Origin of the sequence: Janthinobacterium rivuli (assembly GCF_009208735.1) — a bacterium.
In the GTDB taxonomy this organism is placed as follows: Bacteria; Pseudomonadota; Gammaproteobacteria; order Burkholderiales; family Burkholderiaceae_D; genus Janthinobacterium.
The window spans coordinates 1-55,595 of record NZ_WFLJ01000001.1; the positions used below are offsets into that span (position 1 = coordinate 1).

General features: G+C 63.8%; 56 protein-coding genes and 1 riboswitch (1 of these 57 running past the window's edge). Of the genes, 22 read left to right on the plus strand and 34 right to left on the minus strand.

Annotated elements, in window-relative coordinates; genetic code table 11:
* Positions 1 to 256 precede the first annotated feature (256 nt).
* The gene (locus GCN78_RS00005; RefSeq protein WP_152249695.1) at positions 257 to 1,585 is read left to right on the plus strand and encodes an ATP-binding protein; all 1,329 of its coding nucleotides are present in this window, start codon (positions 257 to 259) and stop codon (positions 1,583 to 1,585) included.
* On the opposite strand, the gene GCN78_RS00010 is transcribed toward GCN78_RS00005, so the two are convergent.
* The 8 genes from GCN78_RS00010 to GCN78_RS00045 all read right to left on the minus strand — a co-directional run bounded on the left by GCN78_RS00010 (position 1,582) and on the right by GCN78_RS00045 (position 9,552).
* Positions 1,582 to 2,907, minus strand: a complete 1,326-nt coding sequence (locus tag GCN78_RS00010; protein WP_152249697.1) for a response regulator c-di-GMP phosphodiesterase, NosR family — start codon at positions 2,905 to 2,907, stop codon at positions 1,582 to 1,584. The two genes, GCN78_RS00005 and GCN78_RS00010, sit on opposite strands and share 4 nt — an antisense overlap.
* 14 nt (positions 2,908 to 2,921) lie before the next feature.
* On the minus strand, positions 2,922 to 4,385 hold the full coding sequence (locus tag GCN78_RS00015) for an ATP-binding protein (RefSeq protein ID WP_152249699.1): 1,464 nt from the start codon (positions 4,383 to 4,385) through the stop codon (positions 2,922 to 2,924).
* A 14-nt stretch (positions 4,386 to 4,399) separates the two neighbouring features.
* On the minus strand, positions 4,400 to 5,239 hold the full coding sequence (locus tag GCN78_RS00020) for an HDOD domain-containing protein (RefSeq protein WP_152249701.1): 840 nt from the start codon (positions 5,237 to 5,239) through the stop codon (positions 4,400 to 4,402).
* Positions 5,236 to 5,580: a hypothetical protein gene (locus GCN78_RS00025; protein ID WP_152249703.1), complete on the minus strand. Its 345-nt coding sequence runs from the start codon at positions 5,578 to 5,580 to the stop codon at positions 5,236 to 5,238. The genes GCN78_RS00020 and GCN78_RS00025 overlap by 4 nt, the downstream gene beginning before the upstream one ends.
* An 8-nt stretch (positions 5,581 to 5,588) precedes the next feature.
* Positions 5,589 to 6,452 carry a response regulator gene (locus GCN78_RS00030; protein ID WP_152249705.1) on the minus strand — a complete coding sequence of 288 codons (864 nt, stop codon included), beginning with the start codon at positions 6,450 to 6,452 and terminating at the stop codon, positions 5,589 to 5,591.
* Positions 6,453 to 6,599: 147 nt separating this feature from the next.
* Positions 6,600 to 7,064 (minus strand): hypothetical protein, encoded by a 465-nt coding sequence (locus GCN78_RS00035; RefSeq protein ID WP_152249707.1) that lies wholly within the window; start codon positions 7,062 to 7,064, stop codon positions 6,600 to 6,602.
* A gap of 81 nt (positions 7,065 to 7,145) precedes the next feature.
* The gene (locus GCN78_RS00040; protein ID WP_152249709.1) at positions 7,146 to 8,408 is read right to left on the minus strand and encodes a DEAD/DEAH box helicase; all 1,263 of its coding nucleotides are present in this window, start codon (positions 8,406 to 8,408) and stop codon (positions 7,146 to 7,148) included.
* Between the two features lie 85 nt (positions 8,409 to 8,493).
* On the minus strand, positions 8,494 to 9,552 hold the full coding sequence (locus GCN78_RS00045) for an Lnb N-terminal periplasmic domain-containing protein (protein WP_193316559.1): 1,059 nt from the start codon (positions 9,550 to 9,552) through the stop codon (positions 8,494 to 8,496).
* Between the two features lie 182 nt (positions 9,553 to 9,734).
* Here GCN78_RS00045 and GCN78_RS00050 point away from each other — a divergent pair, with 182 nt between their 5' ends.
* A complete protein-coding gene (locus GCN78_RS00050) occupies positions 9,735 to 10,439 on the plus strand; it encodes a hypothetical protein (protein ID WP_152249711.1) in 705 nt (234 codons plus the stop codon).
* 2 nt (positions 10,440 to 10,441) lie between these two features.
* Here GCN78_RS00050 and GCN78_RS00055 read toward each other — a convergent pair whose 3' ends face one another.
* Positions 10,442 to 11,611: a mandelate racemase/muconate lactonizing enzyme family protein gene (locus tag GCN78_RS00055; protein ID WP_152249713.1), complete on the minus strand. Its 1,170-nt coding sequence runs from the start codon at positions 11,609 to 11,611 to the stop codon at positions 10,442 to 10,444.
* 100 nt (positions 11,612 to 11,711) lie between these two features.
* On the opposite strand from GCN78_RS00055, the gene GCN78_RS00060 reads away from it, so the two are divergent.
* Together GCN78_RS00060 and motA are read left to right on the plus strand one after the other, a co-directional pair.
* Positions 11,712 to 12,632: a LysR family transcriptional regulator gene (locus tag GCN78_RS00060; RefSeq protein ID WP_152249715.1), complete on the plus strand. Its 921-nt coding sequence runs from the start codon at positions 11,712 to 11,714 to the stop codon at positions 12,630 to 12,632.
* A gap of 42 nt (positions 12,633 to 12,674) precedes the next feature.
* Positions 12,675 to 13,538 carry a flagellar motor stator protein MotA gene (gene motA / locus GCN78_RS00065; RefSeq protein ID WP_070255446.1) on the plus strand — a complete coding sequence of 288 codons (864 nt, stop codon included), beginning with the start codon at positions 12,675 to 12,677 and terminating at the stop codon, positions 13,536 to 13,538.
* A 22-nt stretch (positions 13,539 to 13,560) separates the two neighbouring features.
* Here motA and GCN78_RS00070 read toward each other — a convergent pair whose 3' ends face one another.
* The 3 genes from GCN78_RS00070 to GCN78_RS00080 all read right to left on the minus strand — a co-directional run bounded on the left by GCN78_RS00070 (position 13,561) and on the right by GCN78_RS00080 (position 16,552).
* On the minus strand, positions 13,561 to 13,959 hold the full coding sequence (locus GCN78_RS00070) for a VOC family protein (protein WP_152249717.1): 399 nt from the start codon (positions 13,957 to 13,959) through the stop codon (positions 13,561 to 13,563).
* Positions 13,960 to 14,194: 235 nt separating this feature from the next.
* Positions 14,195 to 16,012: a DUF4153 domain-containing protein gene (locus GCN78_RS00075; RefSeq protein ID WP_152249719.1), complete on the minus strand. Its 1,818-nt coding sequence runs from the start codon at positions 16,010 to 16,012 to the stop codon at positions 14,195 to 14,197.
* 102 nt (positions 16,013 to 16,114) lie between these two features.
* A complete protein-coding gene (locus GCN78_RS00080; RefSeq protein ID WP_152249721.1) occupies positions 16,115 to 16,552 on the minus strand; it encodes a hypothetical protein in 438 nt (145 codons plus the stop codon).
* 81 nt (positions 16,553 to 16,633) lie between these two features.
* On the opposite strand from GCN78_RS00080, the gene GCN78_RS00085 reads away from it, so the two are divergent.
* The gene (locus GCN78_RS00085; RefSeq protein WP_152250256.1) at positions 16,634 to 17,017 is read left to right on the plus strand and encodes a MerR family transcriptional regulator; all 384 of its coding nucleotides are present in this window, start codon (positions 16,634 to 16,636) and stop codon (positions 17,015 to 17,017) included.
* On the plus strand, positions 17,004 to 17,423 hold the full coding sequence (locus GCN78_RS00090; protein ID WP_152249723.1) for a DUF4952 domain-containing protein: 420 nt from the start codon (positions 17,004 to 17,006) through the stop codon (positions 17,421 to 17,423). Before GCN78_RS00085 ends, GCN78_RS00090 begins: the two co-directional genes overlap by 14 nt.
* 57 nt (positions 17,424 to 17,480) lie before the next feature.
* Here the strand turns inward: GCN78_RS00090 and GCN78_RS00095 are convergent, their stop codons facing one another.
* From GCN78_RS00095 to GCN78_RS00105, 3 genes are all read right to left on the minus strand, one after another.
* Positions 17,481 to 18,122, minus strand: a complete 642-nt coding sequence (locus GCN78_RS00095; protein ID WP_152249725.1) for a choice-of-anchor C family PEP-CTERM protein — start codon at positions 18,120 to 18,122, stop codon at positions 17,481 to 17,483.
* 139 nt (positions 18,123 to 18,261) lie between these two features.
* Entirely contained in the window at positions 18,262 to 18,756 is a 495-nt protein-coding gene (gene rraA / locus GCN78_RS00100) for a ribonuclease E activity regulator RraA (RefSeq protein ID WP_152249727.1), read from the minus strand.
* A gap of 32 nt (positions 18,757 to 18,788) precedes the next feature.
* Positions 18,789 to 20,024, minus strand: coding sequence for an MFS transporter (locus GCN78_RS00105; protein ID WP_152249729.1), 1,236 nt, complete (start codon positions 20,022 to 20,024; stop codon positions 18,789 to 18,791).
* Between the two features lie 130 nt (positions 20,025 to 20,154).
* Here GCN78_RS00105 and GCN78_RS00110 point away from each other — a divergent pair, with 130 nt between their 5' ends.
* Complete coding sequence (locus GCN78_RS00110; protein WP_152249732.1) at positions 20,155 to 20,925, plus strand: AraC family transcriptional regulator; 771 nt, start codon at positions 20,155 to 20,157, stop codon at positions 20,923 to 20,925.
* Positions 20,926 to 21,036: 111 nt separating this feature from the next.
* Here GCN78_RS00110 and fliD read toward each other — a convergent pair whose 3' ends face one another.
* The 4 genes from fliD to alr form a co-directional block, all read right to left on the minus strand.
* Entirely contained in the window at positions 21,037 to 22,422 is a 1,386-nt protein-coding gene (gene fliD, locus GCN78_RS00115; protein ID WP_152249734.1) for a flagellar filament capping protein FliD, read from the minus strand.
* 229 nt (positions 22,423 to 22,651) lie between these two features.
* Positions 22,652 to 22,972, minus strand: coding sequence for a PilZ domain-containing protein (locus tag GCN78_RS00120; protein WP_226939385.1), 321 nt, complete (start codon positions 22,970 to 22,972; stop codon positions 22,652 to 22,654).
* 260 nt (positions 22,973 to 23,232) lie between these two features.
* Positions 23,233 to 24,609 carry a DNA repair protein RadA gene (gene radA, locus GCN78_RS00125; protein WP_152249738.1) on the minus strand — a complete coding sequence of 459 codons (1,377 nt, stop codon included), beginning with the start codon at positions 24,607 to 24,609 and terminating at the stop codon, positions 23,233 to 23,235.
* Positions 24,610 to 24,689: 80 nt separating this feature from the next.
* Complete coding sequence (alr, locus tag GCN78_RS00130; RefSeq protein WP_152249740.1) at positions 24,690 to 25,787, minus strand: alanine racemase; 1,098 nt, start codon at positions 25,785 to 25,787, stop codon at positions 24,690 to 24,692.
* 246 nt (positions 25,788 to 26,033) lie between these two features.
* Between alr and lplT the strand changes: the two genes are divergently transcribed.
* A complete protein-coding gene (lplT, locus tag GCN78_RS00135) occupies positions 26,034 to 27,296 on the plus strand; it encodes a lysophospholipid transporter LplT (RefSeq protein WP_152249742.1) in 1,263 nt (420 codons plus the stop codon).
* Positions 27,297 to 27,359: 63 nt separating this feature from the next.
* Here lplT and GCN78_RS00140 read toward each other — a convergent pair whose 3' ends face one another.
* From GCN78_RS00140 to tsaB, 4 genes are read right to left on the minus strand one after another with little or no spacing between them, the layout of a single operon-like run.
* Complete coding sequence (locus tag GCN78_RS00140; RefSeq protein ID WP_226939422.1) at positions 27,360 to 28,295, minus strand: DUF1853 family protein; 936 nt, start codon at positions 28,293 to 28,295, stop codon at positions 27,360 to 27,362.
* Complete coding sequence (locus GCN78_RS00145) at positions 28,291 to 29,190, minus strand: uracil-DNA glycosylase (protein ID WP_152249746.1); 900 nt, start codon at positions 29,188 to 29,190, stop codon at positions 28,291 to 28,293. Before GCN78_RS00145 ends, GCN78_RS00140 begins: the two co-directional genes overlap by 5 nt.
* Positions 29,187 to 29,678, minus strand: coding sequence for a ribosomal protein S18-alanine N-acetyltransferase (gene rimI, locus GCN78_RS00150; protein ID WP_152249748.1), 492 nt, complete (start codon positions 29,676 to 29,678; stop codon positions 29,187 to 29,189). Before rimI ends, GCN78_RS00145 begins: the two co-directional genes overlap by 4 nt.
* The gene (gene tsaB, locus GCN78_RS00155; protein WP_152249750.1) at positions 29,675 to 30,400 is read right to left on the minus strand and encodes a tRNA (adenosine(37)-N6)-threonylcarbamoyltransferase complex dimerization subunit type 1 TsaB; all 726 of its coding nucleotides are present in this window, start codon (positions 30,398 to 30,400) and stop codon (positions 29,675 to 29,677) included. The genes rimI and tsaB overlap by 4 nt, the downstream gene beginning before the upstream one ends.
* Before the next feature lie 225 nt (positions 30,401 to 30,625).
* On the opposite strand from tsaB, the gene dapC reads away from it, so the two are divergent.
* The 7 genes from dapC (at position 30,626) to GCN78_RS00190 (ending at position 39,109) form a co-directional block, all read left to right on the plus strand.
* Positions 30,626 to 31,858, plus strand: coding sequence for a succinyldiaminopimelate transaminase (gene dapC / locus GCN78_RS00160; protein ID WP_152249752.1), 1,233 nt, complete (start codon positions 30,626 to 30,628; stop codon positions 31,856 to 31,858).
* Positions 31,859 to 31,871: 13 nt separating this feature from the next.
* On the plus strand, positions 31,872 to 32,699 hold the full coding sequence (dapD, locus tag GCN78_RS00165) for a 2,3,4,5-tetrahydropyridine-2,6-dicarboxylate N-succinyltransferase (protein ID WP_131687277.1): 828 nt from the start codon (positions 31,872 to 31,874) through the stop codon (positions 32,697 to 32,699).
* A gap of 122 nt (positions 32,700 to 32,821) precedes the next feature.
* Positions 32,822 to 34,369, plus strand: coding sequence for an FAD-dependent oxidoreductase (locus GCN78_RS00170; protein ID WP_152249754.1), 1,548 nt, complete (start codon positions 32,822 to 32,824; stop codon positions 34,367 to 34,369).
* Positions 34,370 to 34,503: 134 nt separating this feature from the next.
* A complete protein-coding gene (locus tag GCN78_RS00175; protein WP_152249756.1) occupies positions 34,504 to 34,860 on the plus strand; it encodes an ArsC family reductase in 357 nt (118 codons plus the stop codon).
* A gap of 69 nt (positions 34,861 to 34,929) precedes the next feature.
* Complete coding sequence (dapE, locus tag GCN78_RS00180) at positions 34,930 to 36,066, plus strand: succinyl-diaminopimelate desuccinylase (RefSeq protein WP_152249758.1); 1,137 nt, start codon at positions 34,930 to 34,932, stop codon at positions 36,064 to 36,066.
* 56 nt (positions 36,067 to 36,122) lie between these two features.
* Positions 36,123 to 37,013 carry a 50S ribosomal protein L3 N(5)-glutamine methyltransferase gene (gene prmB, locus GCN78_RS00185; protein WP_152249760.1) on the plus strand — a complete coding sequence of 297 codons (891 nt, stop codon included), beginning with the start codon at positions 36,123 to 36,125 and terminating at the stop codon, positions 37,011 to 37,013.
* A 104-nt stretch (positions 37,014 to 37,117) separates the two neighbouring features.
* Positions 37,118 to 39,109: an ATP-binding cassette domain-containing protein gene (locus GCN78_RS00190; RefSeq protein ID WP_152249762.1), complete on the plus strand. Its 1,992-nt coding sequence runs from the start codon at positions 37,118 to 37,120 to the stop codon at positions 39,107 to 39,109.
* 41 nt (positions 39,110 to 39,150) lie between these two features.
* Here the strand turns inward: GCN78_RS00190 and GCN78_RS00195 are convergent, their stop codons facing one another.
* Complete coding sequence (locus GCN78_RS00195) at positions 39,151 to 39,633, minus strand: chemotaxis protein CheW (protein ID WP_152249764.1); 483 nt, start codon at positions 39,631 to 39,633, stop codon at positions 39,151 to 39,153.
* Between the two features lie 196 nt (positions 39,634 to 39,829).
* On the opposite strand from GCN78_RS00195, the gene arfB reads away from it, so the two are divergent.
* Positions 39,830 to 40,228, plus strand: a complete 399-nt coding sequence (gene arfB, locus GCN78_RS00200) for an alternative ribosome rescue aminoacyl-tRNA hydrolase ArfB (protein ID WP_034779396.1) — start codon at positions 39,830 to 39,832, stop codon at positions 40,226 to 40,228.
* On the opposite strand, the gene GCN78_RS00205 is transcribed toward arfB, so the two are convergent.
* Both GCN78_RS00205 and GCN78_RS00210 read right to left on the minus strand, forming a co-directional pair.
* The gene (locus GCN78_RS00205) at positions 40,229 to 42,088 is read right to left on the minus strand and encodes a flagellar assembly protein A (protein ID WP_226939386.1); all 1,860 of its coding nucleotides are present in this window, start codon (positions 42,086 to 42,088) and stop codon (positions 40,229 to 40,231) included.
* Positions 42,089 to 42,245: 157 nt separating this feature from the next.
* On the minus strand, positions 42,246 to 42,572 hold the full coding sequence (locus GCN78_RS00210; RefSeq protein ID WP_226939387.1) for a hypothetical protein: 327 nt from the start codon (positions 42,570 to 42,572) through the stop codon (positions 42,246 to 42,248).
* Between the two features lie 327 nt (positions 42,573 to 42,899).
* Here GCN78_RS00210 and ompR point away from each other — a divergent pair, with 327 nt between their 5' ends.
* Both ompR and GCN78_RS00220 read left to right on the plus strand, forming a co-directional pair.
* Entirely contained in the window at positions 42,900 to 43,601 is a 702-nt protein-coding gene (ompR, locus tag GCN78_RS00215; protein ID WP_226939423.1) for an osmolarity response regulator transcription factor OmpR, read from the plus strand.
* Between the two features lie 13 nt (positions 43,602 to 43,614).
* A complete protein-coding gene (locus GCN78_RS00220; RefSeq protein ID WP_152249772.1) occupies positions 43,615 to 44,973 on the plus strand; it encodes a sensor histidine kinase in 1,359 nt (452 codons plus the stop codon).
* Positions 44,974 to 45,126: 153 nt separating this feature from the next.
* On the opposite strand, the gene GCN78_RS00225 is transcribed toward GCN78_RS00220, so the two are convergent.
* Together GCN78_RS00225 and GCN78_RS00230 are read right to left on the minus strand one after the other, a co-directional pair.
* Entirely contained in the window at positions 45,127 to 45,606 is a 480-nt protein-coding gene (locus GCN78_RS00225) for an Imm26 family immunity protein (protein ID WP_152249774.1), read from the minus strand.
* A gap of 93 nt (positions 45,607 to 45,699) precedes the next feature.
* On the minus strand, positions 45,700 to 46,005 hold the full coding sequence (locus GCN78_RS00230) for a ferritin family protein (RefSeq protein ID WP_226939388.1): 306 nt from the start codon (positions 46,003 to 46,005) through the stop codon (positions 45,700 to 45,702).
* A gap of 142 nt (positions 46,006 to 46,147) precedes the next feature.
* On the opposite strand from GCN78_RS00230, the gene GCN78_RS00235 reads away from it, so the two are divergent.
* Both GCN78_RS00235 and GCN78_RS00240 read left to right on the plus strand, forming a co-directional pair.
* Complete coding sequence (locus GCN78_RS00235; RefSeq protein WP_152249778.1) at positions 46,148 to 47,305, plus strand: iron-containing alcohol dehydrogenase; 1,158 nt, start codon at positions 46,148 to 46,150, stop codon at positions 47,303 to 47,305.
* A gap of 66 nt (positions 47,306 to 47,371) precedes the next feature.
* A riboswitch (TPP riboswitch) is annotated at positions 47,372 to 47,469 on the plus strand.
* An 85-nt stretch (positions 47,470 to 47,554) separates the two neighbouring features.
* A complete protein-coding gene (locus GCN78_RS00240) occupies positions 47,555 to 49,714 on the plus strand; it encodes a TonB-dependent siderophore receptor (RefSeq protein WP_152249780.1) in 2,160 nt (719 codons plus the stop codon).
* On the opposite strand, the gene GCN78_RS00245 is transcribed toward GCN78_RS00240, so the two are convergent.
* The 3 genes from GCN78_RS00245 to GCN78_RS00255 form a co-directional block, all read right to left on the minus strand.
* The gene (locus GCN78_RS00245; protein ID WP_152250257.1) at positions 49,711 to 50,259 is read right to left on the minus strand and encodes an AAA family ATPase; all 549 of its coding nucleotides are present in this window, start codon (positions 50,257 to 50,259) and stop codon (positions 49,711 to 49,713) included. The genes GCN78_RS00240 and GCN78_RS00245 overlap by 4 nt on opposite strands.
* Positions 50,259 to 50,870 carry a nicotinamide riboside transporter PnuC gene (gene pnuC, locus GCN78_RS00250; RefSeq protein WP_152249782.1) on the minus strand — a complete coding sequence of 204 codons (612 nt, stop codon included), beginning with the start codon at positions 50,868 to 50,870 and terminating at the stop codon, positions 50,259 to 50,261. The genes GCN78_RS00245 and pnuC overlap by 1 nt, the downstream gene beginning before the upstream one ends.
* A 65-nt stretch (positions 50,871 to 50,935) precedes the next feature.
* Positions 50,936 to 51,454 carry a DUF2867 domain-containing protein gene (locus tag GCN78_RS00255; RefSeq protein ID WP_152249784.1) on the minus strand — a complete coding sequence of 173 codons (519 nt, stop codon included), beginning with the start codon at positions 51,452 to 51,454 and terminating at the stop codon, positions 50,936 to 50,938.
* Between the two features lie 67 nt (positions 51,455 to 51,521).
* Here GCN78_RS00255 and GCN78_RS00260 point away from each other — a divergent pair, with 67 nt between their 5' ends.
* The gene (locus GCN78_RS00260) at positions 51,522 to 52,169 is read left to right on the plus strand and encodes a TetR/AcrR family transcriptional regulator (protein ID WP_152249786.1); all 648 of its coding nucleotides are present in this window, start codon (positions 51,522 to 51,524) and stop codon (positions 52,167 to 52,169) included.
* Between the two features lie 41 nt (positions 52,170 to 52,210).
* Complete coding sequence (locus tag GCN78_RS00265; RefSeq protein ID WP_152249788.1) at positions 52,211 to 52,702, plus strand: hypothetical protein; 492 nt, start codon at positions 52,211 to 52,213, stop codon at positions 52,700 to 52,702.
* A gap of 27 nt (positions 52,703 to 52,729) precedes the next feature.
* On the opposite strand, the gene GCN78_RS00270 is transcribed toward GCN78_RS00265, so the two are convergent.
* The 3 genes from GCN78_RS00270 to GCN78_RS00280 form a co-directional block, all read right to left on the minus strand.
* A complete protein-coding gene (locus tag GCN78_RS00270) occupies positions 52,730 to 53,263 on the minus strand; it encodes a DUF4303 domain-containing protein (RefSeq protein WP_152249790.1) in 534 nt (177 codons plus the stop codon).
* Positions 53,264 to 53,367: 104 nt separating this feature from the next.
* Positions 53,368 to 54,165, minus strand: a complete 798-nt coding sequence (locus GCN78_RS00275) for a substrate-binding periplasmic protein (protein WP_152249792.1) — start codon at positions 54,163 to 54,165, stop codon at positions 53,368 to 53,370.
* Positions 54,166 to 54,256: 91 nt separating this feature from the next.
* Positions 54,257 to 55,595 carry the 3' portion of a tetratricopeptide repeat protein gene (locus tag GCN78_RS00280; protein ID WP_152249794.1) on the minus strand. Its footprint extends 260 nt past the window's final position, so only the last 1,339 of its 1,599 coding nucleotides appear in the window; its start codon lies beyond the right edge, outside the window — the gene reads right to left on this strand; its stop codon occupies positions 54,257 to 54,259.

A 55,595-nucleotide genomic window follows, 5' to 3' on the forward strand; every position in this document is an offset into this window, starting at 1 on the left:
TGCTCGACACGGCCGTCGCCACCGCCTCGGACCAGGGCTGGCGCCGGCCGCTGCTGGCGTGGCTGGGCGTGCAGCGCCTGCGCGCCGAACAGGCCGGGGACACGCAGGCGGCGCAGCGCATCGCGCGGCGCATGGCGATCGTCGAGCAACCGCTGGCCCCGTGACGCGCCGCTGACGATGGCGGCCCAAGGCAGGCGGAATCAGGCATAATCGAGCCAGGATGACAGCTATGCCGTGCAGGCAGCGAGGTGTGACGATGCAGTTCGAGGATTTCGACCTTTCCACTCCCGATACCGGCCGGCATGCGGCGGCGGCGCCTGGCGACGACGCGTCGGCCGCCACGGCCGTGCGCCTGCAATACCTGCTCGACAATACCCCCTCCATCATCTATTGCACCGTGCCCAGCGGCGACTTCAAGATGACGTTCGTCAGCAACAATGCCCTCAATGTGCTGGGCTACCAGCCCGAGGAGATGGTGGCCGATCCCAATTTCTGGTTCGACCACATCCACCCCGACGATGCGCCCGGCATCTTTTCCAGCCTGGCGCAGATCTTCGTCGAAGGCGCGCGCGCCTACGAATACCGTTTCCGCGTGCGCGACGGCAGCTATCTGTGGATGCACGACAGCCTGCGCCTGGTGCGCGACGAGCATGGCGTGCCGTTCGAAGTGATCGGCTCGCTGACGGACATCACGGAACGCAAGGGCATGGAAGCGATGCTGCAGGCGCGCGGCGAAGAGCAGCAACTACTGATCAGCAAGCTGCAGGAAGCGCACGACCAGCTGCTGCAATCGGAAAAGATGGCTTCCATCGGCCAGCTGGCGGCCGGCATCGCGCATGAAATCAATAACCCGATCGGCTTCGTCAACTCGAACATGAGTTCGCTGCAAGGCTATGTCGCCACCCTGTTCGACGTCATCGCGCAATACGAGGCGGCGATGCGCGCGCCGCTCGACGGCCCCGCCCTGGCCGCGCACGTGACCGAGGTGCGCGCGCAGGCCGACCTGGCCTTCCTGCAGGAGGACATCGGCGACCTGGTGCGCGAATCGATGGATGGCCTCAAACGCGTGCGCGACATCGTGCAGGCGCTGAAGGATTTTTCCCATGTGGGCGAAACGGACTGGCAAGTGGCCAGCCTGCACGCGGGCCTGGATAGCACCCTGAATATCGTCGCCAACGAATTGAAATACAAGGCGCGCATCGAGAAACACTATGGCGAACTGCCGCCGATACTGTGCCTGGCCTCGCAGCTGAACCAGGTCTTCATGAACCTGCTCGTCAACGCGGGCCAAGCCATCAGCAGCGATGGCGTGATCAGCATCCGCACGGGTCACGCCGACGACTGGGTATGGGTGGAGATCGGCGACACGGGCGCCGGCATCGCGCCCGAGCACCTGCACCGCATCTTCGAGCCGTTCTTCACCACCAAGGCCGTGGGCAGCGGCACGGGCCTGGGCCTGTCGCTCTCGTACGGCATCGTCAACAAGCACGGCGGACGCATCGAGGTGACTTCGGAAGTGGGCCAGGGCACGCGCTTTACCGTGCACCTGCCCGTCTCGCCGCCGGCGGCCAGGGCCGCGTCCTAGCCCTGCTTGACGGGCGCGTACACGCGGATGCTCAGGCGTCCGCCATTCTTGCTTTCGAAATCGAGCAGCTGGGCGATCACGCGGGCCGTCAGCACGTGTTCGGCCGCCAGCAGCATCAGGCCATCGCGGCTGATCAGGTCGCGCGACAGCACCATGCCCGGCTCCAGCTGGCCCGACAGCACGGTCAGGTCGCGCGCCGGCGGCTCCGTCTCGTCCATGATGGCGCGGAAGGCGGCCACCACGGCCGGGTCGTAGCGCTTGCCGACGCTGTCGTAGATCAGGGTGCGGGCCTCGTCGGCGCGCAGGCTGCGCTGCACCATGGCGCCGATCTGCAAGCCGTCGTAGTCCGACGCCAACGCCAGGATGCGCGCGCCCAGCGGAATGGCCAGGCCCACCAGGCCATCGGGAAAGCCGGCGCCGTCGAAGCGCTCCAGTTGCGAGCGCAGGATCACGGAGACGGCGCGCAACTCGTCGAGCGCCATCAATAATTGTTCGGCGCGCAGCGGATGCTTGCGGAACGCGGCCAGCTGCTCGCCCGTCCAGGCGCTGGCCGGCAATTCCAGCAGGTCGTCGGTCAAGCTGAGCTTGCCGATATCCTTGAGCAGGGCCGCGATGAACACGTCGCGCGCCTCCTGCCCTTCCAGGCCCAGCGCCAGCGCCAGCTTGCGCGACAGCTCGGCCACCCGCCGCGCATGGCCGGCCAGCTTGCCGCCGCGCATCTCGATCAGGTTGGAAAACACCTTGATGGTCGTCACGAACGTGGCCTTCAGGCGCTCGTTGGCCGCCTGCACCTCGTCGTGCGACAGTTTCAGCTGCTGCGTGCGCGTGGCCACCTTCGCTTCCAGGCTGGCGTTGAGCGCCTGCAGCTCCACGTTCTGGCGGGCCGTCAGCACTTCCAGGCGCTGTTTTTCCTGCTCCAGCGCGCGCCGTTCCAGCGCGTGGCGCACCACCAGCACGATATCGTTGTCGTCCCAGGGCTTGGTCACGTAGCGGTAGATCTCGCCCTGGTTGATGGCGTCGAGGATGGACTGGATGTCGGCATAGCCGGTCAGCAGCAATCGCATGGTGCCGGGCCAGCGCTGGCGCACCTGGGCCAGGAACTGCGCGCCGTCCATGTGCGGCATGCGCATGTCGGAGATGACCAGGTCCACCGCCTCGCTCTCGAGCAGGGCCAGGCCGGCCGCGCCGCCGTCGGCCGTCAGCACGCGGTAGCCGTGCGGGCGGAACAGGCGCCGCAGCGACGACAGGATATTCGGCTCATCGTCGACGCACAGGATGGTGGGCGGCGCGGCCGCGGTGCTGGCGCTGGTACTGGTGCTCATGCTGTCCTGTTCGGTCATGGTGCGACGGCCTGCGCCTGGCGCACGGGCAAGGTGATGCGGAAGGTGGTGCCGCGGCCGATGACGCTGCGCACGTCGATGCGGCCATGGTGTTTCTGCACCGTCGTGTAGGCCAGCGACAGGCCCAGTCCCGTGCCCTTGCCGACGGCCTTGGTGGTGAAGAAGGGGTCGAAGATGCGCGACAGGTGTTCGGGCGCGATGCCGGCGCCCGTGTCCTCGACCTCGATCCACACTTCCGTGTCGTTGTCGCTGCCCGTGCGCAGGGTGATGCGTCCGCGCGCCTCGCCCATGGCATGGGAGGCGTTGACGACCAGGTTCATGATCACCTGGTTCAGCTCGGAAGGCTGGCATTCGATATCGGGAATGTCGGCATACTCGCGCACCACGTCGGCCTTGTACTTGACTTCGTTATTCACGATATTGAGCGTGGTATCGATGCCCTGGCGCAGGTCGGCCCAGACCCACTCCTGGTGCGCATCCGTGCGCGAAAAATCCTTCAGGTCCTGCACGATGCGGCGCACGCGCGCGATGCCTTCCTTCGATTCCCCCATCAGCATGGGGATGTCGGTGCGCAGGAAATCCAGGTCGATCTGTTCGCGCAAGGCGCGCAGGCGCGCCGCCACCACGGGGTCGGCGACGGCCGGCTCCGCTTCCTCATAGGCGTCGAGCATGGAAAACAGGTCGTCCAGATAGCCTTCCAGGGTGCCGACATTGGAAAACACATAGCCGATGGGATTGTTGATCTCGTGCGCCACGCCGGCGGCCAACTGGCCGATCGAGGCCAGCTTTTCCGACTGCAGCAGCTTTTGCTGGGCCAGCGACAGCTTGCTGTTCAATTCCGTCAGGGCCAGGTTACGCTCGCGCAATTCGAGATCGGCGATCTGGCGCTGGCGGATATCGTCGGCCAGGCGCTCGTTCATGTCGGCCAGCTGGGCCGTGCGCTTGGCCACCAGGTGTTCCAGATTGTCGTGCGCCTTGCGCAGCGCCTGTTCCGCCAGGCGCCGCTCGCTCACGTCGCGCAGGGTTTCGATGGCGCCCACCAGGCGTCCCTGGCGGTCGCGCAGGGGCGCCGCCGTGAAATGCAGCCAGTGGCCGTCGGGGCCGATATCGGCAAAGAAATCCTCGGCCTCAAAGGCGCCGGGGATCACGGGGGAGCGCTTCAGCTTGCCAAGGTAGAGGTCATTTTCGCCGAGCGCGATATCGTCGGCCACCAGCAGGTCGGCCAGGCAGGCGCGCGGCTGCGGATAAAACGCCTTCCAGTGGTCGCGCGTGCCGACCATCTCGGCGGCCGTAAAGCCCAGCAACTGTTCGCAGGCGCTGTTCCAGTGCGTGATCACATGGTCCGTGTCGATGGCGAACGTGGCCACCGGATGGCCATCGAAAAACGCCGACAGCGCGATGGAATCGCTCTTGCGGCGTTCCGGCGTGGCGGGCAGTGCCTGTCCTGCGTCTGTGTCCATGGCCTCTATCCTGTTCATGCCAGCATGATCCGCGACATTTCATCGAAGGTGTGTTCGGTTTGCCCCAGCAGCGCCAGCCAGGCCGGCTCGTCCAGGGTGACGCTGCGCCAGCCGGCGGGCGACAGGGGCGGCACCAGCGCATCGTCGACGCCGGCCAGGTCGAGCCCCAGGGCGACGGCATTGGCCATGTGCACGGCCAGCGGCAGGCCGCCCGCCTGCAGGCGGTCAATGGCGTGGTGGTCGGCCACCGCCTGCTGTATCGCCTCGGGAAACTTCCAGTAGGCGGCCAGGGCGCTGCCCACCTGCGCGTGATCGATGCCGATGACGGCCAGTTCCGCCTCGGCCATCTGGCAGTCATGCGCCTGGCGGTAGCTGCGCACGAGCGCGTGCTCGGCCGGGAAGCGCGTCACCAGCACCAGGGTGCCCAGGTCGTGCAGCAGTCCGGCCGTGAACGCCGTTTCGGGATTGACGCGCAGGTGCGGCGCCAGCAGGCGCGCGGCGATGGCCGTGGCCAGCGAATGGCGCCAGAACGCCTGGAAATCGAAGCCGCCGCTGACGGGCGCGAAACTGCCCGTCAGGGCGCAGGCCGTGACGACGGTGCGGATGCTGTGAAAGCCCAGCACGGAAACGGCTTGCGGAATGCTGGTGACCTTCGATTGCATGCCGTAGAACGAGGAGTTGGCGATGCGCAGGGTCTTCGCCGCCAGGGCCTGGTCCAGCTCGATCTTTTGCGCCAGCACGTGCACGTCCGTGTCGTCCTGGTCCATGCTCGACAGCAGTTCCAGCACCACCACCGGCAGCGAAGGCAGTTCCTGTATCTGGCGGATGATGTGTTCAAAACTGAGCCGTGTCATGCCGCGCCCCCTTGCCGGTAGCGCTGCAGCAGCGCCAGCAGTTCCGCCCCGGCGGAATCGGGCGGCGTGGCGCGGAACAGCACGGCCAGCCGTTCCAGGCGGCGCACCCGTTCCTGCTCGGCATGTGCCTGCGCGGCGGGGTCAGGCTCCGCTTCCATGACGACGTGGCAGCGCTCCACATTGCGCCTGCGCAAAGCCGTCAGGTTCGCCGCCGTCAGGGTGGCGCCCTGGGCCAGCAGCACGGCGCCGCTGGCGTCGCTCAGCGCCTGCGCCAACACCATGCCCTCCTGCGCCTGCTCCATGGAAATCTCGCGTCCGCTTTCACTCACACTTTCACTCACGCTACCACTCATGTGTCCACTCCATGACGACTCAGGGTGACCAGGCTGCCGCGCGAGCGCGAATGCAAGCCCATCGGATGGACCGCCACGGTATATGGCTGGCCATCGATGGCGGCCAGGCAAGGCGCCCCCTGCCCATCGAATAATTGCGGCAAGACGATCGCCGCCTCGTTGCCCAGCAGGGCCGCGCCCCGTTCGAACAGATTGGCCGCCGCCGCGTTGATGAAGGCGATCATGCCGTCCTCGTCGAGTCCGATCACGGGCAGCGGCAGAAATTGCAGCAATTCGCGCGCGATGCCCAGGCTGACTTCATCGCGGCTGATCTGGTGCTGCTGCTGGCGCACCAGCGCCTGCATGGCGGCGTTGGCCGCCGCCAGCGCCTGGTTGGCGTCGCGCAACTGGGCATTGAGGCGCACATTGTCGTCGTCGATGCCCTTCAGGCGAAAGGCTTCGGCGATATGCTCGCGCAGCTGATGGTCTTCCCAGGGCTTGGTGAGAAACTTGAAGATGGCGCCCTCGTTGACGGCGTCCGTGACGGCTTGCAGCTCGGTATAACCGGACAGCATGATGCGGATGGTTTGCGGACACAGCAGCTTGGCCTTGCGCAGGAAGTCGGCGCCCAGCATGCCGGGCATGCGCTGGTCCGACACGATCACGTCGACGGCATGGCTGGCCAGCACGTCGAGGCCTTCCTGGCCGCTGTTGGCCGTGAGGATATGGTAGCCATCGCGCCGCAGCAGGCGCTTGAGGGAGGCGAGGATATTCGGCTCGTCATCAACCAGCAGCAGGATGCGCGGCGGCGCAGCCCGCTGCCCGGCATCCGCCGTCAGCGCCGCGCTACCCGGCACACCTTGCTCGTCGTGCACATCCATCGGACCATCCTCTCATCGCCACGGCGATATCGGAGCTTGCCTGGAGGGGGAATCCGCCGCGCGAGAGCATTTTGCGAGTCTTGCGCGGCAGCCAGCTTGCGTTGAAATTATACGACTAAATATTCCTTCATTGCACTTATCCGGCACTTATCCACGCCGTGCCGGACACGGCGTGTCGCGGTAAAACACAAAGCCGCCCAGGCCGATGGCCCTGGTATCGGCTTTCACGCCATACACCAGCGTGTTCTTGTCCGCCTCGATGCGCAGCAGGTTCAGGTGCTGCACGATTTGCGCGTGCGACAGTTCCAGCGAGGGGGTCGGCGCCAGTTGCAGGCGCAGCTCCGACGTGGCCGCATCGTACGCCCAGCGGCCCGGATTATAGAAGGCGAAGCCGCCGTCGAAACGCAGGCTGCCATCCTTGAACTGGGTCAGGCAAATGCCGGGAAATTCGCTGGGCGGGTTGTACCAGGTGGCGGCCACGGCGGCATCGGCCGGCGCCTTGCCCGGCATCTGCATGCCGGCCGTGCCATCGTTGCCGCCCATGCCGGCGCAGGCGGCCAGCGCCGCGAGGCAGGCGGCAGCGGCCAGCCGTTTGATCATGATCCTGTACATGCACGTCCCCTTGCTTTATAGAAACACAATCTTAGTCCGGGAAACGTGGCCGTTCAAGCGGCTAACGCACATAAGGGGGATTTAATTGTCTTCGGACGTCCTGGCCGCCATGGCGGCGGCTTCGCGCAATTTATCCTTTTTGCTCTTGCGCGCGCCTTTGACGCCGCCGTTGACCGTGTCGGTGACGGGATTCACCGCCGTGGGCAGTTCCGTCGGCTCGAAACCGGCCACCACTTCGCGCACGATGCGCAAGTCGTTGCGGTTTTCGATCAGGCGGAAATGCGCTTCCGTATCGGCCGTCACGAAACTGATGGCCGTGCCGCTTTCGCCGGCGCGGCCCGTGCGGCCGATGCGGTGCGTGTAGTCGACGGCCGAGCGGGGCAAGTCGTAGTTGACGACGGCCGGCAAGCCGGCGATGTCGATGCCGCGCGCGGCCACGTCGGTGGCCACCAGCACCTGCAAGCGGCCCGCCTTGAAGTCGGCCAGCAGCTGGCTGCGCGTGCCCTGGCTGAATTCGCCGTGGAAGGCGCCCACGTGCAAGCCCGCGCGCTGCAGCTTGTCGGCCACGTGTTCGGCCGCGTACTTGGTGGCGACGAACACCAGCACCCGCTCCCACTGCTGCTGCAGGATCAGGTAGCGCAGCAGCTGCGTGCGGCGCGGCACGTCGACGGTGATGGCGCGCTGCACGATGTCGGGCTTGTCCTGCGGTTCGGACGCCACTTCGATGCGCACGGGTTCCTGCAGCAGGCTGTCGGCCAGCGCCTGCACGCTGTCGGGGAAGGTGGCGGAGAAGAACAGGTTCTGGCGTTGCTTGGGCAGCAGCGCCAGGATGGCGTTGATCTCTTCGCTAAAGCCCATGTCGAGCAGGCGGTCGGCTTCATCCAGGACGAACAGCGACACGCCGCCCAGTTTGACTGCGTTCTGGCGCACCAGGTCCAGCAGGCGGCCCGGCGTGGCGACGACGATATCGGCGCCGCCGCGCAAGTCCATCATCTGCGGATTGATCGACACGCCGCCGAACAGCACGGAAATCTTCAGTTTGACGGGCAGCGGCTTGGCCAGCGCGTGCACCGTCTGCCCCACCTGCGCCGCCAGCTCGCGCGTGGGCACGAGGATCAGCGCGCGCACCTGGCGCGGACCGGAAGCGGGCGCCATCAGCGCCTGCAGCAGCGGCAGCGCGTAGGCGGCCGTCTTGCCGGAACCCGTCTGCGCCGCGCCCAGCACGTCGCTGCCGCGCAGGATGGCGGGAATGGCGGCCGCCTGGATGGCCGTCGGCGCGGCATAGCCGGCCTTGTCGACGGCACGGACCAGGGCGGGAATCAGACCCAGGGAGGAAAATGGCATAGCGGGCCTTCTTATTATTTAGTCATGAAGTGAGACCGGCCGCAATGTGCGGCCGGTCGGAATAGCGACAGTATAAAGCAGGTGCCTACTGCCTGGGCATTTGCAGCTTCGGGTGGCCCGTTTCATCGTAGCCCGGCATGCCGCGCCGGATGGCGTGCGAAAAGTCCGCGTCGTCGTTGGCGGCCCGCGCGCGCGCCGTGACGTGGCCGCCATCGCGCAGCTGCTGGAAGCTCAAGCCCGGCACCAGGCCCTTGACGTCGAACAGGTAGCGGTCCAGGTAGCCCGAGGCCATCAGCCGGTAATCGAGCGGCAGGCCGGGCACGACGCGGCGCACCATCTCGAAGACGATGGTGGTGCAGTTCGCCGTCAGGGTGTTGTAGAAGCGCGGCTGGTTCTTCAGCGCCTGCGCCTCGTCCAGGTAGGCGAGGAACAGCGAGCGCATGGCCGCCTTCGGCATCATCACGCGGTACAGGTGCATGTCCTCGCCGCGCGCATTCGTGCGCACGCGCAGGATGTCGCGCTCGTCGGCGGCGATCAGGCTCATCTCGAAATGCTTGAAAAAGCCGCCGATGGCGGAAAAGCTCTCGCCCTTTTCCTTGCGGATCTCGATGGAAAACGTCAGGAAGCGCCCGTCCGCGAAACCGAACGAGATCAGGGTATGCGCGATGTACGGCCCCGTCCAGTACGACAGCGCCGTGTCGACCGTGCGCAACTCGTCGAGGTCGTAACTGCGCCGTTCCCACTTGACCGTGTAGTCGTCGTCGCTGCGCCAGTCGAAATTGCGCACATTGTCCAGCGTGACGGTGCTGCCCTTCACCGCGCCCGTGACGTTGCGCGCCACGTCGTCGGCCCACACGCGCTGCTGCTTCGGCGTGATCAGGCTCCACCACACGAGCAGCAGGAGAAAACCGGCCGCATACGGCAGCAGCGCGCGCGCATCGCCGCGCGTCCACCACAGCACCACGCTGGCCACGCCCAGCGCGCCCCACAGCAACGCGCCGATGGCTTGCGCCGCCATGCCGCCGGACAACTGGTACCACAGCGCCAGCGCCCCCCACAGTGCAGTCAACAGGAGAATCAGGGAAACGGCCATTTTGCCGAGGGTGCCCAGCACGGAGCGGGCACGATGTGATAAGAAAGTCATGCCGCAATTATAGGGGCAAGCGCGGGAACAGGTGCGTTCAGGCAAATGCCGCGACACAGGCCGCAGTATTAAAAGCATTGCTTGCCCGCCAATTTATTTCATGAGAGCATATTGCCAAAATAAAATGTATAGACAAGGTGTACTGTCACGGCAGCGGCGCCTTGGCCTTCCCAGGAGATATCTTGCAGCATCAATCCCTCTACGCCCTCGCCGGCAGCCTCAACTCGCTCTTCATCGTCGTCAGCCTGCTTGGCCTGTGGTCGCAGCTGAAAAAGATCTGGCGGCGCAAGCACGATGCCGGGGTCGGCGCCGGCAAGACGACGGACATCCTGTCGCTCAACCAGTTCACCGTCAGCTTCCTCGCGTATTGCGCGTTCTTTGTGTATGGCTATTCGATCACGCCGTTCAACCATTACATCGTCTGGCCGCGCCTGATCGCTTCGCTGATCGCGCTGGCCATCCTGTATGAGATCTACCGCGACCGCCGCAGTCTGGCGGCGCGCCATGCGCTGCTGGCCTGCGCGCTGCTGCTGGGCGCCGGCATCGCGGGGCTGGCCTTCGGCCCCACCTTCACGGACGAAAAGCGCGTGCTCTCGCAAAGCCTGATCGTCGCCGTCACCGTGCTGCTGGCGCAGGGCTATGCGCACCAGATCCGTCTGATCTGGCGCTCGGGCAGAACGGGCGCCGTGTCCCTGACGATGAGCCAGTTCATCCTGGCGATGGATGCCAGCACCATCTTCTTCGCCTGCGTCATGGGACTGGCGACGGGCTGGCCCTTGCTGCTGCTGGCCTGCGTCAGCGCCACGACCAAGCTGATCATCATGTGGCTGTTCCGCTGGGAAAAGAGCAGCCCCGCCGCGCAGGTGAAACGCCAGGCGCCGGCCTGAGCCTACTGCCCGCTCAGCACCCGCATTTCCGCATACAGGTTGGCCTTGCCCTCGAAGCCGATGCCAATGAGGTCCGGCATGGTGATGTGGCCGTTTTCCACGCGCACGCCGTCGGGGAAGCCGCCAAACGGCTGGAATAAATCGGGGTACGATTCATTGCCGCCCAGCCCCAGGCCCGCCGCGATATTCAGCGACATCTGGTGGCCGCCGTGCGGAATGCAGCGGCTGCGCGACCAGCCGTGCTGGTGCAGCATGTCCAGCGTGCGCAAATATTCCACCAGGCCGTAGCTGAGGGCGCAGTCGAACTGCAGCCAGTCGCGGTCGGCGCGCATGCCGCCGTAGCGGATCAGGTTGCGCGCATCCTGCATGGAAAACAGGTTTTCGCCCGTCGCCATCGGCTTGTCATAGTAGCTGCGCAGGGTCGCCTGCAGCTCGAAATCGAGCGGATCGCCCGCCTCCTCGTACCAGAACAAGTCGTACTGACGCAGCGCCTTGGCGTAGGCGATCGAGGTGTCGAGGTCGAAGCGGCCGTTCGCGTCCACGCACAGCTTCTGACCGTCCTGCAGCACGTCCATGATGGCGTCGATGCGGCGCAAGTCCTCGTCCAGCGAGGCGCCGCCGATCTTTTTCTTGACCACCGTGTAGCCGCGGTCGACATAGCTGCGCATCTCGTCCTGCAGGGCGGACAGGCTCTGGCCCGGATAATAATAGCCGCCCGCCGCATACACGAAGACCTGTTTGTCGGGCACGCCCGTGCCGTGGCGCTCGGCCAGCAACTGGAACAGCGGCTTGTTCTCGATCTTCGCCACGGCATCCCAGATGGCCATGTCGATGGTGCCGATGGCCACCGAGCGCTCGCCATGGCCGCCCGGCTTTTCATTGGTGTACATGCAATCCCAGACCTTGTGCGGGTCGAGGTTGCCGCCGTCATCCGTGACGAGGCTGGCCGGGTCGGCGTCGAGGATGCGGGGGATGAAACGCTCGCGCATCAGCATACCCTGGCCGTAGCGGCCATTCGAATTGAAGCCGTAGCCGACGACGGGCTTGCCGTCGCGCATTACGTCCGTGACGACGGCCACCAGGCTCAGCGTCATCTTGCTGAAATCGATGTAGGCGTTGCGGATGGGGGAAGCGATGGGGATGGTCTTTTCGCGGATCTCGACGATTTTCATGCTGGTCTCCTGTGGCTGAAAAACAATGACGCCAGCTTACCCGCGATATGCAGTCGTATAATCGCTTCCAATTTAAACCATTATTCACTTGAGGTTAATAATGAAAAGCGACGCCACCACGGAAATGGCTTTCTTTGTGCTGCTGGCCAAGCTGGGCAGCCTGTCGGCCACGGCGCGCGAGCTGGGCATCACGCCGCCCGCCGTCAGCAAACGGTTGGTGCTGATGGAGCAGCGCCTTGGCGTGCGCCTGCTGAACCGCAGCACGCGGCGCATCAGCCTGACGGGCGACGGCGAAAGCTATCTGCAGCAGGCGCGGCAAATCCTCGACGACATCCGCGCCATGGAAGAGTCGCTGGCCAGCGGCAGCGCCGAACCCAAGGGGCTGTTGCGCGTGAATGCCACCCTGGGTTTCGGGCGCACGGTGATCGCGCCCTTGCTGTCACAGTTCGCCCTGCGCCACCCGCAGCTGGAAGTGCAGCTGCAGCTGACGGACAGCCCCATCAACCTGGTCGAGCAGGCCTACGACCTGGGCATCCGCTTCGGCGACTTGCCCGACACGCGCCTGTCGGCGCGGCGCATCATGTCGAACCGGCGCTTCCTGTGCGCCTCGCCCGCCTACCTGCAGGCGCACGGCACGCCGCACACCCCCGACGAACTGGCGCGGCACCGCTGCATCGTGCACCGGCAAAACGACGACGCCTACGGCATCTGGCGCTTGAGCAAAGGGCGCGCCACGCACACGGTGAAGGTGCGCGGCACGGTGGCCAGCAACGACGGCGACGTGGTGCTGGGCTGGGCACTGGACGGCCACGGCATCCTGCTGCGCTCGGAATGGGACCTGGCCCGCTACCTCGACAGCGGCCGCCTGCGCGTGGTGCTGGCCGATTACGCGCTGGCGCCAGCCGACCTGTACGCCTACTACCCGAGCCGGCACCAGTTGCCCGCCAAAGTGCGCGCTTTTATCAATTTTCTCGGTCAGCAGTTGCAGCCGAAAGCGGCCACGGCAGCCGAATCAGGTTAAACTACAATATTGCGATATGGCAATATTATGAAGGAGTAAGTTTTGCTAGTCATACTCGGATTTCTCGTCGTGCTGTTTTCCGTCTTCGGCGGCTTCGCCATGCAGGGCGGCCACCTGGCGGCCCTGTTCCAGCCGCTGGAACTGCTGATGATCGGCGGCGCCGCGCTGGGCACCTTCTTTGTCGGCAACGACGCCAAGGCCATCCGCGCCACGTTCGCCGCCCTGCCCACCCTGTTCCACGGTTCGCAATACACGAAGGCGCGCTATATGGAATTGATGGGCCTGATGTATGAAATCCTCAGCAAGATCCGCAAGGAAGGCTTGATGTCGGTCGAGGACGATATCGACGACCCGTACCGCAGCCCCATCTTCGTGAAATACCCGTACACGCTCGGTGACGAGCACATCCTGGAATTCATCACCGATTATCTGCGCCTGATGGTGTCCGGCAATATGGATGCTTATCAGATCGAAAACCTGATGGATAACGAGATCGAGACGCACCATGAAGATGCGGAAATGCCGATCCAGACGATTTCGCAGCTGGCCGACGCCATGCCCGCCTTCGGCATCGTGGCCGCCGTGATGGGCGTGGTGCACACGATGGCGTCCGTCGGCTTGCCGCCGGCCGAACTGGGCGTGCTGATCGCGCAGGCGCTGGTGGGCACCTTCATCGGCATCCTGCTGGCCTACGGCTTCATCGCGCCGCTGGCCAGCTTGCTGCGCCGCAAGCACCACGAAACGGCAAAGATGTACCAGTGCGTGAAAGTGACCCTGTTGGCCAGCCTGAACGGCTATGCGCCGGCCCTGGCCGTGGAATTCGGCCGCAAGGTCATTTCCGCCACGGAACGCCCGTCGTTCAGCGAACTGGAAAACCACGTGCGCCAGGTGCGCACGAAAAACTGATCCAGCCTGTTCACCTCAGGCGTCAGGCTTCCGGCGCCGTCCAGACCAGGTTCCACAGGTGGCCATCGACATCCTCGAAGCCCTGGTCATACATGAAGCCATGGTCCTCGGGCGGATGCGGGATGCGCCCCCCGGCGGCCGCTGCCTTGGCGATCAGGCTGTCCACCTCTTCCCGGCTTTCGCAACTGAGGCAAATGACGAGTTCATTGGCTTGCCTGGCATTCGCGACCGGCTTGTCGATCAGCGACTGGAAGAACGGCTCCGTCGTCAGCATGGCCTGGATGGCGCCGTCGACGATGTGCATGAAGGCCGCGTTCTCGCCGCTGAAGCGGGGATCGAAGGTAAAGCCGAGCGCGGAAAAGAAGGCCTTGGATGTGTCCAGGTCCTTCACGGGCAGGTTGAGGATGATCTGTTTGTGCATGGCGTTTCCTGGCTTCCTCGGTGAAGGTGGAATGGGCAAGCCGTGCGCCCTCCCGGCGACGGGTGGCGGCACACAACATTGACACGCTGGCGAAAAAAGCGTTCCGCCAGAATATCAACAAATACAGAAAACGCAAAAAAGTGACGGGCAGGTGAGCGATGGCTTGCGGGTCGATCCCGCCTGCCTCGCAAGGTTGTCTCATGCAGATGCCAGGCGCCACTCCTCGCCCGGCCATTTACGGGGTCGGTGCCGTCTCATCCGGGCAGCTGACCTCGTCCTCTGGCGTATATAAGGTCATCGGCACGCGCTGGCCGTCCACTTCCAGCTCGCGCACCTTCGGCGGCACCAGCTGGAACTCGCCCGCCTGCAGTTTCTCGCGCAGGGGCTTGCAGCGCAGGGCATCGACGGGGATTTGCCCGCGCGCATGCCAGCTGCCGTCGTCCTTTTCCGCCAGCAATACCGACGAGGCGCGCGGATCATTGCTGATCAGCAGCACGTCCTGCTTGCCGTCGCCATCGAAATCGAGCAGATACGCATCGCACTGCTGCCCTGCCCGCTTCAAGCAGGCGGGCAGGCGCCAGGCAGGGCTCACTTGCGTCCAGTCCTGGCGCAGGAAACTCTCCGGCAGCTTCGCCGTGGCCGGGCGCAGGGTCAGGTTGATCGACACGTCGCTCAGCGCGCCCGTCTCGTCGAGGCGGTTCTGGCGCTTGAGCATGGCCTCGGCGCGGGCCCGCACGATGGCCGCGTCCGGCCCCGTCGTGCGCTGCGTCAATTCCTGCAGGGCCGCCTGGCCGTAGCGGGCGCCCTCGAAGCGCAGGTACTCGAAGTCGAACTTGTCCACGCTGACTTTACCGCTGTCGAGGCGCGCCATCTGGCTGGCCACGGAAATGCGCGCCGGGTCCGCCAGCGGCGAGAACAGGGCGAACAGCACCAGCAGGGTGACGAAGGCGGTGGCCACGTTGACGTTGGCGATCAGGTGCAGCCAGTCACCATACTTGCTGGCCGCCCAGGCATAGCCGACGGCGTAGCAGGTGGCGACGAGCAGGCAGGCGGCAGCGATCAGGCGGTCGGCCGTCCAGCCATGCGACATCACGCGCAGGGTCAGCGCATAGATGGCGATGCCCACCACCCACGGCAGCAGCAGGCAGGCCAGGCGCGTGCCCAGGCGGATGCCGCGCGCCACGCCATGGCCCACTTCGCCATTCTGGAAGGCGGCATTGATCAGCACCACCAGCACGCCGGCCATGCCCAGCAGCACGGACGCCGCATGGCGCGTGGCCCACAGGCGCTCGAAGCCGATGAAGGGCAAGGTCAGCAGGAAACCGGAGACGAGCACGGCGGCGATCGGCATCAGCCACGACAGCAGCACCAGCAGCAAGGTGCGGATGCCGCGCACGATGGATGGGCGCACGTCCGTGATGTGGATGGCGAACGAAAAGGCGAAGCAGATGACGGGTATCACGAACCAGGCCTGGCCCAGCAGCTTTTTCAGGAAACTGAGCTTGATCAGCAGGAACAGCTGCCCGCCCAGCCACAGCACCAGCCACAGGCCCAGCACGAACAGCAGGGAGAACAGCAGCTGGATGCCCAGCTTCCAGGCGATTTCAAAATAGGTGGGATAGCGGGCGATGCGCCGGCCATCCTGGGCGCTGGCCAGCACCAGCGCGTGGGCGATATACAGGCCCACGACGCTAAAGCCGAACAGCTGGGCCGAGATCACGCGCAGCGGCGCGCCCGGCTTGTAATTGCCCCAGATCACGTGCTCGGCGCCGCGCGCCACATCGTGCCAGGCCAGCACGGCCAGCACGGCCGCCGCGCCCGCCATCCACAGGGCGATGCGCTTGATCGACATATGGCCCAGGCTGGACACCAGCAGGATGGGCAGCAGCAGGCTGATCAGCATCAGCGGGCCCAGCAGATACGCTTCCGTGGCGGGCCAGACCTTGTCTTGCGCCGTGCTGTACAGCCAGTACAGCAGCAAGCCTTGCAGCAGGCCCGTCACCAGGCGCGTCACCGCGATGCGCGGCGCCACCACCGGATCGAGTAGCGCCATGTTTTTTCCTGCGGCATCCTGCTGCATAATCATTCCCTTAATAGTCGTTCATTGCAGTCATTGTTGCACTGCGAGCACGGCCATTATTGCATTTCGTTATCGTCATCTCAATAACGATTCGCGCGCTTGCCCTTCCAGCCCGCCCTCGCTGCGGCGCACCGGCAGGCTTTGCGCGAGACCAAAGGCCAGCTCCGGCACGAGGAACAGCCACAGCAGGGGCTGGCCCGTCACCAGCAAGGCCCACGCCATCCAGGTGGAAAACAGGTAGCGTGCCACCGCGTCGTAACGGCCGAAGCGCGGCTGCGGATCGAGCATGCGCAGCACCGACCAGACCATCACCACGCTGCCCAGCAAGCTGCTGATGAGCAAATGAAACGGTCCGAAGACGGGCAGCGGCGCGCCGCCCAGGGCCAGATTGAGGGTGTTCAAGTGCTCGCGCATGAGCAGGAACGTCCACGGCGTGGTAAACGGGGCAATCATGACCACATCATAAATGGCGCTGGCGCGCACCACGCGGCGGAAGGCGGAAACGGACAACATGGCAACTCCTGTGTATGGAAAGCATCCATTCTCAAGGCTGGAGTACACTCCATGGTCAAGCATTTTATGAAAGAGAATCCCATGCAGATCGGCGAGATGGCACAGGCGACGGGCTTGAGCCGCGATACCCTGCGCTTCTATGAAAAGCGCGGCTTGCTGCGCGCGCGGCGCGGCGCGAATGGCTACCGCGACTATCCGCCCGAGGCGGCGGACTGGCTGCGCTACCTGCGCACGGCGCAGCAGCTGGGCTTTACCCTGGCCGAAATCGAGGCCGACATGCCGCTGCTGGCCGGCGCAGGCGATCCGGCCATGGCGGAACTGCTGCGCGCGGCGCTGGCGCGCAAGCTGGCCGACATCGATGCGCGCATCGCCGGGCTGAACCAGCTGCGCGGCGAACTGGCGCGGCGCATGGAAGCGCAGGCGCAGGCCTGTCCCTTGCGGGGAGACGCCGATGCCGCTCGCTAAACTGCTGCCGTGGCTATGCCTGCTGGCCGCAGGTGGCGCGCAGGCGGCCGAGCTGAGCTGCGGCGATTTCCTGTCCAGGCAGGGCCGGAAGCCCGCTTACATCGTCTACCAGGGTTGCCAGCAAAATATGGCGCGCCAGGACCAGCCGTTCGAAGCGCGCTACGAAGTCGATGGCCGGCATGCGCAGCAGGCGGAAGCGTATCTGCGGCGCGCGTATGGCTTGCCCAGGCTCCAGCGCTATTGTTGCATGTGGGACAGCACGCGCCATTCCTGGCGCGACCGGCGCACGGGCTACAGTTACGTCATGTTCATGGCCACGGAAGAAACGCCGGTGCGCACGCGCGCCGCCTGGCCGCGGATCGAGCGCTTTGTCGTGCAGGTCGACGGCTACGCGCAAGACCCCTGAACAATAAAAAACCGCCTGGGCATGGCCGCAGGCGGTTGATGTGGAGCAGAAGCGGATTTACTTGGCGGCCTTGCGGCGGCGCAGGAAACCCATCAGGCCCAGGCCGGCCAGCAGCATGGCGTAGGTTTCCGGTTCCGGCACGGCGGCCATCACGGACACGTTGTCGATCACGGCGCCCGAGTAATTGTCGAACGGCGTGCCCGCCTTGGCGGCGCTGGCGAACGACAGGGTCGCCAGGCCGGTGGCGCCGGCCGTGAAACCAAAAGTATTGGCGTACAGGGTGTTCGAGACGGCGTCCGTCGAATAGAAGTTCCGCACCACGCCGCCAAGATTGACGGTCACGCCCTGGCCTGCGGGCCCGCCGGAATTGCGCACCATGTCAAAAGTCAGCTGATAGGTTTGGCCGGCAACGACATTGAAATTTTGCGACAGGAAACCCGGACCAGGCGTGCCCAGCATGTCGATGCTGTAGCCATCGATGGCGTTGTAGGCATTGCGGATCAAGTCGACGGAACTGGCACCAACGGTCCAGCCCGTAATGGCCGAGGAACCGCTGTTGACGACATGGAAGCCGCTGGAAAAGGTGTAGCCAGGAGCGACCGATTCAAAATTGCCATTCGTGATCAGGTTGACGGGGCTGGCGCTGGCGGTGCCTGCGGCGAACAGGGCGACAACTGCTGCGATGGTGGCGATTTTCATGGTCTGATTTCCTTACTTAATTAACATTAAAGTTACCTTAAGTGAAATCATATCTCAGCCATGATGAAAATCAAAGAACTTTGCAAAAATATATTTAATGTGAACAATTTGCAACACCTATTACCCCATGAAAAGCAATTCAATCGAGTTCGTGCCGCGCCACCAGGATGCCGTCCGCATCGGCGTAGATCCAGTCGCCCGGGTGTACGGTCACGCCGCTGATCTGCACGCGCACGTCGCGCTGGCCCGCCCCCGTCTTGTTGCTCTTGCGCGGATGCGTGGCCAGGGCGCGCACGCCGATCTGGCAGACATTGATTTCCTCGCTGTCGCGGATGCAGCCATCGACGACGATGCCGGCCCAGCCATTGCTTTCGGCCAGCACGCCCAGCTGGCCGCCCACCAGCGCGCGGCGCAGGCTGCCGCCGCCATCGATCACCAGCACATGACCCCGGCCCGGCGTTTCCAGGGTGCTGCGCACGAGCGCGTTGTCCTCGAACACGTGCAAGGTAGTGGCGGGGCCGCTGAAGCGCACGCGCTGGCCGAAGGCGCGGTACACGGGCGGCAGCACGGCCAGGGTGCCATCGTCCAGCATGGCCGCATAGTCGTCGCACAGGTCGGTGGTGGCAAAGGTCATGGGGACTCCTTTCGTTGCAGATGGCAACGATTCTATGCCTTTTGCAGCGCGGCGGCACGTGTTTTGCCGCCCACGCCCACGGCCGTGGCAATCGCCAGCGCCTGGAACACGCCGATGAAGACGAACAACAGGGCCGGATGGTCGCCATCCATCAGCGCGCCAAAGAACAGGGGGCCCACGGCCAGGCCGCTGTCGAGGCCCGAATACACGACGCCGTACACGCGCCCGGTGGCATTCTTCGGCGCGGCCGCGCGTATCATCAGGTCGCGCGACGGGCCCGCCACGCCCGACGTCAAGCCGATGGCGCCCATCAGTACCACGGCACCCCAGGCCGGCACGACGGCCATGGCCAGCAGCACGGCCAGCAGCGCGGCGGCGGAAAAGGCGATCGCCACGTTGCGGTCCGGCTGCTTGCTGCGCGCACCCACCACGCCGCCGGCCAGCATGCCCACGGCCGAGGCCAGCATATAGGCCGTGTAGGCGCTGGTGGCCAGCGCCAGGCTCATGCCGTACAGCTTGACGAGGGCCACGCTGGCAAAGCTCTGGATGCCTCCCAGGGCGATGGCGGTAATGAAGAAGAAGGCAAAGCACATCCACACGGCCGGCAGGCGCAGGAAGTCCAGCGTGCCTTCGCCGCCGGCGACCTGGCCTGGCGCGGCCTTCTTCAATGGCTCGGGACGGATGGCGTGGCGGTTCAGGAACAGGATCAGCAGCACGCCGAACGGCAGCACGGCCGCGCATTGCAGCGCCACCCGCCAGTCATAATGCGTGGCGACATACGTCATGAACACGGGCGCCAGGGCCCAGCCGATGTTGCCGCTGATGCCATGCACGGAAAAGCCGTAGGCCACGCGGGCCGCGGAGACGCGCTGGTTGAGGATGGTATAGTCGGCCGGATGGAACACGCTGTTGCCCATGCCGGCCAGCATGGCGCCCAACATCAGCGCCGCATAGCTGTGCGCGGTGGACAGCGCCAGCGCGGACACGCCCAGCAGGAAAATGCCGGAAAACAGCACGGCGCGGGCGCCGAAGCGGTCGACGACAAAGCCGGCCAGCGCCTGCCCCACGCCCGAGATGATGAAGAACACCGTCATCAGCAGGCCCAGTTCCGCATACGACAGGCCGAAGGCGGGCTTCAGCCAGACGAACAGGGCCGCGAGGATCAGGTGATAAAAGTGCGACACGCCATGCGCCAGCCCCACCAGGGCGATGACGCGCGCGTCGCTGCGCAAGGTGGGGAGTTCGGATGCCGAGTTAGTTGTTATCATGTCATACCCTGTCTTATACTGGTGAAGCTCAAGTGTATGCAAAATATCATCGTCCGTTTTCCGACAGAACGACATAATTTATCGAATTAAGGCCAAGCTGATGGGTGTACCTATCCTCCACCATACCCGTATGTGTCCGCCACGGGAAGCGCCCAGCGCGACCATCCCCGTGACCATGATCGCGCGCGACCTGCAACCCGATGAATTCCTGTTACCGCACAGCCATCCCTGGGGCCAGGTCACGATGGCGCTCGAAGGCGTGCTGCGCATCACCGCCAACAACAGCAGCTGGGTGCTGCCACCCATGCGCGCCATCTGGATCGCGCCCAACGTGGAGCATGCCGTCACGATACTGGAAAAAACCCGCCTGCGCCCCCTGTGCATCCATGCCGCGCGCGCGCCGTTCGCGGGCCATGACTGCAAGGTGCTGGAAGTGTCGAATTTGCTGCGCCAGCTGATCATGGCGCTGGAACAGCTGGACCCGGGCCAGGAACCGGTGCGCGAGGCGCTGCTGGCCGAACTGATCCTCGATGAATTGAAACGCTCGGCCACGCGTCCCATCCGCGTGCCCTTGCCCAGCGACAAGCGCCTGAAAACCCTGTGCGACGGCCTGATCGAGAAACCGGGCTCGCACCAGACCCTGGAACACTGGGCGCAGCAGGTCGGCGCCTCGGAGCGTACCCTGGCGCGGCTGTTCGAACGGGAATTGGGCATGAGTTTTGGCCAGTGGCGCCAGCAAGTGCGTCTGGCCCACGCGGCGCCCCTGATCGCGCGCGGCGTGCCGCTGTCGCAGGTGGCCGAGGAGCTGGGCTACGCCAGCCAGTCGGCCTTTTCCGCCATGTTCAAGAAGACCTTTGGCAGCTCGCCGTCGGCCTTCTTTGCCCAGGGCGACAGAATCTAGCCAACTGGCAGCGCTCCGATACAGCGCTAAGGGCAAGGCGCAGCGCCGCAGGCAGTACGCTGGTACGGCAAGGCGGTGCAACGCCGCCATGGGCGCTTTAGCGGTGCGCTCTCAAGCCATGAAGTCGAACAGGGAATTCTTGCCGGTATAGCCAGGCAAGGCCGAATTCGTGCCCATCTGTTCCTGCGCCGAATACGCTTTTACCAGCGCCTGCGCCTGCGCCGTCAGGGCCTTGGCCAGCACGGCTTTCTTGTTGGTGAGCGTCGTGATGTCCTTGCCGACCGTCTGCACTTCCTTGCGGATGATGCTCGTCTCGCCCGTCAGCTCGCCGATCTTGCTGGCGAACTGGTCCGCCACGCCCTTGCCGTTATTGGTGAACATCTTGCTGACGGCATCCGGATCGGCCGCGATGGCCGCCTTGAGTTTTTTGTCGTCGAGCACCAGCTCGCCGCTCTTGCCCAGGGTCACGCCGGCGCTGCTCAAGACCGAGGAAGGCACGCCCGTGCTGGCCGTGCGCAGCACTTGCTCCATCTGCGAACGCACCTGGCCCAGGGCCGTGTCGGACTTCAAATCGCCCTGCTGCAAGCTCTGCAGCTTGCTGTTGAGCTCATTGTAGGCCGTGACGAAGCTGGCAACGTTGGTCGCGATCTGGCTGCTGTCCTTGGCGATGACGAGGTCCGTCGTGCCCTTTTTCTTCAATTCGATGGTGGCGCCCTCGACGGCCGTCGTCAGGGTATTCGTGGCGCTCTTGATGTCCTTGCCGTCGACGGTCAGCAGCGCATCCTGCGCGGCGGCCGTTTGCTGCATGCCCTTGCCAGCGCCGGGCGCATAGCTGAGCAGATTGCTGACGGCCGCGTCGCCCGATACGCTGATGCGCATGCTGCTGTCGGCGCCGCTCTTGCCGTTCAGGGCCAGCGAATAGCCATCGGCGCCCTTCACCACGCTGGCGTCGATGCCCTGCTGCTTGAGCGCGGCGGCGATGCCGTCGAGGCTATTGTTGCTGCTGTCGATGGTCAGCGAAATGATCTTGCCGCTGCCAGGCGTAAATTGCTTGCCGTCGGCCGTGCCCATTTCGATCTTGACCAGCGCGGGAGCGCCCGTGCCGATGGCCGCGCTCGAGGATTTCTGCGCGCCGCTGAGCAGTGTCTGTCCCTGCGCCAGTTGCTTGACGTTCAGCTCATGGCTGCCGCTGACGGCCTTGTCGGTGGTGGTGGCGCTCAGCACATCCTTGCTGCTGGACGTGGCCGAGGTGGCCAGTCCGCTGCCGGCCATGTTCTTGGCCACGGTCTGGAATTTCGCCAGCGCCGATTGCAGCTGGCCCAGGCCGGAGAACTTGGCCTGGTCGCGCGCCAGGCTGGCGTTGAGCTTGACGACGCCCGTGTTTTGCGACTGCATCTGGCGCTCCACCTTCGCATACACGTCGGCCGAGATATTGCCCTGCGTCGTCTGCTGCGTGTTGTTGGTGTAGGCCCTGCTGTTGATGGTCGAATTAAACATGGTAGGCGTTCCCGTCGGGTGTATGGTCAAGGCGCACGGTTCAGGTCCTGACCGTGCTGCGCTGGAAACGGACGACAGGCGCGCGTGGCGCGGCGGCGTCCCTCTTCTGGTTGATAATTATGCAGTATTACCGGAATATCAAAACAGCGAACAGAACAAGTTTTTCCTGACTGCAAACCCATATGCACCATTTTAGCGCAATCACTTGCCGCTTAGCTTCTGGCGTGCCTCAGCGCATGAATTTCGAGATGGCACTGCTGACGGCCATGTCCAGTTGCAGGAAAGTGAGTCCCACCTTGAAACCTGCGCTGCTGAAAATGCAGTGCGAAACGGACACGCGCGCCTCGATGATGTGCGCCGAGCCATCGTAAAACAACTCGAACAGCACCTTGCCCTTCTTGCCTGTCGGCACCGGCTCCGCGATGACGGCCGACATGCCGCCCGGTCCCACATCGAGGGTGCGCGCCGCCACGGGACCCGCGCCCTCCATTACCAACATTGCCTTGGCACGCAATATCTTGCGTGCGCCCTGCCTTTGCTCAACTGACACTGTATTCCGCTTCTCTATCCATGCATTGTCGACGCGGATTCACGCTGGAATCCATCGGACAAATATTATAGTTCTAAACGGAAATTCTGTTTGACTTGTCTCAAGCTTGGCATTTAAACCATATCAGGCCAAACCGTTAAACACCTAACATAACCGTAGCGAGCGGAAGTGAGTTGTAGCCGAGAAGCGCAGCTGTGCGAATGCACAGTGAGCACCGCAGGCTGCAAATCGCGACGCGCAGTAGGTTAGGTTCGGTGTTTTTACTCCAGGTCGCGCAACTTGTTGAACGCCTCGTCGATGCGCTCGACGCCGATCACCTTGATGCCTTCGATGACTTGCTTGGGCAGGTTGGACTTGGGCACCACGGCCAGGGTAAAGCCCAGCTTGGCAGCTTCGCGCAAGCGCTCCTGGCCCCGTGGCGCGGGGCGGATCTCGCCCGCCAGCCCCACTTCGCCGAACACCACCAAGCCCCGCGGCAAGGGCTTGTTGCGCATCGACGAGTTAATCGCCAGCAACACGGCCAGGTCGGCCGCCGGTTCCGTGATCTTCACGCCGCCCACGGCATTGATGAACACGTCCTGGTCGAAGGCGGCGATGCCCGCGTGGCGGTGCGCCACGGCCAGCAGCATGGCCAGGCGGTTCTGCTCCAGGCCGACGGACAGCCGGCGCGCATTCGGCAAGTGACTGGTGTCGACCAGGGCCTGGATTTCCACCAGCAAGGGACGCGTGCCTTCCTGCGTCACCATCACGCAGGAACCGGGCACCTGGTTGTCGTGCTGCGACAGGAACAGGGCGGACGGGTTCGACACCCCTTTCAGCCCCTTTTCCGTCATGGCGAACACGCCCAGTTCATTGACGGCGCCGAAACGGTTCTTGATGGCGCGCACGAGGCGGAAGCTGGAATGGGCGTCGCCCTCGAAATACAGCACCGTGTCGACGATATGTTCGAGCACGCGGGGGCCGGCCAAGGCGCCCTCTTTCGTCACGTGGCCCACCAGAATGATGGTCACGCCCGTCTGCTTGGCCGCGCGCGTCAGCTGCGCCGCGCACTCGCGCACCTGCGCCACGGACCCCGGCGCCGAGCTGAGCGCGTCCGAATACACGGTCTGGATCGAGTCGATCACCACCACTTCCGGTTTTAAATCGGCCAGGGTGGCGAGAATCTTCTCGAGTTGGATCTCCGCCTGCAGTTTGAGTTCCTTGGCGTCGATGACGAGGCGCTTGGCGCGCAGGGCGATCTGCGCGCCCGATTCCTCGCCGCTGACGTACAGCACGCGCTTGTGGTGCGACATATTGGCCAGCGCCTGCAGCAGCAGGGTCGACTTGCCGATGCCGGGGTCGCCGCCGATCAGCACCACGCCGCCGGCCACCATGCCGCCGCCCAGCACGCGGTCGAATTCCTCGATGCCCGTGCCGAAGCGGGGCACGTCGATGGCGTCGATATCGTCGAGCGACAGCACGGGCGCCGTCTGCGCCAGCGACATGTGCTGCGGGTTCGAATAGCGGTTGTTGCCGCCCGTCTCGGGCAGGGTTTCCACCATGGTGTTCCACTGGTTGCACGAGGTGCACTGCCCCATCCATTTGTTGCTGATGGCGCCGCAATCGCTGCAGGTGTAGATGGTCTTGACTTTTGCCATGGTGTACTTTGCCCGGGTAAGGTAAAAATGCTGTTTATATATACAGTGGATTCACAGTATATACAAATGGCGGGCCGTCGTCACTGTGTTGCTTCGACCACGGGCACGCGCGGCGCCAGTGCGCACATCAGCTCGTAGCCGATGGTGCCGGCGGCCAAGGCCACCTCGTCGATCGGCATGCCCTGGCCCCACAAGGTCACGCTGCTGCCGACCCGCGCGCCGGGCACCTGCGTCAAATCGACCATCAGCATGTCCATCGAGACGCGACCGATGAGGCCCGTGCGCACGCCATCGACCAGCACGGGCGTGCCTTCGGGCGCATGGCGCGGGTAGCCGTCCGCATAGCCGCACGCCACCACGCCCACCTTGATATTGCCGGCCGCTTCGTAACGGCTGCCATAGCCCACCACCTCACCGGCGGCGATATGCTGGATGCCGATGATGCTGCTGCGCAAGGTCATGCTGGGCAGCAAGCCGAACGCTTGCGCGGACGTGCCGCCCGGTGCGCCGCTGGGCGTGCCGCCGTACAGCATGACGCCGGGACGCACCCAGTCGCTGTCGAGCTGGTGCATCAGCACACCGGCCGAATTGCACAGGCTGCGCGGCAATGATGTGCCGATGCTGGCCGCCCCGGCTTCGAAGCGCAGCATCTGCTGGGCCAAAGGCAAACGCGTGGCCCCCGCCTCGTCCGCGTTAGCGAAATGCGTCATCAGGGTGATCGTGCCGATATGCGGCATGGCGCGCAGGCGCGCGTAGGCAGCCGCCACGGCTTGCGGCGTGAAACCCAGGCGATTCATGCCCGTGTTCATTTTCAGGTGTACGTCGATGGCGCGCGGCAAGTGCGCCGCCTCCAGCAGGGCGATCTGCTCCTCGCAATGCACGCTGCCGTTCAAGCCATAGTGCGCCATGACAGGCAAATCGCTGGCGTCAAAAAAACCTTCCAGCAGCAAGATGGGCTTGGTCCAGCCCAGTTCGCGCAAGCGCACGGCGTAGTCGACCTCGACCAACGCCAGGCCATCGGCCTCGGCAAAGCCCCGCACGGCCCGTTCCAGGCCGTGGCCGTAGGCGTTTGCCTTGACGACGGCCCACACCCTGGCGCCGCGGGCGCCGGCACGGGCGCGCGCCAGATTGTGTTGCATGGCATCAAGATGGATGGTGGCGAGGAGAGGCCTGGGCATAAGCGTGACACACGGCAAGTGGGAAAGCCGTATTTTACCGGATGCACGGTATGCGGACACGGCAGACGCCCACGATCGTGTACAGAGGACATCATTTACAAAATGCTCACATGTGATGTATTTTTCTACGGCAGAATAATTAAGCTTCGCTTAGGCAAGAGGATGCAAAGCAGCCCCGTCCAAACTTGGGGTTTGCCGTTTTTTCGTGGTATAAAGCAAGCCAGATATGATTTCAGGCAATCCAGAATGAATCGTGGTTTTTATACCATCATGGCGGCGCAGTTCTTTTCCTCGCTGGCAGATAACGCCCTCTTTTTTGTCGCCGTCGATTTATTGGTGTCCATGAAATCCCCGGCGTGGATCACGCCGCTGCTCAAATTATCGTTCGTGCTGTTTTACGTGCTGTTGGCCGCTTTTGTCGGCGCCTTCGCGGATGCACTGCCAAAAGGCAAGGTCATGTTCATCGCCAACATGGTCAAGATCTTCGGCTGCGCCCTCGTCTTCTTCCATGTGCACCCTTTGCTGGCCTACGCCGTCGTCGGTTTCGGCGCGGCCGTGTACTCGCCTGCCAAGTACGGCATCCTGACGGAACTGCTGCCGCCGGAAAAGCTGGTGGCGGCGAATGGCTGGATCGAAGGCTTGACCGTCACCTCCATCATCCTCGGCACCGTCATGGGCGGCGCGCTCGTCAGCGGTCACGTGTCCGACCTGCTGCTCTCGATCGACATCCCCCTGATCGACACGGGCATCACCAGCAAGACGGAAGCGGCCCTGTGCGTGGTGGTCGGCATCTATGCGCTGGCAACCCTGGCCAACCTGAAGATTCCCGACACGGGCTGCGTGTATCCGCACCAGGAACGCAATCCTATCAAACTGATCACCGATTTTGCCAATTGCTATTCCATCCTGTGGAAAGACAAGCTGGGCCAGATCACCCTGGCCGTGACGACGTTGTTCTGGGGCGCTGGCGCCACCTTGCAACTGATCGTGCTGGAATGGGCCAAGCAATCGTTGAACATGCCGTTCGACAAGGCAACGAGCCTGGTCGGCGTGGTCGCCATCGGCGTGGCCGCCGGCGCCGTGCTGTCGGCGCGCTTCATTCCGCTGCGCAAATCGCTGACCGTCATTCCGCTGGGCATCGCCATGGGCATGATCGTCATGATGATGACGCAGGTGCACTCCGTGTGGATCGCCTACCCGCTGCTGATCCTGATCGGCGCCCTGTCCGGCTTCTTCGTCGTGCCCATGAACGCCCTGCTGCAACACCGCGGCCACGTCCTGATGAGCGCAGGCCATTCCATCGCCGTGCAGAACTTCAATGAAAACCTGTCGATTCTGACCATGCTGGCCGTGTATTCCATCATGATCCGCCTGCACCTGCCGCTCAATATCATCATCACCCTGTTCGGCCTGTTCGTCGCCGGCACCATGTACATGATCATGCGCAGGCACAAGCTGAACCAGCTGGAACACGACAATCTTTCCTTGATCGGTGAGCAAAAACATTAAACCCAGCAAGGGCCGGGGTCAGCCCCTGAGGGTCTGACCCCGGATTTTTTGGGGTTAAGAGTTTTAAATCGGCAAAGCTCCAGCCAGCCGCCGCGCGGCAGCCTGCTCCGTCCAGTCAGGCGGCACGACAAACCCGCGCGTGCGCTCCACTTCCCAGCCTTCGATATTGTCCACCGATGCGACGAGCACCGGTTGCGCCAGATCAAACAACTGCGCGCGCAAGGCATCGGCATCCAGCACCTCCGTCTCGCGGCCCTTGAATGGCGCCAGCCATTGCAAGCGCGGCAGCACGACATAGCGCTGGTCCGGCAATTGCGCCGGCGTGCACCAGAAACCGTGACCATGTTCCTGTGAAATACCGTCCATGCCGGGCATGGCGCCTGCCGCATAGAACAGCCAGCCCTTGACCAGCGCCTGCGCCGCGCGCACGGGCTGCGCCAGCAAGTCTTGCGCGGCCGGATGGCGGGACAAGGCCAGCTGCTTGTCGAGGATCTTGCGCATCTTCAAACCGAGCGTATCGGCCAGGTTGGGGCCGATCAAGTGGTGGAAGGCGCCGGGATCGGGCGCGCCTTCTAGCAGGTAGAACTTGGTAGCGAATTCCCAGTGCAGCAAGTCGTTACCGCCATGCAGCAGGAAATCGAACTCGCCCACCGTGTCGTTGCGGTTCACCTGCACTTGCAAGCCATGCGCTGCCAGCAGCCCCTGTTGCTCAAAATAAAAGGCCAGCAGCTTTTCAGCATACAGGCCCAGGCGGGAATAAAATTTCGGCCCCAGCGCCGCATCGAGCGGCGACGGGTCGTCCTGCAACGCCCCCAGCCACGCCGCCACGGCTGGCGTGACGGGAGGCAAGCTGGCGATGCGCCCGCCCCAGTGGCCGCTGGCGGGGTCCAGCAAGTCGGGCGAGTCGAGCAGCCAGGCCAGCGCCCGCACGCGGGGGTGCGTCAGATGCCCCCAGCGACGCTCGAAACGGGCCTGAAAGGTGCCGATGGCTGACTCAATCACCGTGCGTGCTTTTCGCCAGGCACAGGTCAGCCCAGGCGCGCGCCTTGGCCTTGCCCGTTTCGTCCTGCAGCAGTTGCTCTGGGTGAAAGGTGGCCACGACCGAGGCATTGCCCAGCTGGCGCACGGTGCCGCGCACGGGTTTCTCGCCGGGATTGATGCCGGCGGCGGCCATCGAACCCAGGGTGACGATGGTGCGCGGCTGCAGCAGGGCCAGTTCGCGGTCAAAGTACGGGCGGCAAGCGGCCGATTCCGCTTCGGTGGGCAAGCGTTCTTGGCCCGCCTCGTCGAACGGACGGCATTTCAGCAAGTGCGTGACATACACATCGCTGCCCGCATCGACCTCGATGGCTTTCAGCATATTGTCGAGCAACTTGCCCTGCTCGCCCGGCAAGGCGCGTCCTTCCCGTTCTTCCAGGCGCGACGGGCTGCTGGCCAGTATCAGCCAATCGCCCTGACGGTCGCCCCGACCCATGACGACGCCCTTGCGCGTCTTGCACAAGTCGCAGCGCGCGCATTTGGCCACGGCGGCCGTCAAGCCTTCCCAGTCGAGGGCGGCGATATCCGTATCGCTCAGCTGTCTGGCCGGCGGCGGTGGCGGCGCATCGTCGAACCAGGCCGTGTCGTCCGACGCGGCGGCGGGAACGGGCGTTGCGGCCACGGCGACGGGCGCCTCGGCCTGCACCTCGGCGGCTGCTTCAACGACCACTGCGGCGACCAGCTCAGCGGCCACCTCGATCACGGCTTCAGCGGTTTCGGCCACGGGCGCCGCCACGGCGACGTCCACTTCCACGGGAGCGACAACGACATCAACCGCCTCCGGCACGGCGCCCTGGCGCAAGCGCCACAGGGGCCCGACGCCCATTTCATCGAGGAAAACGGCGCTGCGGCTCATAAGGTATAACGCATCACGATGGCGTCCTCACGTTGCGAGTTGGCGGCCGGATAGTATCCCTTGCGCCGGCCGATCTGTTCAAATCCATAGCGCTGGTAAATATCGAGTGCGCGCACGTTCGACGGGCGCACTTCCAGCAGCATCGATTCCATGCCCAGCTGGCGCGCGCAGGCGCAGGACTGGTTCAGCAGGAAGCGGCCCAGCCCCTGGCCCTGGATGGCGCCCTCGACGGCCACGTTCAGCAAATGCGCCTCGTCGACGACCAGCATCAGCAAAAAGTAGCCAAGCAAGGTGCCATCGACGTCGCGCAGCACCCAGGCCGGGTAGCCGCTCTGGAGCGAATCGACGAAGTTGCCATGCGTCCAGGGATGCGGATACACGCGCTGTTCCAGCGCCAGCACTTCCGCCAGGTCCGCTTCCTGCATCGGTTGATAGTCGAGGCGCAGCAAGTCCCAGCCGGCAGCGCGGTCCTGGCCCGCCACACTCATTGCGCCGACTCCGCGGCGGCCTTGGCGGCCTGCATGTCGAGGCGTTCCGCGCTCGTGTAGGCGATCTTGTTGCGCAAATACAAAGGCTGCGCCTCGGCCGCCGTCACGAACTGACCGGCCGCAAAGGCGAGGCGCGCCAGCTGCGCCACTTGCACGGCGTGCGGCATGATGGCGGCGTCGGCAGTGACGGCGCACGGCAGCGCGGCCAGCGCATCGGCATAGGCGGCAAAGCCGTTGCCGCAACCGTTGACGTCGCCTTGCGGCGCCACGCCGGCCGGCGCGCTCAGGGCCGGTGGCGAAACAATCTGCAAGCCATCCTGGTAATCATATTGCGCCCAGTACACTTCGCCCATGCGCGCGTCGAGCACGGTCACGATGCGTTGCGCACCATGCTGCTGGTGGCACGCGAGCGCCATGGCGTCGAGCGTGACGACGGGCACGACGGGAAGATTCGCGCCGTAGGCCAGGCCCTGGGCGATGCCGCAGGCCGTGCGCACGCCCGTAAACGAGCCGGGACCGGAGCCGTAGGCGATGGCGTCCACGTCGGCCAGGCTGACGCCCGCTTCGGCCAGCAATTCCTGCACCATGGGCAAGATCGATTGGGAATGGGTGCGCACGCCGGACGAGGCGCGGGACAGGACGGCATCGCCGCGCAACAAGGCGCAGGAGGCCAGTTCGGACGACGTTTCAATAGCAAGCAGGGTGGGAAGTAAGGTAGACATAGCGTATTTTACCTTGCCGCGCCATGGCATGGCACTCCCCGCTGCGGCATGCCGTGGCAAGCCGGGCAGCCCTCACGCCGATGCCGCTTGCACAGCGGCCCCGCGAGGACGGCTATAATGAAAGACGCGGCTCATTACTTGACCGGCATCAAGTCTGCCGCGCCAAGCAATCGCCTAGCAATCGCTGAGCAACATCGTCTTTCCACTCTTGCCCTGGTCCGTTCCGTGAATCCACTTCTTGCTAAACTGCAACCATATCCCTTTGAAAAGCTGCGCCAGCTGTTTGCCGGCGTGACGGTCAATCCCGAGTATGCGCCCATCAGCCTGGGCATGGGCGAACCCAAGCACCCGACGCCGGCTTTCATCGAGCAGGCATTGGTCGACAATATCCACGGCCTGGCCAGCTATCCGACCACCATCGGCTCGGAAGCCTTGCGTACCGCCATCGCCGGCTGGCTGGAGCGCCGCTACGGCATCCCCAAGCTCAATCCTGCCACGCAAATCCTGCCCGTGAACGGTTCGCGCGAAGCGCTGTTTGCGCTGGCGCAAACAGTGATCGATCCGGCGGCCGGTTCGCTCGTGATCAGCCCGAATCCGTTTTACCAGATCTATGAAGGCGCGGCCTACCTGGCCGGCGCCGAACCGTATTTCGTCAATTCCGACCCGGCGCGCAATTTCGGCTGCGACTACGACAGCGTGCCCGCGTCCGTGTGGGAAAAAGTGAAACTGCTGTTTTTGTGCTCGCCTGGCAACCCGACGGGCGCCGTGCTGACCCTGACGGACTGGGAACACCTGTTCGCCCTGTCCGAGCGCTACGATTTCGTCATCGCCGCCGACGAGTGCTATTCCGAGATCTACCATGGCGACACGCCCCCGCTGGGCGCGCTGCAGGCGGCGCACATGCTGGGCCTGTCCACTGTCGAGCGCCCGTATGCGCGCCTGGTGGTGTTTTCCAGCCTGTCGAAGCGTTCGAACGTGCCGGGCATGCGCTCGGGCTTTGTTGCCGGCGACGCGGAAGTGCTGAAAAAATTCCTGCTCTACCGAACCTACCACGGCGGCGCCATGAGCCCCGCCGTGCAGGCGGCCTCCGTCGCGGCCTGGAACGACGAAACCCATGTCGAGGAAAATCGCGCCAAGTACCGCGCCAAGTTCGACGCCATCACGCCGCTGCTGCAATCGGTGATGGACGTGCAATTGCCGGACGCCGGCTTCTACCTGTGGGCCGACGTCAGCCGCACGGGCCTGTCCGACACGCAATTCGCGCAACGCCTGTACGCCGAATATAATGTCACGGTATTGCCTGGCAGCTACCTGGCGCGCGACGCGCACGGCATCAATCCGGGACGCAACCGCATCCGCATGGCCCTGGTGGCCGAAACGGCCGAAGGGCTGGAAGCGGCTTTACGCATAGTAAAATTCTGCCAGCAGCTTTCCGCATCCGCATCAACCCCTACATAAACAAGACATCATCATGAGCCAACAACTGCAAACCATCATCGACCAGGCCTGGGAAAACCGCGCCGAGATCAATCCAGGCAACGGCACGGCCGAACTGCGCGACGCCGTGTCCCACGTCATCAATGGCCTGGACAACGGCAGCATCCGCGTGGCGGAAAAAACCTCGGGCGACTGGGTCGTCAACCAGTGGGTCAAGAAAGCCGTGCTGCTGTCGTTCCGCCTGGAAGACAACGTCGTCCTGCCATCCGATGGCACGATGCAGTTCTACGACAAGGTGCCGACCAAGTTCGCCAACTACACGAAGGAAGACTTCGCCAAGGGCGGTTTCCGCGTGGTGCCGCCAGCCGTCGCCCGCCGCGGCAGCTTCATCGCCAAGAACGTCGTGCTGATGCCGTCCTACGTCAACATCGGCGCCTACGTCGATGAAGGCGCCATGGTCGACACCTGGGCCACCGTCGGTTCCTGCGCCCAGATCGGCAAGAACGTCCACCTGTCCGGCGGCGTCGGCATCGGCGGCGTGCTGGAACCGATGCAAGCGAACCCGACCATCATCGAAGACAACTGCTTCATCGGCGCCCGCTCGGAAATCGTCGAAGGCGTGATCGTCGAAGAAAACTCCGTCATCTCGATGGGCGTGTACATCGGCCAGTCGACCAAGATCTACGACCGCGCCACGGGCGAAGTCACCTACGGCCGCGTGCCAGCCGGCTCCGTCGTGGTCTCGGGCAACCTGCCTTCGGAAGACGGCAAGTACTCGCTGTACTGCGCCGTGATCGTCAAGCGCGTGGATGCAAAAACGCGCGCCAAGACCGGCATCAACGAGCTGCTGCGCGGCATTTGATGACTGCGCCGCAAGGCGCGCGCACTACCCTGAATGTCCCGCCCCGGCGGGACATTTTCATTTCCGACGGGCAACTTCAATCGTCCTGCAGCCATCACCCATCCTGTCCTATACTGGATGGCATGAATACTCCTCCCGTCTTGATCGTCGGTGCCGGTCCAACCGGCCTCATGCTTGCCTTGCGCCTGGCGCGCCATGGCGTCGATTGCCGCATCATCGACAAGAATAGCGGTCCGGGCCAGGCGTCGCGGGCCATGGCCGTGCATGCGCGCACCCTGGAGTTTTACCAGCAGCTGGGCTTTGCCGACGAGCTGGTGCAGCTGGGCATCAAGATCAACGCCATGCACATCCATGAGGGCGGCGAGGAGCTGGTGAAACTGGCGCTGGGCGAGATCGGCGAAGGCTTGAGCCCCTACCCTTTCGTGCTGAGCCTGCCCCAGGACGAGCATGAGCGCTTTCTCATCAGCAAGCTGGCGGCGGCCGGCGCGCATGTGGAATGGAACGTGGCGCTGGACCTGTGGACGCAGGACGATAGCGAAGTGCAAGCCATTCTGCTGAAAGATGGCGAACGTCAATATTGCACGTTTGACTACATCTGCGGCTGCGACGGCGCGCGCAGCAAGGTGCGCGAGATCGCCGGTTTCGCGTTTTCCGGCGGCACCTACGACCATTTGTATTACGTGGCGGACGCGCAAGTGGCCGGCAACAACACGGATTTGCACGCCCACCTGGGCGCGAACACATTTGCGCTGATGCTGCCCGTGCGCACCAGCGGCATGCAGCGCCTGATCGGCATCCTGCCCGATGTGCCCGATGGCGCGCCGGCGCCCGTCTTCGACGACGTGCGGGAACAGGTGCAAGCCTTGCTGGGCATCGAGGTCGAGCACGTGAACTGGTTTTCCTCGTATAAAGTCCATCACCGGGTGGCGGCGCAGTTTCGCGAACGGCGCTGCTTCATCCTCGGCGACGCGGCCCATTTGCACAGCCCCGTGGGCGGCCAGGGCATGAACACGGGCCTGGGCGACGCCGTCAACCTGGCCTGGAAACTGGCGCAAAAGCTGCGGGGACAAAGCAACGACGCCCTGCTCGACACCTATGAAAGCGAGCGCATCGTGTTTGCCCGCAAGCTCGTCGCCACCACCGACCGCGCCTTCCAGGCCATCGTCGCGCAAGGGATCGCCGGGCAATTCCTGCGCCGCTGGCTGGTGCCGCACGCCCTGCCCTTCCTGTCCGGCTTCGCGCGGGCGCGCCGGCTGCTGTTCCAGACCGTGTCGCAAATCCAGATCAGTTATGAAGACAGCGCCCTGTCCGCGGGCCATGCGGAATACCTGCGCGGCGGCGACCGCCTGCCGTGGTTTTCCGACGGCACGCAAAACAACTTTATCGCCCTGCGCAGCATGGATTGGCAATTGCACATCTATGGCGAGCCGGCGCCCGAACTGCTGGACGAAGCGCGCGTGCTGAAACTGCCCGTGCATTGCTATACCTATAACGTGGCCGCCAAGCTGGCCGGCCTTGGCCGCGACGCAGCCTACCTGGTGCGCCCGGACGGCCACATCGCGCTGGCCCTGCACCTGCAGGAAAGCGGCGCCCTGCGCGCCCTGGCCCTGCGGCTGGGCCTGCATTTCGGCCCGGCGGAGTCAGGCAAGACGGCGCCACGCCCCGTGTAGGGGGAAATCACGGGGCCGTGTTGCACCGCCGCATCGACTGCGCATCGACTGTATAATGTCGGCTAACATCGCATATCGCGCCAGCATAAGCGCCGCGATCAAGCGAACCGCATTCATTCCCCTTAGCCCTGCCCATGACGACCATTACACTCTACGGTATCCCCAATTGCGATACCGTCAAAAAGGCCCGCACCTGGCTGGCCGCGCAACAACACGATTTCACTTTCCACGACTTCAAGAAGCAGGGCCTGGAACGCGCCACCGTCGAGGCATGGCTGGCCCAATTGCCGTGGGACGTGCTGGTCAACAAGAAAGGCACGACTTGGCGCGCCCTGTCCGACGAGCGCAAAACCGCCACCGTCGACGCCGCCAGCGCCGTGGACCTGATGCTGGAAAACCCGTCCATCATCAAGCGCCCCGTGCTGGACAAGGATGGCCAGTTCAGCGTGGCGTTTTCCGATGCCCAGTACGCCGCCATTTTTTCAGCTTAAACCCGACACCTGCAAGGCTGGGGTCGTACGGGGACGCCGAGTCCCAAGGGTACGATTCCGCTCCACACCATGACCACTTCCAAAACCCTCGCCCTGACCGAAAAACTGATCGCCCTGTCCTCGGTCACGCCCGACGACAAGGGCTGCCAGCAGCACCTGATCGATATCCTCACGCCGCTGGGCTTTGTCTGCGAGACGATCCAGTCGAACGACGTCACCAACCTGTGGGCGCGGCGCGGCACCACGTCGCCCGTGTTCGTCTTTGCCGGCCATACGGACGTGGTGCCGACCGGCCCCGTCGAGCAATGGCGCTCGCTGCCCTTCATTCCCACACACCGCGACGGCAAGCTGTACGGCCGTGGCGCGGCCGACATGAAAACGTCGATCGCCGCCATGGTGGTGGCTTGCGAGGAGTTCATCGCCGCCACGCCCGAACACTCGGGCTCGATCGCTTTTTTGATCACAAGCGACGAGGAAGGCCCGGCCACGGACGGCACCGTCATCGTCTGCGACAAGTTGAAAGCGCGCGGCGAGCAGATCGACTATTGCCTGGTGGGCGAGCCGACGTCGAGCGCGCAGCTGGGCGACATGATCAAGAATGGCCGCCGCGGCTCGCTGTCGGGCCGGCTGACGATCAAGGGCGTGCAGGGTCACATTGCCTACCCGCACCTGGCAAAGAATCCGATCCACGAAGCGGCGCAGGCGCTGGCCGACCTGGTCGAGGAAAAGTGGGATGCGGGCAACGAGTATTACCTGCCGACGTCGTGGCAAATGTCCAACATCAACGCGGGCACGGGCGCGAACAACGTGATTCCGGGCGACATGGTGATCGACTTTAACTTCCGTTTTTCCACGGCCAGCACGGCCGAAAGCCTGCAGCAGCGCGTGCATGCCATCCTCGACCAGCATGACTTGCAATACGACTTGCAGTGGACCCTGAGCGGCCTGCCCTTCCTCACGCCGCGCGGCACGCTCTCCGATGCGCTGTCGTCCGCCATCCTGGAAGAAACGGGCATCACGACGGAGCTGTCGACCACGGGCGGCACCTCGGATGGCCGGTTTATCGCGCAAATCTGCCCCCAAGTGATAGAATTCGGGCCGCCCAATGCCAGTATTCACAAGATCGACGAGCACATCGAACTGCGCCACATCGATCCCCTGAAGAATATTTACCGGCGCACGCTGGAGCATTTGCTGCCCGTCTGAACCAGAATACCGAGGCCCGTCACGGCGGGCCAGAACACCGTCTTTTCGAGAATGCCATGACCCCGAACCCGTTTTCCACGCCACGCGACCTGCTGCGCTACGCCGTTACCCGTTTTAATACCGCCAAGCTGTTCTTCGGCCACGGCAGCGCCGAAGCGTTCGACGAAGCGGCCTATCTGATCCTGCACACGTTGAAGTTGCCGCTCGACAAGCTCGAGCCTTTCCTCGACGCCAAATTGCTGCCGTCGGAAGTGGCCAGCGTGATGAGCGTCATCGACCGCCGCAGCATCGACCGCGTGCCGGCCGCCTACATCACCAAGGAAGGCTGGCTGGGCACGTATAACTTCTACGTGGACGAACGCGTGATCGTGCCCCGTTCCTTCATCGCCGAGCTGATCCCGGAATACTTCTCGCCATGGGTGGCGGAACCGGAAGCCGTGGAAAACATCCTGGAACTGTGCACCGGTTCGGGCTGCCTTTCCATCATGATGGCCGACGCCTTCCCGAACGCCCAAGTCGACGCCGTGGACATTTCCGCCGACGCGCTGGCCGTGGCCAAGCGCAACGTCGACACGTACAAATTGCAAGACCGCGTCAACCTGATCGAATCGGACCTGTACACGAACGTGCCGGCCAAGAAATATGATTTGATCATCAGCAACCCGCCGTACGTGAATTCCACATCGATGGGCGCCCTGCCCCAGGAATACCTGGCCGAACCGCAAATCGCCCTCGACGGCGGCAGCGACGGCATGGACCTGGTGCGGAGAATCATCGCCGGCGCGGCCGAACGCCTGACGGACGACGGCATCCTGATGATTGAAATCGGCAACGAACGCGCCTACGCGGAAGCGGCCTTCGGCGAACTGGGCCTGACCTGGCTGACGACGAGCGCCGGCGACGACATGGTGTTCCTGCTGACGGCCGAGCAGTTGAAGCTGGGATAATTGACAAACGCACGACCTCACTCAACCCAACAGCAAATGCCGGGGTCGTACCCTCAGGGTACGACCCCAGGTTTGCGCCTTTGGGTTAAAACACAAAGAAAAAAATGATACGTTTCCTACAAGTAAGCCTGATGCGCGGCATCAAACCGTTGCTCGAACAAGTCGATGTCACCCTCAATCCGGGCGACAAGATCGGCCTGATCGGCGCCAATGGCGCGGGCAAATCGAGCCTGTTCGCCATGATGCGTGGCGAATTGCACCCTGACCAGGGCGAGATCGATTTCCCGGCCAAGTGGCGCGTGGCTTACGTGGCGCAGGAAACGCCGCCGCTGGACCGTGCCGCGCTCGACTATGCGATCGATGGCGACATCACCCTGCGTAAACTCGAAGCGGAACTGGCGCGCCTGGAATCGGAACCGGCCACGTCGGAAAACGGCATCGCCATCGGCGAAATCTACAGCGCGCTGGCCGATGCCGACGCCTACACCGTGCAGTCGCGCGGCGAGCAATTGCTGCTGGGCCTGGGCTTTACCCTGGACCAGATGCAGCAACCGGTGGCGAGTTTCTCCGGCGGCTGGCGCATGCGGCTGAACCTGGCGCAAGCGCTGATGTGCCCGTCCGACCTGCTGCTGCTCGATGAACCGACCAACCACCTGGATCTGGACGCCATCATCTGGCTGGAAGACTGGCTCAAGCGCTACGCCGGTACCTTGCTGATCATTTCCCATGACCGCGACTTCCTCGATGAAGTCGTCAACGTCGTCGTGCACATCGACGAGCGCAAGCTGAAACGCTATTCGGGCAACTACTCGAGCTTCGAGCGTCAACGCGCGGCGCAGATGATCCTGGCCGCCGGCGCGCTGGAAAAGCAGCAGCGCAAGCGTGCCCACCTGGAATCGTTCGTGAACCGCTTCAAGGCGCAAGCGTCCAAAGCCCGCCAGGCGCAAAGCCGCATGAAGGCGCTGGCGAAGATGGAAGAACTGGCGCCATTGCGCGCCGCCGCCGAATTCTCGTTCGAATTCCGCGAACCTTTGAGCGCACCGAATCCGCTGCTGGTGATGGAAGACGTCGATGCGGGCTACAAGATCGAGAACGAAGCGACCGGCGACATCACGCACAAAACCATCGTCAACGGCATCAAGTTTTCGCTGCAGATCGGCCAGCGCATCGGCCTCCTGGGCCAGAACGGCGCCGGCAAATCGACCCTGATCAAGACCATCGCTGGCGAACTGATGCCTTTGAGCGGCGACGCCACCATGGGCAAGGGCCTCAACATCGGCTACTTCGCCCAGCACCAGGTGGAAATGCTGCGCCACGACGAATCGCCGCTGTGGCATCTGGCCAAGATCGCCCCGACCGTGCGCGAGCAGGAACTGCGCAACTTCCTCGGCGGCTTCAACTTCCCCGGCAACATGGTCACGGCCTCGATCGCGCCGTTCTCGGGCGGCGAAAAAGCCCGCCTGGCGCTGGCCCTGATCGTCTGGCAGCGTCCGAACCTGCTGCTGCTCGATGAACCGACCAACCATCTGGATCTGGAAACGCGCGAAGCGCTGACGGAAGCGCTGGCCCAGTTCGAAGGCACCCTGGTCGTCGTTTCCCATGATCGCCACCTGCTGCGCGCCACCACCGACGAATTCATCATCGTGGCCGACGGCAAGCTGCAACCGTTCGACGGCGACCTGGACGACTACAAGGACTGGCTGTTCAAGACCAAGCTGGGCAAGGGCACGGACGTGCTGCCGGCCGCCGGCAAGGCCAACAAGACGGACTTCCCCGTCGTTTCGCCGGTAGCCGCCGCCCCCGCCCCCGCCGCGCCCGTGCGCGACAAGCGCAAGGAAGCGGAAGAACGCCAGAAAACGGCCGCCCTGCGCAAGCCGATCGAAAACAAGCTCAAGCGCCAGGAAGAGCAGATCGCCAAGCGCAATGCGCAAAAGGCGGAAACCGACGCCAAGCTGGGCGAGCCAAGCATCTATGACGCGGCCAACAAGGCCAAGCTGAAGCAATTGCTGGCCGACCAGACCTTCTTCACCAAGGACCTGGCGCAGCTGGAAGCGGAATGGCTGGATTTGCAAGACCAACTCGAAAAGCTCGGTTAAGCAAGTAGCGACAAAAGACGACTCCCGGGTCGTCTTTTTTTTCAGGCCAGCTGCATGGGGCTGGGGCTGCGGATGGCCATCAGGCGGTCGATGTCGACGAGGATCAGGCGGCGGCCCGCCACCGTGCCCAGGCCCAGCAGGTAATCGGCTTCCGTCTCGCCCAAACCGGGCACGGCGGCGATGTCGGCTGGCGCCAGGCTGACGATATCGGTGACGCCATCGACCACCATGCCCATCACGCCATTGCTCAGCTGCAAGATGATCACGTCGGTGGCCGGATCGGGCGCGTCCTGGGCGCTGCCGAACGCGGCGCGCATGTCGACGATGGGGATGATCACGCCGCGCGAGACGGCGACGCTGCGCAGTACTTCCCCTTCCGAAGAGAAGCGGTCGAGTTCCTTCAGCGGGCGCAATTCCCGCACGCAGCGATAATCGAGGCCGTATTCCAGGCCGCCCAGCCGGAAGCTCAAGTACTGCGTCAGGTATTGCGCGGTGGTGGCGCCAGGCGTCGTCGTGGGCTGCATGGTGTTCCTTTCATCCGGTAAGCGCTGCCAGGATGCGCAGTGGCGCAACGTTGGCCCCATGCTAACCAGCATCGCCGCCGCCAGCGTTGAGAAAACTCAACTTTCCCGGAAGGCCAGCCTGTACCCGGCGCCCGGCCTTGCGCCGGCGCAGCCATCTTCCCTTACAATACCCACATCATTTCCCCACAGGCAGGCCATGCAACACCTCGTCAATCCCGCTGAAGTTGAATTTTCCGCCATCCGCGCCCAGGGCCCGGGCGGGCAGAACGTCAACAAGGTGTCCAGCGCCATCCATTTGCGCTTCCCCATCGCCGCCTCGTCGCTGCCGGAAGCGTACAAGGAACGGCTGCTGGCCCTGCGCGACAGCCGCATCAGCAAGGATGGCGTGCTGGTGCTCAAGGCGCAGCAGTCGCGCAGCCAGGAACAGAACAAGGAAGAAGCGTTGCGGCGCCTGCAGGAAATCATCGACAGCGTGACCTTCCTGCCCGCCGTGCGCCGCGCTACCAAACCCACGCGCAGCTCGCAGCGGCGCCGCCTCGACAGCAAGAGCACGCACAGCGTGCTCAAGCAATCGCGCGGCAAGGTGATCGACTGATCAGGGCGGTGGCTGGTAAGTCCAGTCCAGGCTGCCCGTGCTGTCGGCGAACACGGGCTGCGTGGCCGGCGTGGCGCTGCGCAGCAAGGCCTTGATTTCTTTCGGCGGCCGGTCGTAGACCTTGGCAGGGCCAGGCGGCACCACCATGGCGCGCACGGCCGTTTCGCCATCGACCAGGCCCAGGGTGCAGCGCGACTGGCCGGCCGTTGCCTGCCGCTCCTGGCGCAGCTGCGCCACCAGCGCCAGCATTTGCGCCTGCAGGATTTCCGACTGTTTCACTTCCACGCGCAGCCGCGCCACTTCCTTCAGCACGGGGGCGATGCGCGCGGCCAGCTTGTCGTACTGCAGCTGTTGCGCCGGCTGCAGCTGCAATTCGCCGCGTCGCAGCTGGCCCGCCAGGGTCAGGTAGTTGCGCACCTCGGGCAGTTGCGCGATGGCATCGATTTCCTGCTGGCGCTTGTGCTGCAACTGCTGGTAGTGCGCGGCCTTGGCCAGGCTTTCCCCGATCTTTTGCTCCAGCGCGCTCAAATCGGGCACGAGGGGAAACAGCAGCATCTCCACCTGCTTGCGGGGACCGGCGCTGCCGATGCGGATGGTGCGCGCCGCCACAGCGCAGCCTTCGGCCAGTTCAATGACGACCTCGTCGGCAATGATCTCGCAATTGCTGGCGCTGTCGATCACCACGCGCGTACCGGCGATGACGCAGCTTTCGGCGCGCTTCACATGCACTTCGCCGCTCAACGCCTGCAGCACGGAACCGGAAGCGACGCCCTCGACGCGCACGTCGCCGTGTTCATTGAACGCCGTGCCGCCCACCAGGTTGCGCTGCAACCAGATCAGCCCGCCATGCGAGTGCAGATGGCCATACACGTCGCCATGGATGGTGATGTCGCTGCCGTCGAGCTGGCGCTGCTCCTGCACTTCGCCATACTCTTCGTAGGCGGCGCGCAGCTTCAAATTGCCCGTGGTGCGGCTGCTGACGCCTTCGCGGCTGACGATCTTGTTTTCGATCGACATCTTGCCGTGCTCATCGACATTCACATAGCCATCCTGGGTGGCGACGAGGAAATCGCCATCGCTGAAATGCTCGACCGCCGTGCCTGTCCCCGCCACCGTGGCCAGGTCCAGCTCCAGCGGCGCGGGCGGCGGCAGCGCCGTGCCGGCCAGGTCATAGCCGGGCAAGCCGGGAGTCCCCGGCAGCAGACGCAGCAGGCGCGCGTGCTTCTTGACTTGCGGAAAGCGGTTCTTGAAGCTGAGCAAATCGAGGCGGCCATCGGAGCGTTCGCGCGGCGCATCGTCGCGGTGGATGCCTAGCGACACTTCCACCAGCTGGGCGTCGCGCCCCGGCTGCGGCGGCAACACCCGCGCCACCGTGATGCGCTCGGCCTTGCCGCTGGCGAGCATGGCGCGCACGGCCGTGCCATCAATGCCGTAGTGCACGCCCTTGCACCACAGGTCGGCCACCAGCTCGTCAAACTCGCGACGCGCCGGCACCTGTCCATCCGCATCGGCGGACAAGGCTTCAAAGCAAAACTCGGCGCTGTCGCCGCGGATCTTGACCTGTTGATACAGCGCGCGGCGCGCGGGCGGGAATGGCGCCACGCGCGCGGCGATGCGCAACAAGGCGTCGCCCTTGGGCGCGGCCCGGGGCGCGGGGGCATGAAACAGGGTCAGCAGGAACAAACCGTAGTCGAGGCCGGCCAGCAGCCGGCCCGACTGGAACAACTGGTCGACGGCGATGCGCAACTGCGACGGCACCAGCGACAAGTCCAGGAACACCCCCTCGTCGCGCTGGACCAGGCCGCGCGGCAAGCCGCCTGCGGGGGCCGCATCAGGAACCGGTGTGTCGTCATCGCTCACGCCTTGCCTCCCCAAACAACAAATTCAGAGAATTGTCTCAGTGCACTAGAACAATATCACGGGGCGTGGCGGTGTGCGTGACTTGGCAAAAATGTGCTTGCCAGATGCAAACAGGGCCATGTCTTGCGAGATGGCCCTGTCGGAGGGGGATGGCTGCCTAGCGGCGAGGCGGGTTGGAATAGATATCCTGGCCCACTTCGTTGATCTGGCGGCGCAGGTCGCGGCGCTCGTCGGGCGTCATGCGGCCCGTGCGGCGCGACGCCTCGGCGCCTTCGTTGGCGCGGCGCTGCTCTTCGGCGCGCGTGTCGAAACTGCGTGCGTCACGCTGTTCGCGCAAGCGCGTATCATTGCTATTGCTGCGTTGTACCTGTTCATACCGCTGAGCCTGCATTTGCTGCTGGTCGTCACGGCGTGGCGGCGGCTGGTTTTGCGCCGACGCCAGGCTGGCGCCAAACACGCAGCAAACGGCAAATGCGGACAGCACAGTCGTACGTGCAGCAATAGCTGCGCTGGGAGCGGCGTGAATTTTTTTAGTAAAGATATTCATTGAGTTCCTCTTCCGCGATGCCGTATACACTTAAAGCTGATTTCCACTGTGGCCCCAGTGTATGATGCTTTACACGGTGCAGTAAGAGTAATTGGGTAAAGTTTGTAACACTTTGTAATGGGTCGCCACAGCCCCTTGCCGACGCCGCGCGAGGCGTTACTATAGCAACTAATATAAGATAACACGACACCCTAAATGACCACAACCTCCACTTCCGGCAGCAATACAACCACGCAATCGATCCATGGCCACCAGGCAAAAATCATGGTCGTCGATGACGATGTGCGCCTGCGCGACCTGCTGCGCCGCTACCTGACCGAACAGGGTTTCAATGTCTTCACGGCAGAGAGCGCGACGGCCATGAACAAGCTGTGGCTGCGCGAACGCTACGACTTGCTGGTGCTCGACCTGATGCTGCCGGGCGAAGATGGCCTGTCGATCTGCCGCCGCCTGCGCGGCGCGGGCGACCAGACGCCGATCATCATGCTGACGGCCAAGGGCGAAGACGTGGATCGCATCGTGGGCCTGGAAATGGGTGCCGACGATTACCTGCCGAAGCCGTTCAATCCGCGCGAACTGGTGGCCCGCATCGGCGCCGTGCTGCGCCGCAAGGGTCCCGATGAAATCCCGGGCGCGCCGTCGGAAACGCCGCAAACCTTCGAATTCGGCGACTTCGTGCTGGATCTGGGCACGCGTACCCTGAAAAAGAATGGCGATACGGTGCCGCTGACGACCGGTGAGTTTTCTGTGCTGAAAGTGTTTGCCCGCCATGCGCGCCAGCCGCTGTCGCGCGAGAAACTGATGGAACTGGCGCGCGGGCGCGAATACGAAGTGTTCGACCGCAGCCTGGACGTGCAAATCTCGCGCCTGCGCAAGCTGATCGAACCCGATCCGTCGAGTCCGCTGTTCATCCAGACCGTGTGGGGCCTCGGCTACGTCTTCATCCCGGACGGACAGCCGCGCTGATCGCTGGCGAGGCATGATGAAGCTTTTTCCCGATATCAGCCTGGCGCGGCTGAAAAGCGGCTTGTTCTGGCGCACCTTTTTGCTGCTCGGCACCTTGACCACGGTCAGCATGATCGCCTGGTTCAGCATGATTTCCTTCATCCAGCGCGAGCCGCAGGCGCAGCAGATTTCCGCCCAGATCATTTCCGTCGTCACCATCACGCATGCGGCACTGACGCACTCGGCGCCCGAGCTGCGGCGCGAGCTGTTGTTCGACCTCGTCAGCAATGAAGGCATCCGCATCTTCTCGCTGGAAGAGGACGACCGCATCGAGCCGCCGCCCGACAATTACCTGATGCCCGAGATCGAGGCGCTGGTGAAGGCCAAGCTGGGCAAGGACACGCGCTTTTCCGCGCGCGTCAACGGCGTGGCCGGCTTCTGGGTCAGCTTCAAGATCGACGACGACGAGTACTGGCTGATGCTGGACCGCGAGCGCCTGCGCGGCCTGACGGGCTTCCAGTGGCTGGGCTGGGCCAGCCTGGTGTCGCTGCTGTCCCTGCTGGGCGCGGCCATCATTTCCAGCCTGATCAATCTGCCGCTGTCGCGCCTGACGGCGGCCGCGCGCGACATCGCCAAGGGCAAGCAGCCGGCGCCGCTGCCGGAAAAGGGCCCGATCGAAATCATCGAGGCGAACCGCAGCTTCAACCAGATGGTCGACGATCTGAAACAGGTGGAATCGGACCGCGCCGTGATCCTGGCCGGCATTTCGCACGACTTGCGCACGCCGCTGGCGCGCATGCAGCTGGAAGTGGAAATGGCCAACCTGTCGGACGAGGCGCGCGAGGGCATCCAGTCCGATATCGGGCAAATGGACGCCATCATCGGCCAGTTCCTCGACTATGCCAAGCCGACGGAAACGTCGAGTTTTACCGATGTCGACCTCAGCGGCTTGCTGACCGACATGACGCGCGAAGCGATGCGCCTGCCGGACGTGAAGATCAACGCCAGCATCGCCGACGGCGCGCATGCGATGGGCAACCCCACCGATCTGCGCCGCGTGCTGAACAACCTGATCGAGAATGCGCGCCGCTATGGCAAGACGCCGGGCAGCGACGTGACGGAGATCGACATCGCCTGCCAGGTGCGCACCAGCCACGGCGCGAAAAAGGTCATCATCGAGGTGCAGGACCACGGCACGGGCGTGCCGGCGGAAAAGATCGAGCAGCTGATGAAGCCGTTCACCCGCCTCGACACGGCACGTGGACAGGCAAATGGCGCCGGACTGGGCCTGGCCATCGTCGACCGCGTGCTGCTGCGCCATGGCGCCGAATTGCAGGTGCGCAACCGCGAAGGCGGCGGCCTGGCGTTTCAGATCAGCTTGCCAGCGGTGTAAAAATAATCGGGCCTGCTCACTCCGGTGTTTGCGCCAGCGGTGCAGGCGATGTAGGTCGGATTAGCGGAAACCGCGTAATCCGACAAGAACAGCCAACAATGTTGTCGGATTACGGCCTTACGGCCTAATCCGACCTACGCCGCCCGATAACGGTCAAGCGGACGCCTGTTCCTGCGCCAGCAATTTATTCATCAACAATTCCGTCGCCCCATAGCCGTACAGGGAATCGCTTTCCATGCCCGGGGTATCGAAGGGGATCGATTCTTCGCGGTTCAGCTTGGCGGGGTCGGCGTCCGCATAGCTGGCGCGCCAGGCGCGCTGCAAGGATTCATTGCGGCGGATAAACGCCGGCATGGGCCAGGCATCGCGTTCCCAGTGAGCGCTGTCGCCCAGCAGGGGCCAGCGCTCGTTGAGCAGGGCCATGTCGCCCGTGCGCAGGCGGCGCACGGCCTGTTCCGGCCGCAAGCCTTCCAGCTCTTCCAGCGTGGGCAAGCTGTCGCGCTTCGGCCCGAACATATACGCCAGCATGATGCGCCCGGCAGGCGCCCGGCGCGCCACCACGCCGACGGCATAGCCGCCGCCCGGCAGGGGCACGGCAAACCAGCTGCCTTCTCGGTATGGTAATGATTTCATGTCTGTAAACTCCCCCAAAATCGTGTTCGGGGCACAGTCTACGCGAAACGAGGCAAATGTGGCGTATGGTACGTGACAGCAACAAACCAATAGTTACAATATTTTCTCGTCATAGTGATACTGGGCAACAATTGGCCCCGCCTTGAACAGCGCTTCCTTCATGGCCGTATCCAGGCGCGCATCGCGGCGGCGCATCCATTCGAGCAGCATGGCCGCTTCCTTGCGGCTGGTGTCGCCCGCATGCGCGAGCACGCGGCGCAGTTCCGGGTCCGTGCACGCCTCGAAGCGCTGGCTGTTCAAGTCCAGCGCCTGCAGCGCGGCGATGGTGGCGCCGATGGCGCGGTGCATATCGAGCGCGGTGGCCGGCAGGCCCGCTTCTTCCAGTGGGACGGTGGTCATGCGCATTCCTTTTCGCGTGGTGGTGACATCGGCTGCATTCTCCACCGCGCAGGCGAAAAGCTCAAGCGTTCACGACACGTTTCCACCTGTTCGGCCATAATCATGGCTCAGCAGCAGCCTAAACCTCAGCGGCAGGAGCCCCATGTTCAATTTCGACTTTTACAATCCGACGCAAATCCTCTTCGGCCAGGGCCAGATCGCCGCCATCGCCAGCCTGATCCCGCCGCAGGCCAGAGTGCTCATGACGTATGGCGGCGGCAGCATCAAACAGAACGGCGTCTACGATGAAGTCAAGGCGGCGCTGGCCGGCCATACGGTGCTCGAATTTGCCGGCATCGAACCCAATCCCAGCTATGAAACCCTGATGCAGGCCGTGGCCCTTGTGAAAAGCGAGCGCATCGATTTCCTGCTGGCCGTCGGCGGCGGTTCCGTGGTCGACGGCACCAAGTTCATCGCCGCGGCCGCCCTGCATGAGGGCGAGGCGTGGGACATCCTGGCGAAAGGCGGCAAGATCGTCGAGGCCGCCCTGCCCTTCGGCACGGTCCTGACCTTGCCGGCCACGGGTTCCGAAATGAATGGCTCGGCCGTGATCACGCGCAAGGCCACGCAGGAAAAGCGCTCGTTCATGAGCCGCAAGGTCTATCCGAAATTCTCCGTACTGGATCCGTCGAAGACGTTCACATTGCCGCTGCGCCAGGTGGGCAATGGCGTCGTCGATGCATTCGCGCACGTCATGGAACAGTATTTGACCTACCCCGTCAACGCGTCCGTACAAGACCGCTTCGCCGAAGGCATCCTGCTGACCCTGATCGAGGAAGGCCCGAAGGCCCTGTCGCATCCGGACGACTACGACGTGCGCGCCAACGTGATGTGGAGCGCCACCCTGGCCTTGAACGGCCTGATCGGCGTGGGCGTGCCGCAGGACTGGTCCACGCACGCCATCGGCCACGAATTGACGGCCTTGTACGAGCTCGACCATGCGCAAACCCTGGCCATCATCCTGCCCAGCATGTTGCGCGTGCGCAAACAAGCCAAGCGCGCCAAGCTGCTGCAATACGCGGCCCGCGTGTGGGGCCTCGATGGCGGCGACGAGGATGGCCGCATCGAAGCGGCCATCGCGCGCACGGAATTCTTCTTCCGCCACATGGGCGTCAAGACGCGCCTGGCCGACTATGGCCTCAACCACGCCAGCGTGGACGCCGTCGTGGCCGCGCTGGAAGCGCACGGCATGACGGCGCTGGGCGAACAGCGCGAAGTGACGCCCGCCGTCAGCCGCAAGGTGCTGGAACTCAGCTTGTAGATTCGCACCACACTGTTGTAAAACGGTCGGCCAGGGGGACAGCCGGCCGTGGTTCATGCTAAGCTGTCGTTTCGCTAGGGGTCCTGGAGCAGTCATCCGGGTGAGAGATACCCTTCGTACCTGATCTGGATAATGCCAGCGAAGGAAAGCGCAAAGTACCTCCCTCCTTTGATAGCTCCTGCGTTGGCGCCAGCCGAACAAGCAGCCTGCCGTGCTCGTTACCGAGTCGGCTTGAACCACGAGCAATCTATGTCCACACCGAATTTATCTGCGCATTTTTCCCGTCCTGTATTGACCCTGGCCATCCTGCACGCGTTTGCCGCGCCCGCCCTGGCTTCCGACGCATCCGACCCGCAGGCCCAGAGCATGGCCGAAGTCGTCGTCACGGCCAGCAAGGCGCCGGCCGCCAAGCGCGCCTCCGTCGGCGGCTTCAGTGACGCGCCGCTGCTGCAGACGCCCGCGTCCGTCACCGTCATTTCGCAAAAAGACATGCAGGATTTACAGATCCGCAACCTCAGCGACGCCGTCAAGCTCGACACCAGCATCAACGACGCCTACAACGCCGTCGGCTATGCGGAACAGTTTTCCATCCGCGGCTTCAAGCTCGACAACAATTCCAGCTACCGCAAGGATGGCGTGGCCATTCCTGGCGACACGCAAATCCCGCTGGAAAACAAGGAACGCATCGAAGTGCTGAAGGGCCTGGCAGGCTTGCAGGCAGGCGTGGCCGCGCCCGGCGGCGTGATCGACTTCATCGTCAAGCGCCCCACGGACACCCCGCTGCGCACGGTCACCGTGGAAACGCGCGAACGGGGCACGCTGTACGGCGCCGTCGACCTGGGCGGCCGCCTGGAAGACACGCGCTTCGGCTACCGGGTCAACGTGGCGGCCGAACGCCTGCGCTCCTACATCAAGGGCGCGGACGGCAACCGTAAATTCATTTCCGGCGCCTTCGACTGGCAGATTTCGCCGCAGGCCCTGCTGCAAATCGATGCCGATTACCAGGACAAGGCGCAGGCGACGGCGCCCGGCTTTCAGCTGCTGAACAATAAAACCTTGCCGACCGGCATCAGCGCCGACGCCATGCTCAACCTGCAGCCCTGGACGCGCCCCGTGGAAACCGCCACCAGCAATCTCGGCCTGCGCTTCCAGTACGCCTTCAATGACGACTGGCACGCCACCCTGTCGGCCAACCAGCACTCGTTCAAGCGCGACGACTACACTGCCTTCCCGTATGGCTGCAGCGGACAGGACCTGTACCCCGGCTTCTGCGGCAATGGCGACTACGACGTATACGACTACCGTAGCCTGGGCGAGACGAAAAAGCCGCTGAGCGCGCAAGCCATGATCCAGGGCAAGTTCGCCACCGGCGCCCTGCGCCATGAATTCACGGCCGGCGTCTCGACCTTCCGCCGCAAGGACCGCGCCGGCCTGTACGTGTACGACTGGGTGGGCGTGAGCAACATCTACCAGCCGCAGATCGTCGGCACTTCGCCCGGCGTCACGGGCCCCGTGCGCCTGGTGCGCAAGGATACGGAAAACGCCGTCTTCGTGCAGGATATCGTCAGCCTGACGCCGAACTGGAAGCTGCATGGCGGCTTGCGTCATATCAACGTCGATGGCTATCAGTATGTACTGAAGGCCGACACGGAAATCCGCGCCAAGCACAACTTCCTGCTGCCCAACGTGTCGCTCGTCTACACCCCGCTCGACAATGTCTCCGTGTATGCGGCCTATTCGCAGGGCATGGAACATGGCGGCACGGCCGACCGCAAGGCGCTCAATGCCAACGTGGAATTGACGCCCAGCCGCTCCAAGCAGATCGAACTGGGCGCGAAGATGGACGTGACGCCGGATTTCATGCTGGCGGCCAGCCTGTTCCAGATCCGCAAGGGCCTGGAATTCAACCAGTACGTCGACAGCACCGCCTATAACTTCGTGCGCGAAGGCCAGGCCCAGCACCGTGGCCTGGAATTGTCAGCCCAGGGCAAGGCATCGTCCAACCTGAGCCTGGGCGCGTCCGTGACGGCCTTGAACAGCCAGCAGTCGGGCACGGGCAATGCCGACCTCGACGGCAAGCGCGTGCCCAACGTGCCCGCCTTCAAGGCGGCCGTGCATGCGGACTACGCCGTGCAACAGGTGGCGGGCTTAAGCGTGAATGGCAGCTGGGAATATGCGGGCAAGAAAGCGTTTGAGTACAACAACACGACCTTCGTGCCGTCGTACCACGTCTTCAACCTGGGCGCCGCCTGGGCCACGCGCATCGCCGGCACGCGCGCCGTACTGCGCGCCAGCATCAACAACGTGGCCGACAAGTTCTACTGGCGCGACGTGACGCCGGAATCGGACGGCTATCTGTATCCGGGCGCCAGCCGGACCTTCAAGGTGTCGGCGCAGTTCGACTTTTAATTGAGGGAAATGGCAGGCGCCATAGCAAGCGCCTGCCGCAGCAAAGGCGCCGCCTGTTCCAGGCGCGCCTCGAGGCTGTCGTGCAGCACGTGGTAGGCGATGCCGCGCGCGTCGAGCTCGTCGAGCAGATAGCGGTAGATCAGCTGGCGCACGGCTTCCGACTCGCGCTGCAAGCCGTCGGCCACCCACGGGCTGTCGGGCGCCGTCACCAGGGTCACATCGTAACGCGTGGCATCGGCCAGCGCCGCCAGCGGCGCATCGGCGCCGGCGAAATAATGGCGGCTGTAGACCAGCGTCATCAACGGCGTCGTATCGCAAAACAGATAGTTCCGTGCTTGCGCGACGGCCGCCGCTTCGCGTTCAACTTGCATACGCGCAATACCATACTGGTCGGCCGCGACGGGCACCCTGCCCTGCGTCTCGACGAATTCACGCAAGTATTCGGGCACCCACACGCTGCCATGGCGCTCGGCCAGGGCCGCCGCCAGGGTCGACTTGCCCGACGATTCCGCACCCAGGATCGCCACGCGCACGCAACGCTTCATCACTTGAGGACCATGGCGCTCGGCGCGGCCGGTGCCGACTTCTTCCACGCCAGCAAGCCGATGACGGCCATCACGACGAAGAAGGCGTACAGCACGGCCGTCAGGGTCAGGCCCTTGTGCACATACAGCCACACGTACAGCACGTCGACGACGATCCAGGCGATCCAGTTTTCCAGCTTCTTGCGCGACAGCAGGAACTGGCCCACCAGGCTGCCGGCCGTGAGGAAACCGTCCGCATGCGGCACGTCCGTGTCCGTCGTCGTCAGCAGCCAGGCGATCAGCAGGAAACCCACCAGCCAGCCAGCGGCGCAGGCCAGCCAGCCGCGGCCATCGAGGCGCGTGACGGGCAGGGTCTTGCCGCCGCTGGCCGGATGCAGCCACTGATACCAGCCCCAGAACGAGACGCTGATGAACAGCAGTTGCAAGGCCATGTCGCCATACAGGCGCGATTCGAAAAACACGAAACCGTAGGCGGCCGAGGAAATGATGGCGAACAGCCACGCCCAGTGATTCTGGCGGATGTTCAGCGCAACGGTTGTCAGTGCCAGGACAAAGGAAATCAGTTCAAGCGGCGTGGTGGCAAAACCCAGCAGGAGAAGCGTATCGTTCATGGGAATCGTGATGAGGCTGGTGGTGCAGTATGCAATACCAGCCATGAATAAGCAAGATTGCCCGCTCAGGCCAAGCCCCCCTTGACGGCGCGCGCCAGTGAACGTCGCACGATCAGCTTGTGGAAGGGCCGGATCAGCAGGATATAGGCGCGCCCCACCCAGTTATGGCAATGCACGACGCTGGACATGGTGATGCTGCCATGGGGCCCCGCATCGCGGTTGCGCAGCACCGACAGGCGGAAATCGAGGTGGCTGTCATCCTCGCCCACGATGATCTCGTCGTCGCTGACGGCATAGATGCGGAAGATGCCGATGCGTTTGCCTGGTTTGGCTTCCATCTGCCTGGCCGTCTGGATGCCGAAGCGCGCCACGATGGCGTCGCGCAGCACCATCAGCTTGCGCGCCCAGCCCGGCTGGCTGCCCAGCAGCACGCGCGCCAGGCTGTGCATGTCCATCTGGCGCGCCTGCGCGGTGGGCAAGTCGACGGCATACGCATCGGCCAGGTTGCTGCCCGGGTACAGGGGGGCGATGCTGGCGCCCGGCGGCAAGGCCACGGCGCGTACCACGTTGTTCATCTCTTGCATGCGATCTCCATGTGTTCAGTGATAACATGGCCATCATACACGACAATGTGAACAGCGATAACATAGAATGACGACAACGAGTACCTATCATCACGGCAACTTGCGCGACACCCTGGTCGCCGCCGCCATCGCGCAACTGGCGCAGCAAAGCGACGCCGCCCTCTCGCTGCGCGAACTGGCGCGCACGGTGGGCGTGTCGATCGCCGCCGTGTACCGCCACTTCCCCAGCAAGGAAGCCTTGCTGGCCGACGTGGCGGCGGCCGGTTTCGCCAGCCTGATCGCCAAATGGGAAACGGAACTGCCGCCGCCGGGCAGCCTGCCCGCCGAACAGCGTTTTCAGCTGCTGGGCCAGCAATACATCGAATTCGCCCTGGCCGCGCCGGCCCACTACCGGCTGATGTTCGAACACCAGGACGTGCGCCAGTTCCCCGCCCTGCAGGAAGCGGCGCAGGCATGCTTCCAGTACGTGCTGCAAACGGCCGGCGCGGCCGTGCGCGAAGCGGGCCTCGATGCGCGCTGGGACAAGGCCGCCGCCAGCGCCGGCTGGTCGCTGGGCCACGGCTACGTGATGCTGCTGCTGAGCGGCCGCCTGGCCATGACGGACGGTGGCGATGACCTGTCGCCCGCCATGGTGCCGCGCTTTTTCCAGTTGCCGGCGGAGACATTGCGGCAGGCTGCCTTGCCAGGCGGGACAACCGCAATACGGCCACATTGAACTGGTTTTCGGCAGGCGCCACCTTCAGGAACGGATGATTCATGGACAATATATCGATGGACACGCTCTCCGTGATCGCCAGGCAGTGCATCGCGGTCACGTGCCTGCAACGCTTCTGCCAGCAGCATGTCCTTCAGCATCCGGCGCTGGACGCGTTCGCCGGCCACGTGTGGAAAGTGGCGCAGGTCGCGCCCGGGGATTTTGCGGCTTGGGAACGCGGCTTTGCATCCCTGGCTGTCACGGGCATGGGCGATCCCTGGCCGGACGACCTGCGCATGGCCATACCGCAGCAACTGCTTGGCGAACTGGAGCAACTAGTACAGCATGTGCTGGAAACGAGCGCCTGCACCTGGCATGGCGACGACCTTGCGGCAAGCGGGCGGCAGCTGGAAGCCGTCCTGGCCATCTGTGCCCGGCATGGCGTGGCGGTGCCGCCGCTTGAGCACTATGTGCAGCACGATGCGGCGCTGCCCGGCGGCTGGGGACCCGTGCTGACGGACGGGGAAGTCAGGCGCTGGCAAGCCCTGACATAGCCGGCGGCCGGCAAGGACGGCGGACGGTCACGCCGGCAGGCCCTGGCGCACCTGCTCGAGCAGCCGCTCCTCTTCTTCCGTATCGGCATCGACTTGCGTGACCACGGTCCAGAAACGCGCGCACGTCCTGATCTGCTCGAAAGCATGGGACGTTTCCAGCCGCACCATGGTTTTCCTCAGGCTGTGCAGATAGCCTGCCTCGACGGCGTCGAGCAGCTCGTCATCGGCGGCATCGATCAGCTCACTCAGCGCGCCTTCGATCCTGGCGTAGCCCTCCTCCCACAGCTGACCGATTTCCGGCACGTCGACTTCGATGCACTCGTTCGACCAGTCCGGAGGATAGTCATCGCGCTCCCGGTTGGCGGGATCGGTGTCAAGGCTCAACGAAAGGGAGGGAAACGAAACGGCGTTGAAGGCAAAGGCGGAGAATGCCTGATCCTTGAAGGCGGACGCGCCCAGCACCGCCAGCGATGCGCTGGCCAGCTTGAACAAGGTTGCTTCGACGTCGTAGGCCGTTTCAAACGTTTGCCAATCAAGTGGTGGAGCGGGAGTCGGGGGCATCGGTTGTCCGGTCAAAAAAAAGGGGGGAATGGTAAAGGCAATTATACGTGGCGCGTCCAGCGCGGCAGCATGCGTAACGTGTGCGCACGGGCGCCAGGGACGCCTTATCTCGCTGGCAGGCTGACGCTGAACGACTTGCTGTACTTGCTCATGATCTGCCTGATCTCGCCGCTGGCCGAGAGTTTCTTGAGCGCCTCTTTGAGTGCCCGCGTCGTTTCCGGCTGTGCTGTTTTCTTGGAAACAAACAAAATGAAATCGTTACTGCCCAGCACAAGCGGCACGCCAATCTCTTCCGGTTTCACGCCGGCCATGTACGCGCCGTAAAACAGGCCCAGGCTGGAGCCTATCCCCGCGTCCAGTCGTCGCTTGGCCAACATTTTTGCCATGGTGACGTAATCATTGACGGGATACTTCTGGATCGCATTGTCGGTGTCGAATTGCTCCACATATTTGCTGGTGCGTACCACGCCGACGGTCTTGCCGTGCAATTCGCTCAGCTTGCTGTAATTCTTGCCGGATGGGCCCACGACGATGATAGGCATTGACACGACCACGTCCACCGGCACGGCACCGCGCGTCATCTGATCGTTGCCGAAGCGTATGGTCACGTCGGCGATCCCGTTTTCAATATCGGCGGCGGTTCTGGGATAAGGGACAAGGGAGTTGGTGTAGCGCAAGCCGGCGACTTCCGCGATGCGGTTGCCGATTTCGTACATCATGCCCGTGGGCTGGCCGTCGCTGCCGATGAATCCCCATGGCGCACCGAGTATGGTCGCAATCCTGAGCGGTTCGCCGAGCGCCTGGCCCGCCAGCACCAGCAAGGTAGCGAGAATGGCAAACAGCCTGACAACTTTCATTTCCATCACTTTTTTAGAGGCGTGAAGTCCATGGATCCCATGCATAGTGTATGCCCGATTGGCCTGGATGCACTACATGACGATCAATTTTCCATCAGCTTTGTGCTGCTGGAAGGGCCGCGCCTGGTGCGCCGCCCTATCCGATTTCAGGAAGGGACATATCCATCCAATGCCACGTCACCTCGTCGTCAGGCAAATCGAGCAGCCAGTCGCGGCGCGGTTGCGGGAACGGCGCGCCTTGGGTCAGCCAGGCCTGGCGCCAGTATTGGTTGACGTTCGCCTGCAGCGGATGGTCGGGCGCCACCCACGGTTGCCAGACGCCGCTGACCGGACAGGCTTGTGCGCAAGTGCAGCTCAACAATGGCTCGGGCCGCGCCACCTCGCGCAGCAAGCCGCGCGCGGCGCGCGGTTCCACGGCCCCATGGTTATGCCGTATCGTCAGGCACTGTTCCCACGTCACGCCGCCATAACGCCTCTTGCCGGCGGCATCGAGCACGCTGAAATGGCGGAACTCTTCGCCTTTGCGCAGCAGCCGGGCCGGTTCCGTCAAGCCCTGCCCTTGGGCGGGTTGCCAGTATGCGGAAAATGGCGCGGTCGCCGCGTCGCTGTGCAAGCCAGTTGGCCGCAGCGCATAGTCGGCGGCCAGGAAATATGGTTCTTGCAACAACGAGGCGGCGCTTGGCTGTGGGATGGCGGGCGGCGGACGCACGCCCTTGGCGGCATGCAGCAAGGTATCCCTGTCGCCATTCCAGGGAGGCAGATCGGCTGGAGGAAGTGGTAACACCTTGTCCAGATTGGGGAAGCGGGCATTGGGATTGAATCCTAATTCTAGACTCAGTACCGCATAACGTTCGCCGCGCGCTTTGTCCACATAGGGCGCCAACATATCGGCAAGATCAAAAGGAGAACCAAATTCAATTGCCAGCGCATTCGCACAATCCTCACAACCAAACTTGACACCTTCATGCAACACCTTTAATGCACGATTTTTTGTTTCAGCGTTACGCGGTCCAATTATTTCTCCAGTTGCAGCACGCGGAGATAAATACAGAAAATGCAATTGATAGGCTGCCAGGCCATTTCCTTGGCCAAAAGCACACTCCAGCATTTTTGTCGCTACCGGAATATTCGACCAATAGCCCGCTCCCTCACTACGTGGCCCCACTTTTAATTTAACCCCCAAAAATGCCATCGCTTGCGGATTTCCCATCTGTGCCGCCTTTTGCCAGAAAGCAAAAGCCCGGGTGATATCGCCTGCCACACCCGTACCGTTCGCATAATACGTCCCCATCCGGTCATACGCCGCCGGTATGCCCAGCCGCATCGCCTTTTCCACCAGTTGCACCGCATCTTCATTACCATGTGAGGGATCGCGCCCTTCCACATACAGGCTGGCCAGATTGAGCATCGCCTTCCAGTGCAATCGCTCGGCCGCTAGACGCGTCAGATCGACGATTTTTTTGTAATCGCGGTCT

Bases quoted from the DNA above. Each gene is read 5' to 3' on its own strand.
- GCN78_RS00005 (WP_152249695.1), top strand. From the start codon at position 257: ATGCAGTTCGAGGATTTCGACCTTTCCACTCCCGATACCGGCCGGCAT.
- GCN78_RS00010 (WP_152249697.1), bottom strand. From the start codon at position 2,907: ATGAGCACCAGTACCAGCGCCAGCACCGCGGCCGCGCCGCCCACCATC.
- GCN78_RS00015 (WP_152249699.1), bottom strand. From the start codon at position 4,385: ATGGACACAGACGCAGGACAGGCACTGCCCGCCACGCCGGAACGCCGC.
- GCN78_RS00020 (WP_152249701.1), bottom strand. From the start codon at position 5,239: ATGACACGGCTCAGTTTTGAACACATCATCCGCCAGATACAGGAACTG.
- GCN78_RS00030 (WP_152249705.1), bottom strand. From the start codon at position 6,452: ATGGATGTGCACGACGAGCAAGGTGTGCCGGGTAGCGCGGCGCTGACG.
- GCN78_RS00035 (WP_152249707.1), bottom strand. From the start codon at position 7,064: ATGTACAGGATCATGATCAAACGGCTGGCCGCTGCCGCCTGCCTCGCG.
- GCN78_RS00040 (WP_152249709.1), bottom strand. From the start codon at position 8,408: ATGCCATTTTCCTCCCTGGGTCTGATTCCCGCCCTGGTCCGTGCCGTC.
- GCN78_RS00045 (WP_193316559.1), bottom strand. From the start codon at position 9,552: ATGACTTTCTTATCACATCGTGCCCGCTCCGTGCTGGGCACCCTCGGC.
- GCN78_RS00055 (WP_152249713.1), bottom strand. From the start codon at position 11,611: ATGAAAATCGTCGAGATCCGCGAAAAGACCATCCCCATCGCTTCCCCC.
- GCN78_RS00060 (WP_152249715.1), top strand. From the start codon at position 11,712: ATGAAAAGCGACGCCACCACGGAAATGGCTTTCTTTGTGCTGCTGGCC.
- GCN78_RS00070 (WP_152249717.1), bottom strand. From the start codon at position 13,959: ATGCACAAACAGATCATCCTCAACCTGCCCGTGAAGGACCTGGACACA.
- GCN78_RS00075 (WP_152249719.1), bottom strand. From the start codon at position 16,012: ATGGCGCTACTCGATCCGGTGGTGGCGCCGCGCATCGCGGTGACGCGC.
- GCN78_RS00080 (WP_152249721.1), bottom strand. From the start codon at position 16,552: ATGTTGTCCGTTTCCGCCTTCCGCCGCGTGGTGCGCGCCAGCGCCATT.
- GCN78_RS00085 (WP_152250256.1), top strand. From the start codon at position 16,634: ATGCAGATCGGCGAGATGGCACAGGCGACGGGCTTGAGCCGCGATACC.
- GCN78_RS00090 (WP_152249723.1), top strand. From the start codon at position 17,004: ATGCCGCTCGCTAAACTGCTGCCGTGGCTATGCCTGCTGGCCGCAGGT.
- GCN78_RS00095 (WP_152249725.1), bottom strand. From the start codon at position 18,122: ATGAAAATCGCCACCATCGCAGCAGTTGTCGCCCTGTTCGCCGCAGGC.
- rraA (WP_152249727.1), bottom strand. From the start codon at position 18,756: ATGACCTTTGCCACCACCGACCTGTGCGACGACTATGCGGCCATGCTG.
- GCN78_RS00105 (WP_152249729.1), bottom strand. From the start codon at position 20,024: ATGATAACAACTAACTCGGCATCCGAACTCCCCACCTTGCGCAGCGAC.
- GCN78_RS00110 (WP_152249732.1), top strand. From the start codon at position 20,155: ATGTGTCCGCCACGGGAAGCGCCCAGCGCGACCATCCCCGTGACCATG.
- fliD (WP_152249734.1), bottom strand. From the start codon at position 22,422: ATGTTTAATTCGACCATCAACAGCAGGGCCTACACCAACAACACGCAG.
- radA (WP_152249738.1), bottom strand. From the start codon at position 24,609: ATGGCAAAAGTCAAGACCATCTACACCTGCAGCGATTGCGGCGCCATC.
- alr (WP_152249740.1), bottom strand. From the start codon at position 25,787: ATGCCCAGGCCTCTCCTCGCCACCATCCATCTTGATGCCATGCAACAC.
- lplT (WP_152249742.1), top strand. From the start codon at position 26,034: ATGAATCGTGGTTTTTATACCATCATGGCGGCGCAGTTCTTTTCCTCG.
- GCN78_RS00145 (WP_152249746.1), bottom strand. From the start codon at position 29,190: ATGAGCCGCAGCGCCGTTTTCCTCGATGAAATGGGCGTCGGGCCCCTG.
- rimI (WP_152249748.1), bottom strand. From the start codon at position 29,678: ATGAGTGTGGCGGGCCAGGACCGCGCTGCCGGCTGGGACTTGCTGCGC.
- tsaB (WP_152249750.1), bottom strand. From the start codon at position 30,400: ATGTCTACCTTACTTCCCACCCTGCTTGCTATTGAAACGTCGTCCGAA.
- dapD (WP_131687277.1), top strand. From the start codon at position 31,872: ATGAGCCAACAACTGCAAACCATCATCGACCAGGCCTGGGAAAACCGC.
- GCN78_RS00170 (WP_152249754.1), top strand. From the start codon at position 32,822: ATGAATACTCCTCCCGTCTTGATCGTCGGTGCCGGTCCAACCGGCCTC.
- GCN78_RS00175 (WP_152249756.1), top strand. From the start codon at position 34,504: ATGACGACCATTACACTCTACGGTATCCCCAATTGCGATACCGTCAAA.
- dapE (WP_152249758.1), top strand. From the start codon at position 34,930: ATGACCACTTCCAAAACCCTCGCCCTGACCGAAAAACTGATCGCCCTG.
- prmB (WP_152249760.1), top strand. From the start codon at position 36,123: ATGACCCCGAACCCGTTTTCCACGCCACGCGACCTGCTGCGCTACGCC.
- GCN78_RS00190 (WP_152249762.1), top strand. From the start codon at position 37,118: ATGATACGTTTCCTACAAGTAAGCCTGATGCGCGGCATCAAACCGTTG.
- GCN78_RS00195 (WP_152249764.1), bottom strand. From the start codon at position 39,633: ATGCAGCCCACGACGACGCCTGGCGCCACCACCGCGCAATACCTGACG.
- arfB (WP_034779396.1), top strand. From the start codon at position 39,830: ATGCAACACCTCGTCAATCCCGCTGAAGTTGAATTTTCCGCCATCCGC.
- ompR (WP_226939423.1), top strand. From the start codon at position 42,900: ATGGTCGTCGATGACGATGTGCGCCTGCGCGACCTGCTGCGCCGCTAC.
- GCN78_RS00220 (WP_152249772.1), top strand. From the start codon at position 43,615: ATGATGAAGCTTTTTCCCGATATCAGCCTGGCGCGGCTGAAAAGCGGC.
- GCN78_RS00225 (WP_152249774.1), bottom strand. From the start codon at position 45,606: ATGAAATCATTACCATACCGAGAAGGCAGCTGGTTTGCCGTGCCCCTG.
- GCN78_RS00230 (WP_226939388.1), bottom strand. From the start codon at position 46,005: ATGACCACCGTCCCACTGGAAGAAGCGGGCCTGCCGGCCACCGCGCTC.
- GCN78_RS00235 (WP_152249778.1), top strand. From the start codon at position 46,148: ATGTTCAATTTCGACTTTTACAATCCGACGCAAATCCTCTTCGGCCAG.
- GCN78_RS00240 (WP_152249780.1), top strand. From the start codon at position 47,555: ATGTCCACACCGAATTTATCTGCGCATTTTTCCCGTCCTGTATTGACC.
- GCN78_RS00245 (WP_152250257.1), bottom strand. From the start codon at position 50,259: ATGAAGCGTTGCGTGCGCGTGGCGATCCTGGGTGCGGAATCGTCGGGC.
- pnuC (WP_152249782.1), bottom strand. From the start codon at position 50,870: ATGAACGATACGCTTCTCCTGCTGGGTTTTGCCACCACGCCGCTTGAA.
- GCN78_RS00255 (WP_152249784.1), bottom strand. From the start codon at position 51,454: ATGCAAGAGATGAACAACGTGGTACGCGCCGTGGCCTTGCCGCCGGGC.
- GCN78_RS00260 (WP_152249786.1), top strand. From the start codon at position 51,522: ATGACGACAACGAGTACCTATCATCACGGCAACTTGCGCGACACCCTG.
- GCN78_RS00265 (WP_152249788.1), top strand. From the start codon at position 52,211: ATGGACAATATATCGATGGACACGCTCTCCGTGATCGCCAGGCAGTGC.
- GCN78_RS00270 (WP_152249790.1), bottom strand. From the start codon at position 53,263: ATGCCCCCGACTCCCGCTCCACCACTTGATTGGCAAACGTTTGAAACG.
- GCN78_RS00275 (WP_152249792.1), bottom strand. From the start codon at position 54,165: ATGCATGGGATCCATGGACTTCACGCCTCTAAAAAAGTGATGGAAATG.